Annotated in this window: 41 protein-coding genes and 1 pseudogene (1 of these 42 only partly in view); 16 read left to right on the top strand and 26 right to left on the bottom strand. The window is 61.8% G+C overall.

From position 1 onward, the window contains the following. Window positions 1-92: 92 nt before the first annotated feature. The 6 genes from QM716_RS26100 to QM716_RS26075 form a co-directional block, all read right to left on the bottom strand. A complete protein-coding gene (locus QM716_RS26100) occupies window positions 93-857 on the bottom strand; it encodes an SDR family NAD(P)-dependent oxidoreductase (RefSeq protein WP_283307090.1) in 765 nt (254 codons plus the stop codon). Window positions 858-1,001: 144 nt separating this feature from the next. Continuing rightward, window positions 1,002-2,054: an acyl-CoA dehydrogenase family protein gene (locus tag QM716_RS26095; RefSeq protein ID WP_283307089.1), complete on the bottom strand. Its 1,053-nt coding sequence runs from the start codon at window positions 2,052-2,054 to the stop codon at window positions 1,002-1,004. Further along, window positions 2,051-3,016 (bottom strand): acyl-CoA dehydrogenase family protein, encoded by a 966-nt coding sequence (locus QM716_RS26090; RefSeq protein ID WP_283307088.1) that lies wholly within the window; start codon window positions 3,014-3,016, stop codon window positions 2,051-2,053. Before QM716_RS26090 ends, QM716_RS26095 begins: the two co-directional genes overlap by 4 nt. Next, window positions 3,013-4,173 carry an acyl-CoA dehydrogenase family protein gene (locus QM716_RS26085; RefSeq protein ID WP_283307087.1) on the bottom strand — a complete coding sequence of 387 codons (1,161 nt, stop codon included), beginning with the start codon at window positions 4,171-4,173 and terminating at the stop codon, window positions 3,013-3,015. Before QM716_RS26085 ends, QM716_RS26090 begins: the two co-directional genes overlap by 4 nt. Next, a complete protein-coding gene (locus QM716_RS26080; protein ID WP_283307086.1) occupies window positions 4,173-5,045 on the bottom strand; it encodes an enoyl-CoA hydratase in 873 nt (290 codons plus the stop codon). Before QM716_RS26080 ends, QM716_RS26085 begins: the two co-directional genes overlap by 1 nt. Further along, window positions 5,042-6,583, bottom strand: a complete 1,542-nt coding sequence (locus tag QM716_RS26075) for a FadD3 family acyl-CoA ligase (RefSeq protein WP_283307085.1) — start codon at window positions 6,581-6,583, stop codon at window positions 5,042-5,044. The genes QM716_RS26080 and QM716_RS26075 overlap by 4 nt, the downstream gene beginning before the upstream one ends. A gap of 55 nt (window positions 6,584-6,638) precedes the next feature. Between QM716_RS26075 and QM716_RS26070 the strand changes: the two genes are divergently transcribed. The 4 genes from QM716_RS26070 to QM716_RS26055 all read left to right on the top strand — a co-directional run bounded on the left by QM716_RS26070 (window position 6,639) and on the right by QM716_RS26055 (window position 10,571). Further along, entirely contained in the window at window positions 6,639-7,868 is a 1,230-nt protein-coding gene (locus tag QM716_RS26070; RefSeq protein WP_283307084.1) for an acyl-CoA dehydrogenase family protein, read from the top strand. Then, on the top strand, window positions 7,868-8,680 hold the full coding sequence (locus QM716_RS26065) for an SDR family oxidoreductase (RefSeq protein ID WP_283307083.1): 813 nt from the start codon (window positions 7,868-7,870) through the stop codon (window positions 8,678-8,680). Before QM716_RS26070 ends, QM716_RS26065 begins: the two co-directional genes overlap by 1 nt. A gap of 74 nt (window positions 8,681-8,754) precedes the next feature. Beyond that, the gene (locus QM716_RS26060; RefSeq protein WP_283307082.1) at window positions 8,755-9,411 is read left to right on the top strand and encodes a TetR/AcrR family transcriptional regulator; all 657 of its coding nucleotides are present in this window, start codon (window positions 8,755-8,757) and stop codon (window positions 9,409-9,411) included. Window positions 9,412-9,422: 11 nt separating this feature from the next. Further along, window positions 9,423-10,571 (top strand): acetyl-CoA C-acetyltransferase, encoded by a 1,149-nt coding sequence (locus QM716_RS26055; RefSeq protein WP_283307081.1) that lies wholly within the window; start codon window positions 9,423-9,425, stop codon window positions 10,569-10,571. A gap of 54 nt (window positions 10,572-10,625) precedes the next feature. On the opposite strand, the gene QM716_RS26050 is transcribed toward QM716_RS26055, so the two are convergent. Together QM716_RS26050 and QM716_RS26045 are read right to left on the bottom strand one after the other, a co-directional pair. Continuing rightward, window positions 10,626-10,943, bottom strand: coding sequence for a DUF4333 domain-containing protein (locus QM716_RS26050; protein WP_283307079.1), 318 nt, complete (start codon window positions 10,941-10,943; stop codon window positions 10,626-10,628). A 97-nt stretch (window positions 10,944-11,040) separates the two neighbouring features. After that, window positions 11,041-12,441 carry a cytochrome P450 gene (locus QM716_RS26045; protein ID WP_283307078.1) on the bottom strand — a complete coding sequence of 467 codons (1,401 nt, stop codon included), beginning with the start codon at window positions 12,439-12,441 and terminating at the stop codon, window positions 11,041-11,043. Between the two features lie 95 nt (window positions 12,442-12,536). Here QM716_RS26045 and QM716_RS26040 point away from each other — a divergent pair, with 95 nt between their 5' ends. Continuing rightward, window positions 12,537-13,124 carry a TetR/AcrR family transcriptional regulator gene (locus QM716_RS26040; protein ID WP_283307077.1) on the top strand — a complete coding sequence of 196 codons (588 nt, stop codon included), beginning with the start codon at window positions 12,537-12,539 and terminating at the stop codon, window positions 13,122-13,124. A gap of 307 nt (window positions 13,125-13,431) precedes the next feature. Here the strand turns inward: QM716_RS26040 and QM716_RS26035 are convergent, their stop codons facing one another. Then, complete coding sequence (locus QM716_RS26035) at window positions 13,432-14,310, bottom strand: bile acid:sodium symporter family protein (protein WP_283307076.1); 879 nt, start codon at window positions 14,308-14,310, stop codon at window positions 13,432-13,434. Between the two features lie 132 nt (window positions 14,311-14,442). Here QM716_RS26035 and QM716_RS26030 point away from each other — a divergent pair, with 132 nt between their 5' ends. From QM716_RS26030 to QM716_RS26020, 3 genes are read left to right on the top strand one after another with little or no spacing between them, the layout of a single operon-like run. Further along, entirely contained in the window at window positions 14,443-14,715 is a 273-nt protein-coding gene (locus QM716_RS26030; RefSeq protein ID WP_283307075.1) for a DUF2277 domain-containing protein, read from the top strand. A 5-nt stretch (window positions 14,716-14,720) separates the two neighbouring features. Continuing rightward, window positions 14,721-16,142: an alpha/beta hydrolase gene (locus QM716_RS26025; RefSeq protein ID WP_283307074.1), complete on the top strand. Its 1,422-nt coding sequence runs from the start codon at window positions 14,721-14,723 to the stop codon at window positions 16,140-16,142. Between the two features lie 23 nt (window positions 16,143-16,165). Then, on the top strand, window positions 16,166-16,657 hold the full coding sequence (locus QM716_RS26020; protein ID WP_283307073.1) for an NUDIX domain-containing protein: 492 nt from the start codon (window positions 16,166-16,168) through the stop codon (window positions 16,655-16,657). Window positions 16,658-17,024: 367 nt separating this feature from the next. Here QM716_RS26020 and QM716_RS26015 read toward each other — a convergent pair. The 11 genes and pseudogenes from QM716_RS26015 to QM716_RS25965 all read right to left on the bottom strand — a co-directional run. Further along, a pseudogene (locus QM716_RS26015) lies at window positions 17,025-17,351 on the bottom strand (transglycosylase family protein); the annotation flags it as partial. A 488-nt stretch (window positions 17,352-17,839) separates the two neighbouring features. Beyond that, window positions 17,840-18,745 (bottom strand): oxygenase MpaB family protein, encoded by a 906-nt coding sequence (locus QM716_RS26010; protein ID WP_283307071.1) that lies wholly within the window; start codon window positions 18,743-18,745, stop codon window positions 17,840-17,842. 24 nt (window positions 18,746-18,769) lie between these two features. Continuing rightward, complete coding sequence (locus QM716_RS26005; RefSeq protein ID WP_283307070.1) at window positions 18,770-19,327, bottom strand: Rv1363c family protein; 558 nt, start codon at window positions 19,325-19,327, stop codon at window positions 18,770-18,772. Continuing rightward, complete coding sequence (locus QM716_RS26000) at window positions 19,314-20,534, bottom strand: MlaD family protein (protein ID WP_283307069.1); 1,221 nt, start codon at window positions 20,532-20,534, stop codon at window positions 19,314-19,316. The genes QM716_RS26005 and QM716_RS26000 overlap by 14 nt, the downstream gene beginning before the upstream one ends. Beyond that, entirely contained in the window at window positions 20,531-21,595 is a 1,065-nt protein-coding gene (locus QM716_RS25995; RefSeq protein WP_283307068.1) for an MCE family protein, read from the bottom strand. The genes QM716_RS26000 and QM716_RS25995 overlap by 4 nt, the downstream gene beginning before the upstream one ends. Beyond that, a complete protein-coding gene (locus tag QM716_RS25990; protein ID WP_283307067.1) occupies window positions 21,592-22,689 on the bottom strand; it encodes an MCE family protein in 1,098 nt (365 codons plus the stop codon). The genes QM716_RS25995 and QM716_RS25990 overlap by 4 nt, the downstream gene beginning before the upstream one ends. Then, window positions 22,686-23,741 carry an MCE family protein gene (locus tag QM716_RS25985; RefSeq protein ID WP_283307097.1) on the bottom strand — a complete coding sequence of 352 codons (1,056 nt, stop codon included), beginning with the start codon at window positions 23,739-23,741 and terminating at the stop codon, window positions 22,686-22,688. The genes QM716_RS25990 and QM716_RS25985 overlap by 4 nt, the downstream gene beginning before the upstream one ends. Further along, window positions 23,741-24,772 carry an MCE family protein gene (locus QM716_RS25980; protein WP_283307066.1) on the bottom strand — a complete coding sequence of 344 codons (1,032 nt, stop codon included), beginning with the start codon at window positions 24,770-24,772 and terminating at the stop codon, window positions 23,741-23,743. Before QM716_RS25980 ends, QM716_RS25985 begins: the two co-directional genes overlap by 1 nt. After that, complete coding sequence (locus QM716_RS25975) at window positions 24,769-25,992, bottom strand: MCE family protein (protein ID WP_283307065.1); 1,224 nt, start codon at window positions 25,990-25,992, stop codon at window positions 24,769-24,771. The genes QM716_RS25980 and QM716_RS25975 overlap by 4 nt, the downstream gene beginning before the upstream one ends. A gap of 3 nt (window positions 25,993-25,995) precedes the next feature. Beyond that, on the bottom strand, window positions 25,996-26,796 hold the full coding sequence (locus tag QM716_RS25970) for an MlaE family ABC transporter permease (RefSeq protein ID WP_502942148.1): 801 nt from the start codon (window positions 26,794-26,796) through the stop codon (window positions 25,996-25,998). A 56-nt stretch (window positions 26,797-26,852) separates the two neighbouring features. Next, window positions 26,853-27,662 carry an MlaE family ABC transporter permease gene (locus QM716_RS25965; RefSeq protein ID WP_283307062.1) on the bottom strand — a complete coding sequence of 270 codons (810 nt, stop codon included), beginning with the start codon at window positions 27,660-27,662 and terminating at the stop codon, window positions 26,853-26,855. A gap of 309 nt (window positions 27,663-27,971) precedes the next feature. Between QM716_RS25965 and QM716_RS25960 the strand changes: the two genes are divergently transcribed. Beyond that, entirely contained in the window at window positions 27,972-29,213 is a 1,242-nt protein-coding gene (locus tag QM716_RS25960; protein ID WP_283307061.1) for a TetR/AcrR family transcriptional regulator, read from the top strand. A 96-nt stretch (window positions 29,214-29,309) separates the two neighbouring features. Then, the gene (locus QM716_RS25955) at window positions 29,310-29,978 is read left to right on the top strand and encodes a helix-turn-helix domain-containing protein (RefSeq protein WP_283307059.1); all 669 of its coding nucleotides are present in this window, start codon (window positions 29,310-29,312) and stop codon (window positions 29,976-29,978) included. 65 nt (window positions 29,979-30,043) lie between these two features. Here QM716_RS25955 and QM716_RS25950 read toward each other — a convergent pair whose 3' ends face one another. Continuing rightward, a complete protein-coding gene (locus QM716_RS25950) occupies window positions 30,044-31,399 on the bottom strand; it encodes an ammonium transporter (protein WP_283307058.1) in 1,356 nt (451 codons plus the stop codon). Between the two features lie 233 nt (window positions 31,400-31,632). On the opposite strand from QM716_RS25950, the gene QM716_RS25945 reads away from it, so the two are divergent. Then, window positions 31,633-32,184 (top strand): HutD/Ves family protein, encoded by a 552-nt coding sequence (locus QM716_RS25945; RefSeq protein WP_283307057.1) that lies wholly within the window; start codon window positions 31,633-31,635, stop codon window positions 32,182-32,184. 60 nt (window positions 32,185-32,244) lie between these two features. On the opposite strand, the gene QM716_RS25940 is transcribed toward QM716_RS25945, so the two are convergent. Genes QM716_RS25940 through QM716_RS25920 form a run of 5 tightly spaced genes read right to left on the bottom strand, consistent with a single transcriptional unit; the run spans window position 32,245 to window position 35,719 of the window. Further along, window positions 32,245-32,817: a TetR/AcrR family transcriptional regulator gene (locus tag QM716_RS25940; RefSeq protein WP_283307056.1), complete on the bottom strand. Its 573-nt coding sequence runs from the start codon at window positions 32,815-32,817 to the stop codon at window positions 32,245-32,247. Beyond that, the gene (locus QM716_RS25935; RefSeq protein ID WP_283307055.1) at window positions 32,814-33,812 is read right to left on the bottom strand and encodes a heme-dependent oxidative N-demethylase family protein; all 999 of its coding nucleotides are present in this window, start codon (window positions 33,810-33,812) and stop codon (window positions 32,814-32,816) included. The genes QM716_RS25940 and QM716_RS25935 overlap by 4 nt, the downstream gene beginning before the upstream one ends. After that, window positions 33,809-34,786, bottom strand: coding sequence for a PDR/VanB family oxidoreductase (locus QM716_RS25930; protein ID WP_283307053.1), 978 nt, complete (start codon window positions 34,784-34,786; stop codon window positions 33,809-33,811). The genes QM716_RS25935 and QM716_RS25930 overlap by 4 nt, the downstream gene beginning before the upstream one ends. Beyond that, complete coding sequence (locus QM716_RS25925; protein WP_283307051.1) at window positions 34,783-35,316, bottom strand: dimethylamine monooxygenase subunit DmmA family protein; 534 nt, start codon at window positions 35,314-35,316, stop codon at window positions 34,783-34,785. The genes QM716_RS25930 and QM716_RS25925 overlap by 4 nt, the downstream gene beginning before the upstream one ends. Window positions 35,317-35,335: 19 nt before the next feature. Continuing rightward, on the bottom strand, window positions 35,336-35,719 hold the full coding sequence (locus tag QM716_RS25920) for a cupin domain-containing protein (RefSeq protein WP_283307050.1): 384 nt from the start codon (window positions 35,717-35,719) through the stop codon (window positions 35,336-35,338). 334 nt (window positions 35,720-36,053) lie between these two features. Between QM716_RS25920 and QM716_RS25915 the strand changes: the two genes are divergently transcribed. The 5 genes in view from QM716_RS25915 to QM716_RS25895 are tightly spaced (at most 45 nt apart) and all read left to right on the top strand, a layout consistent with a single transcriptional unit that may run on beyond the window. Continuing rightward, window positions 36,054-37,247 (top strand): NAD(P)/FAD-dependent oxidoreductase, encoded by a 1,194-nt coding sequence (locus tag QM716_RS25915; RefSeq protein ID WP_283307049.1) that lies wholly within the window; start codon window positions 36,054-36,056, stop codon window positions 37,245-37,247. A gap of 45 nt (window positions 37,248-37,292) precedes the next feature. After that, complete coding sequence (glnT, locus tag QM716_RS25910; protein WP_283307048.1) at window positions 37,293-38,654, top strand: type III glutamate--ammonia ligase; 1,362 nt, start codon at window positions 37,293-37,295, stop codon at window positions 38,652-38,654. Window positions 38,655-38,678: 24 nt separating this feature from the next. Next, window positions 38,679-39,575, top strand: coding sequence for a class II glutamine amidotransferase (locus QM716_RS25905; protein WP_283307047.1), 897 nt, complete (start codon window positions 38,679-38,681; stop codon window positions 39,573-39,575). Beyond that, window positions 39,563-40,279: a GltB/FmdC/FwdC-like GXGXG domain-containing protein gene (locus tag QM716_RS25900; protein WP_283307046.1), complete on the top strand. Its 717-nt coding sequence runs from the start codon at window positions 39,563-39,565 to the stop codon at window positions 40,277-40,279. The genes QM716_RS25905 and QM716_RS25900 overlap by 13 nt, the downstream gene beginning before the upstream one ends. Window positions 40,280-40,289: 10 nt before the next feature. Further along, window positions 40,290-40,801, top strand: partial view of an FMN-binding glutamate synthase family protein gene (locus QM716_RS25895; protein WP_283307045.1) — the 5' end (the start) only. Its footprint extends 805 nt past the window's final position; 512 of the gene's 1,317 nt are visible here — the first part of the coding sequence; the start codon lies at window positions 40,290-40,292; the stop codon falls past the right edge of the window.

The raw sequence follows: 40,801 nt of genomic DNA, 5'->3' as shown, positions 1-40,801 counted from the left end.
GAAGTGTCCACGATGTCCTGACACATATGTGTCCACTACGTCATGACACATCACACAACCGCCGGCGGTTGATAAAGGCGCACAGCAGGTGGTCACATATGCGTGCCGCCGTCGATGCGGATTTCCGTTCCGGTGACAAATGAGCCGTCCTCGGAAGCGAGCATCGCGATCACGCCGGCGACCGCGGACGGGGGCGCGAAACCTTCACCGATTGCCGGGGCCAGCTTGCCGAGCAGCGTGAAGTCGATGTCGGCCGGGAATCCGGGATCGGACGTCATACCCGAAGCGATGCTGCCGGGTGCGACGGCCACGGCGCGGAGGCCCTGCTTGCTGTACTCGAGAGCGAGTGCGTGCGTGAAGGATTGGATTCCGCCCTTCGACGCTGCGTACGCCGTCATGTAGGGGTGGGCGAACGTGGCCGAAGTGGAACTGAAGTTGACCACGACGCCTGCCCCGCTTTCGAGCAGTGCCGGCAGGGACTCCCTCGTCATGAGGAAGGTTCCGGTGAGGTTGACCCCGATGACGGTGTTCCAGAAATCGAGTGTCATCTCGTGGGTGTGCGCGGAGCGCAGAATGCCCGCCGCGTTGACCAACACGTCGAGACCGCCCAGAGCCTTGATCGCAGCGCCGACCTGTTCGCGAACAGACTCTTCGCTGGAGATGTCGACCTTCACCGTGGTGAGGCGATCGGAATGGCCTGCGTCCTTCGCGGCGTTCAGCGTCTGTTCGAGGCCGGTCTCGGAAATGTCGGCGGCGACGACGGTGCCACCTTCTGTCAGGATGCGGGCAACGGTGGCCTGGCCGATTCCGGATCCTGCGCCGCTGATGAGGACGCGCTTGTCGTCGAATCGATTCACGAGAAAACTCCGGTCTGTGGGATGGACAGCTGTCTGGTCTCGATTCTGCGTGATCCAGAGCTATCAGTCTGCTGGGCATTCCACTGACTGGGCAGCATCGGTGCTTGTTCGCCCTGGAATGCGACGAACAAGCACCGACGCGTCCTACAGACCCGCTGCCTGTGCGAGGCTCGGCAGATAGGTACTCGGCTGGCCGAAGAGCTGAGCGCTGCCGTGAGCACGCTTGAAGTACAGCTGAGCGTCGTGCTCCCAGGTGATCGCGATTCCGCCGTGCAACTGAACCGCTTCGGAGGTGATCTGCTGCAACGCTTCCGAGCAGTAGACCTTCGCCACCGCTGCGTCGTCGGCCGACTGCGTCGCCACTGCGGCGTAGGTCATCGACCGCGCCGTCTCGACCAACGTGTACATGTCGGCCATCCGGTGCTTGAGGGCCTGGAAAGAACCGATCGCGCGACCGAACTGCTTGCGCGACTTGGTGTATTCCACGGTCTGTTCGACGATCGCTGCGGCTGCTCCGACCTGCTCTGCGGACAACGCGATCAGGACGACGGTTCGGATGCGATCGACCAGGCCTTCGGACCACTGCAGCGGTCGACCGCGAACACCGGAGAACGTGACCTCCGCCAGCGTTCGCGTCGGATCCATGGTGGGGACGCGTCGGCGGGATACGCCCTCGGCCGCGGGATCCACTTCGTAGAACCCGTCGTCAGTCAGAACGAGCAGGGTATCTGCGACGTGCCCGTCGAGGACGTACGACGCTGTGCCGTTCAACGCATCCTCGGTAGCCTCGACGCCGAAGGTGCTCCAACCAGCGGCGCCCGCCCAGCACAGGGCGAGCGTGCTCTCACCGGCCGCGACACCGGGCAGCAGCCGCGAGCACGCGTCGCTGTCACCGGAAAGCAGCAGTGCCTGTGCGGCAAGAATTGCGGAACCCAACATCGGTGAGGGGGTCAGCGTGCGGCCAAGTTCCTCCTGGACCACATGTACCTCGCCCAAACCTGCTCCGACGCCGTCGAACTCCTCGGGAATCGCCAGCGCGGCGACGCCGATCTGCTCGCACAGTTTGCTCCAGAGCGCGGCGTCGTAGCCGATCTCGGTGGTGATGGCGGCGCGGACGGCAGCGGAGTCGGAATGCTTACTCAGGAGATCACGTACCGACGCGCGCAATGCTGCCTGGTCTTCGGTGTCGATGCTCATGACGCGACCAGAGCTTCGACGACGCGTGCGCGGTGCTCGGACGGCGTGCCCCACGCGGTGAGCAATGCTCGTACCTTGGTGAGCCACAGGGAGAGATCATGTTCCATCGTATAGCCGATGGCGCCGTGAACCTGGAGCCCGACGCGGGCGGCTTTGTAGGCGGCATCGCCACACGCGACCTTGGCGGCTGAGATGTCACGCGAGGCGTCGGCCGACTGATCGCGGACCGACAGTGCGGCCCCGTGCAGCAGGGGGCGAGCCATTTCCAAGGAGACGGCGACCTCGGCCAGGTGATGCTTCATGGCCTGGAACTGTCCGATGACCTTGCCGAACTGCTTGCGCTGCTTAGCGTATTCGGTGGTGACCTCGAGCAGCGTCTGGCCGAGACCCTGCAACTGCGCGGCAGTGGCAAGAGCGCCCATGTCGAAGGCCGCCGAGAAGTCGGCAGAACCCAGCGATTCGCCGGGGGAAACCTCGAAGAGTTTGCGGGAGAGATCCACCGACGCCTTGGCCTCGCCAGGGACGCCGAGTGAGACGGCACCGTCCTGTGCGAGCAGCACCAGGTCCACCGCATGGGCGTCGAGCGCGAACGGTGTGTGTGGGGGAGCTGCGACGGTTGCCAGCGAACCCTCGGCGAGAGCAGAGAGACGTTCCGGCGCAACCGAAGCCAGGAGCGTCGGTGCCACGGCGATCGTTTCGACAACCGGTCCGGGTACTGCGTGGCGACCGAGCTGTTCGAGAGCAACGACCAGATCGACGGCGTCGGCGCCGAGTCCGTCGTGTTCCTCGGAGATGACGAGGCCGTTGACGCCGGTTTCGGCAAGGCGCTGCCAGAGCTTCTGGCCAGGCTCGGTGTCACCGTCGTTCCACGAACGGATGACGGCGGGCATGTCGGACTTGGTCAGCAGTGCATCGATGCTTGCCGCGAAGTCCTGGTGGGAGGAGTCGAGCGCGAATCTCATCGGTCCGCCTTCGGTAGGCCGAGCAGACGCTCAGCGATGACGTTTTTCTGAATCTCGTTGGTACCTGCGTAGATCGGTCCGGACAGGGAGAACAGGTATCCGTCCATCCAGTTGTCGGCCAACTCGGCTTCCGGGCCCTGCAGTTCGAGAGCAGTCTCGTGGGTGGCGATATCCCACTCGGACCAGAAGACCTTGTTGATCGAGGACTCGGCGCCGAGCTGTCCACCGTCGGCGAGACGGGTGACGGTCCCGAATGTGTTGAGCTGGTAGGCGCGAGCACCGATCCAGGCGTCGGCGACCTGGTTACGCAGAGCGCTGTCGTCGGTTCGTCCGCTGGACTTGTACAGCGCGAGCAGGCGGTCGACTGTCGCGAGGAAGCGGCCGGGGCTGCGCAGCGAGAGACCACGCTCGTTGCTTGCGGTGCTCATCGCGACGCGCCAACCTTCGTTGACGTTGCCGATCACACCGGACTCGCCGGGGCTGGCCGGGTCGTCCGGGACGAATACGTCTTCGAGGAAGATCTCGGCGAAGCCGGGCTCGCCGTCGAGTTGATCGATCGGGCGAACGGTGACGCCCTTCGATCGGAGGTCGAACATGAAATACGTGATGCCCTTGTGGCGCTGCGCATCCGGATCGGAGCGGAACAAGCCGAAGCCCCAGTCTGCGTAGCTGGCACGCGAACTCCACGTCTTCTGACCGTTGAGCAGCCAGCCGCCGTCGACCTTCTTCGCGCTCGAACGCAGGCTCGCGAGGTCGGAACCGGACTCGGGCTCGGACCAGGCTTGTGCCCAGATGTCATCGGCACGAGCCATGCGCGGCATGATGCGAGCCAACTGCTCGGCATTTGCATGCTCGAACAGTGTGGGAGCCAACAGGAAGATGCCGTTCTGGCTCACGCGACCGGGCGCACCCGAGCGGTAGTACTCCTCCTCGAAGACGACCCATTCGAGCAGGGACGCGTCGCGGCCACCGAGTTCCTCGGGCCAGGAGACGACGGCGTAACCGGCGTCGGCGAGGGTGTGTTCCCACTGCCGGTGTTCTTCGAAGCCCTCGGCGGTGTCCATGGACTTCAGCGGAGTGGCGGGGACGTTCGCCTCCAGGAACGAGCGGACCTCGTCACGGAATGCGGTTGTGGCGTCGTCGAATACGAGATCCACTAGTGTGTTCCTTCCTGCGGTGTGCGAGCACTGGCAGCCATAGCTTTGGCGTCGAGACCACCAAGCGAGTCTTTGCCTACCTCGGCGTTGTGAGCGTGAGCGAAGTGATGCAGACCGAAGACAGAATCGATGCCGTTGCGCATCCCCATCTGGTCCTCGCACTGATTGACGGCTTTCTTGGTCAAAGCCAGTCCGAAGCGGGGCATCTCGGCGATACGTCCGGCGAGCTCGAACGTCTCCTTCTCGAGGTGCTTGCGGGCGACGACGCGGTTCACCATGCCGATTTCGTAGGCACGTTGAGCGGTGAACCGATCGCCGGTGAAGAGCATTTCCTTGGCGAATCGTGAACCGACCATCCACGGGTGCGCGAAGTATTCGACGCCGGGGATGCCCATGCGGACAACGGGATCGGAGAAGAAGGCGTCGTCGGACGCGACGATCATGTCGCAGACCCAGGCGAGCATGAGTCCGCCGGCAATGCAGGCGCCTTGCACCATCGCGATGGTGGGCTTGGGGATCTCCCGCCAGCGACGACACATGCCCAGGTAGACCTCCATCTCACGGGCGAAACGCTGGTCACCGCCTGGCTTGTCGACGTGATCCCACCACATGGTGGCCTTGTTCTCGTACTCGACGTGATGGTCGCGTCCCGGGGTCCCCAGGTCGTGACCGGCACTGAAGTGAGGTCCGTTGCCTGCCAGGACGATCACCTTCACGTCGTCGTCTTCGACGGCGCGCTGGAATGCCGCGTCGAGGGCGTACGTCACGACCGAGTTCTGGGCGTTGCGGTAATCGGGGCGATTCAAGGTCACGACGGCGACGGAGTCGCGAACCTCGTAGGTCACGACGTCGGCTTCGAAAGGAACGGTCATGACTGTTCCTCGCGCAGAACTGTTTTGAGGACCTTGCCCGAGGGGTTGCGGGGCAGGTGGTCGACGAAGCGCACCTCGCGGGGCACCTTGAAGCCCGCGATCTTCTCCTTGAGGAAGGCGATCACCGACTCTTCGGTGAGACCGGCACCGTCGAGTTGGGCGATGTAGACGCGGCCCACCTCTCCCATCCGGTGATCGGGGATGCCGATGGCAGCCGATTCATGGACGCCGGGCAGGCGAGCCAACATCCCCTCGATCTCGGCGGGGTAGACGTTGAATCCGCCGCTGACATACATGTCCTTGAGGCGGTCGGTGATGTCGAGATACCCACGCTCGTCAAGGGTTCCGACGTCTCCGGTGTGCAGCCAGCCGTCGGCGTCGATTGCTTTGGCGGTGGATTCCGGGTCGTCGAGGTACCCGAGCATGACGTTCGGTCCACGAAGCAGGATCTCGCCCTGGTCGCCGATCTTGACCTCGAAATCGGCTGTCGCGCGGCCGGAACTGGTGGAGACGGTGACCGGATCGTCGTCGGTGCGGCACATGGTCGCAACGACCGCCTCGGTCAGGCCGTATGCCGTGAGGACGGCGTCGAAAAGCTCTTCCTGCATGCGCTCGACGAGAGCAACCGGCACGGGTGCGGCGCCGGTGATCGCGATGCGGAGCGAGGACAGGTCGTACTCGCTGCGGCGGGGGTGGTCGAGGATGGTCTGGTAGATCGTCGGGGCGCCAGGCAGGATGCTGATCTTCTCGCTGTTGACCAGCGCGAGGGTGTCGTCGATGTTGAAGACGGACACCGGCACGATCGTCGCACCGTTCAACAGACAGACCAGGATTCCGGCCTTGTACCCGAAGGTGTGGAAAAACGGGCTGATGATGAGGAAGTTGTCGTCAGCGGTGACCTCGGCGCATTCGCCCCACGACTTGGCGACGGCGATGGACTGACGATGCGCGGTGATCGCGCCTTTGCTGCGTCCCGTGGTGCCGGAGGTGAAGAGGATGTCGCTGACGTCGTCGGGCTGCACCTTCGCAGCGCGGGCGTCGGCTTCGGTGCGGGCGGCGTCGGTGGCGAGCGCGAGGAAGTCCTCGAACTCGATGACGCCGTCACGGTCGTCGTTCCCGTCGATCGGTACCTGGATGACGGTGGGGATCGACAGGCTCGGGTTGGCGTCGAGCAACTGCTGGTACCGATCGGCCTTGAGGAACGTGCCGACGATGACCAGAGCCGCGGCGTCGACGCGCTCGATGATGTCGAGAGCTTCGGTGCCGGTGTATCGAGTGTTGATCGGAATGATGGCCGCGCCGGCGTACTGAGCGCCGAGCAGGGCGATCACCCAGTGGTACGTGTTGGGCGCCCAGATGACGACGCGGTCGCCTGCCTTCACCCCACGGTTGATCAGTGCGCCGGCGAAATCGCGGACACGCTGGTGTAGCTGTGCGAAGGTCAGTCGGGTGTCGCCATCGGCGATAGCCGCGCGCTCACCGAACTCCTCGGCGGCCCGGATGAGGGCTGATGGGATGGTTCTCGGTTGTTCGGTCACTGGACTCCTACCTGACACGCTACCTAGCAAGTGCTTGGTAGGTTATCTTACATATGTGGACCAGAGCGAGAGCCCGGACGGGCAGATGACGGACGACGAGTTTGCGACCACGGTCGCGCAGTGGTTGGCCGAGAACTTGACGGGCAAATTCGCCCAGCTCAAGGGTAAGGGCGGCCCCGGTAGCGAGCACGAGTTCTTCGAGCAACGACTCGAGTGGGACAAGCACCTCGCAGCCGCAGGATGGACGTGCCTCGGGTGGCCGAAGGAGTTCGGCGGGCGGGGAGCAAGCATCGCTCAGCAGGTCATCTTCCATCAGGAGTACGCGAAGGCCGGTGCGCCCGCTCGCGTCAGCCACATCGGTGAAGAGCTGCTCGGCCCGACGCTGATCGCGTACGGAACCGACGAGCAGAAGCGTCGATTCCTTCCGGGCATCAACACTGTCAGCGAACTGTGGTCGCAGGGCTACTCCGAGCCCGGCGCCGGTTCCGACCTCGCGAACGTCTCCACCACCGCACGCCTCGAAGACGGCAAGTGGATCATCAACGGCCAGAAGGTGTGGACCTCGCTGGCCCACGTCGCACAGTGGTGCTTCGTGGTCTGCCGCACCGAAGTGGGTTCCAAGCGTCATCAGGGTTTGAGCTTCCTGCTGGTCCCGTTGGATCAGCCCGGTGTGACAGTTCGGCCCATCCAGCAGCTCACCGGTACGTCCGAGTTCAACGAGGTCTTCTTCGACGACGCCGTCACCGACGCCGATCTGGTGGTCGGGGAACCTGGCGAGGGCTGGAAGATCGCGATGGGGCTGCTCACCTTCGAGCGCGGTGTATCCACGCTCGGACAGCAGATCGGATTTGCCCGCGAGCTCCGAGGCGTCGTCGACCTGGCGAAAGCCAATGGTAGTGACCAAGATCCGCACATCCGCGAAAAGATCGCCCGCGCGTGGGTCGGACTGCGCGTGATGCGCGCCCACGCGATGCGTACTCTCGACGCGGTCGACGCCGGAACCGGTGGCGGAGAAGCGTCCGTCGCAAAACTGTTGTGGGCCAACTGGCATCGTGATCTGGGACAGCTTGCGATGGACGTGCAAGGTGCGTCGTCGTTGGTTGCACCGTGGGCTGATTCCGAAGGCAATGCCTCGGACATCACCGACCCCGAACATCTCGAGCTCGACGAGTGGCAACGCCTCTTCCTCTTCACCCGCGCCGACACGATTTACGGCGGCTCCAACGAAATTCAGCGCAACATCATTTCCGAGCGCGTGCTCGGTCTTCCCCGAGAGGCTCGTTAATGTCTGACACCAAAGCCGCGTCCCCGCTTTCCGTTGCGCCCGAGGAAACGCCGGGCCACGGACTGCTCGCGGGGAAGAAGGCAATCATCACCGCCGCCGCCGGAACCGGCATCGGTTTCTCTACTGCGCGTCGGGTGCTTCTCGAAGGCGGCGACGTTCTCGTCTCCGACTTCCACGAGCGTCGACTCGGCGAGACGGTGGAGAAGCTGAAGGCCGAATTCCCCGGTCAGCAGGTCGAATCGATCATCTGCGACGTGTCAAGCACCGAGCAGGTCGACGCGCTGTTCGTCGGCGCGGCCGAGAAGTTGGGGCGCATCGACATCGTCGTCAACAACGCAGGCCTGGGCGGCGAGACTCCTGTCGTCGACATGACGGACGATCAGTGGGATCGCGTTCTCGACATCACCCTCAACAGCACCTTCCGTTCTACGCGCGCCGCGTTGCGGTACTTCAAGAGCGTTCCCCACGGCGGTGTTCTGGTGAACAACGCGTCCGTCCTCGGTTGGCGGGCGCAGCATTCCCAGGCGCACTACGCCGCAGCCAAGGCCGGCGTCATGGCGCTGACTCGGTGCAGCGCAATCGAAGCAGCGGAGTACGGAGTCCGTATCAACGCGGTCTCGCCCTCCATTGCCCGTCATGCGTTCCTGGCGAAGGTCACCAGTGAGGAACTGCTCGACCAGTTGGCTTCCGGTGAGGCCTACGGCCGCGCGGCGGAGGTCTGGGAGATCGCAACGGTCATCGCGATGCTCGCCAGCGGCTACTCCACCTACATGACCGGCGAGATCGTCTCCGTTTCTTCGCAGAGGGCTTGACCCCCGTGCGCGGTTGAGGAGTCCCTGGACTCGCTGACCGCGCACAGGGGAGGGCCCTGGATAGGATTGAATACATGACGCCACCTCGAAATTCCGACGAATCAACCGGCAAGTCCGGGCGCCGCGACGAGCTGCTCGAGATCGCGGCCGGGCTGTTCGCCGATCGCGGAGTGCGCGCGACGACGGTTCGCGACATCGCCGACGCCGCCGGGATCCTCTCCGGGAGTCTGTATCACCATTTCGATTCCAAGGAGTCGATGGTCGACGAGATCCTGCACCAGTTCCTCGACGAACTCTTCGGGAAATACCGCGAGATCGTTGCGGCGGGGTTGGACAGTCGCGCGACGCTCGAAGCGCTGGTCGTGACTTCGTACGAGGCCATCGACGCCTCGCATTCTGCCGTTGCGATCTACCAGGACGAGGTCAAGCACCTCGTCGGGAACGAGCGCTTCGCTTACCTGGCAGAGCGCAACACCGAATTCCGGGACCTGTGGGTCGGAGTTCTCGAAGCCGGCGTCGAGGACGGGACCTTCCGTTCCGACATCGACGTCGAATTGGTCTTCAGATTCATGCGCGACACCGTGTGGGTCGCGGTTCGCTGGTACCGCCCGGGTGGATCCCTCTCGGCCCACGCTGTCGCGGCTCAATATCTCGCGATCGTGCTCGACGGGCTCTCTGATCCGGCAACTGTTGGAAAAACTTCAAGAATTATTGCTGCACAACGAAACTAGGAGCTACCGCTATGTCAGAGGTTTACATCGTCGACGCCATTCGCACACCGATCGGCAAGAGGGGCGGAGCGCTGTCCGGCGTGCACCCCATCGATCTCGGTGCGCACGTCGTCAAGGCACTGGTCGAGCGCACCGGCATCGACCCCAGTGACGTCGACGACGTGATCTTCGGCTGCGTCGACGCCATTGGCGGCCAGGCCGGCAACATCGCCCGTATGTCCTGGCTCGCAGCGGGATTCCCGGAGCACGTTCCCGGCGTGACCGTCGACCGTCAGTGTGGTTCGAGCCAGCAGGCGGTGCACTTCGGTGCTCAGGCAATCCTGTCGGGCACCGCGGATCTGATCGTTGCCGGCGGCGTTCAGAACATGAGCCAGATTCCGATCTCGGCAGCGATGATCGTCGGCCAGCAGTACGGATTCGACACGCCGACTTCGGGTTCGGTCGGTTGGACCGAGCGTTACGGTGACCAGGAAGTCTCGCAGTTCAAGGGCGCCGAGATGATCGCCGAGAAGTGGGACATCAGCCGCGAAGAGCTCGAAAAGTGGGCACTGCAGAGCCATGAGCGCGCCAAGGCTGCGATCGCCGCGGGTCGTTTCGACAACGAAATCGTCGCCATGGGTGACGCGACCGTCGACGAAGGACCCCGCGAGACCAGCCTCGAGAAGATGGCGACGCTCAAGGTTCTCGTCGACGACGGGCGCATGACCGCAGCAGTGGCAAGCCAGATCTCCGACGGCGCGAGTGCGCTGCTGCTGGCGTCGGCGGAAGCGGTGGAGAAGTACAACCTCAAGCCCCGCGCCCGGATTCATCACCTCAGCGCACGCGGCGACGACCCGATCTTCATGCTCAGTGCGCCGATCCCGGCCACGAAGCATGCTCTCGCGAAGGCCGGTCTGAGCATCGAGGACATCGACATCGTCGAGATCAACGAAGCTTTCGCCCCGGTCGTCCTGGCCTGGATCAAGGAAATTGGTGCAGATCCGGCCAAGGTCAACGTCAACGGCGGCGCGATCGCACTCGGCCACCCGCTCGGTGCGACCGGCACCAAGTTGATGGCAACCCTGCTCAACGAACTCGAGCGCACCGGCGGCCGCTACGGCCTGCTGACCATCTGTGAAGGTGGCGGTACCGCAAACGCGACGATTATCGAGCGTCTCTGACCCCCTGCTGTGCGCCTTTATTAACCGCCGGCGGTTAATAAAGGCGCACAGCAGTTAGTTGTTCGGCACATCCGCGACCTTGATATCGAAGTTGGCGCTTTCACCGTCAACGCTGGTCACGGTAGCTGTGACGTCGTACTCGGTGCCCTCTTCGGTCAGGATGCAGGTGATCGTCGCGCCGACTTCGGCGTCGAGGTTCTCCGGACACGTCACGTCATCGGGTGGCTCGCCGATCTTCTCCGCGAGTTGAGTGGAGATCTGGCTTGCGACTTCGGACTTGTCCACTTGCGGTGTCCCGACGCTTGCCGAGCAAGCTCCCGTGGCCAATGCCACCGAGAGTAAGACGATTCCCACTGCAGGCCTCTTTGTCATGTGAACTCCCAGGGTGCGCCGGTGCTCGCTGCTGCCAGCTCTGGGATTACCGCATTTGGGACTGTTCAACCGAATTGCTCGACGCAGTTTTGCGAGGTCAGCGTCGGCGGACCGTCAAGTTGAAGCCTTCGGGCATGAGGGTGAGCCGTTCGGCCACCTTCAGTCCGTAATCCGGATCGGCTTCGATCGTGTATTTCTGCAAGATGGTGCCCAACACGAGAACCGCTTCGTGAATGGCGAATTGTCTTCCGATGCAAGCACGTTCACCAGTTCCGAACGGCTTGTACACGTGCGCCGGCCTGGCCTTGATGTTGGCGGGCAGGAAACGATCCGGATCGAAAGCATCGGGATCGTTGCCCCACACCGGATCACGATGAAGTGACGGGATGAGCACGAGCATCCAATCGCCCTTCTTCATCGGATACTTCCCGACGAGCGTGGTGTCTTCGAGTGCCGCGCGGCCGTATGCCGGTGCTGTCGGCCACAGACGCAGTGATTCGTCGAGGACGCGTCGTACGTATCGAAGTTTCGCGATCTTCTCGAATGCGGGCTCCTCGCCCTCCCAGACCTTGTCGACCTCAGCTTGTGCCTTGGCCAGTACGTCAGGGTTTTGCGAGAGGTAATACAGTGCGAACGACAAAGCGCCGGAGGTGGTTTCGTGCCCGGCGACGAGGAACGTCACGACCTGATGGCGGATGTTCAGTTCGTCGATACGGTTGGGATCGTTTTCGCGAGCCGCCCGCAGCATCAGTTCGAGGAGATCTTCGGGTCCCGGCTCGGTACTTGTGCGCCGGGCACGGATCACCTCGTCCACAACCTCGGCCATGTACGCCTTGCGGACCTCGTCACGTTGATCGGCGCGACGCGCGAGCACTCTCCCCAGGGCAGTCGACTTCAGGAACGTCGTGCGTTGTGAATGGGAGAGCGCTCCGACCATTGCTTTGACGAACGGATGCTGTTCTTCACGTTCGAAGGAGTCGAACGAGTAGCTGAATCCCGTGCGTCCGATGGTCTCCAACGTCAGCTTCGTCATGTCTGCGGAGACGTCGATGGGGGAGTCGCTGCCACGGCTGTCCCAATGGTCGACCAACTCGCCGGCCACGTCGAGCATCGTGCGGTGGTACGAGCGCATCGCAGTCTGGCTGAACGCCGGTGCCAGGAGATTGTGCGCCTTGCCCCAGTTGGGCTCGTGGTTGTAGGCAGTGAACAGTCCGTCGCCGCCGATTCCGCGTAGCGCCTTGACTCCGGGTGCGAGGTGTTTGGCGAACCGGGACTCGTCGGACAGTTCTGCCACCATGTCTGCGCCCGAGGCGAAGACGAAGCGATTGCCCAGGACGTTTCTTTCGAAGATCGGGCCGAGTTCGCGGCCGATGCTCACGGAGTTCTGCAGTGGCGTCCGGATATTGATCCCGAGGACGTCGCCTAGGACTGGCAGGCGCCACGCCGGATGCGGGATCCGAGCATCGCTCGTCGCCTCTGGAGTGGTGTCGACGCTCATGGTGTGCCCCCCGGTTGAGATCGCTTACTGAATTGGTGTCTAGTACGCAAAGTACGCCTTACTGAATCGGTGTCAAGTAGTAATCTGACTTGCCTATGGTTGCACCACGAAAACGCTTGGACCGAGAGCAGCGGCGCACGCAGTTGCTCGACATCGGCGCGCAACTTTTTGCCGATCGCTCGTACGAGGACGTGTGGATCGAAGAGGTCGCCGAGGTCGCGGGCGTCTCGCGCGGGTTGATGTACCACTATTTCCCGACCAAACGAGACTTTTTCGCGGCAATCGTCGAGCGCGAATCGCAGCACCTACTCGAGGTGACCGCACCGGACGCGACGCTGCCGGTGCGCGAACAGGTGGCAGCCGGGTTGGATGCCTACTTCGCGTACGTGAAGTCACACAGCAGGGGAGTGCGCGCCATCAACGTCGGGACGCTCTCAGCAGAGGCCGGTATCCGAGCGATCGTCGAACGGGAACTCGAACAGCAACAGGTTCGAATCCTCGACGCACTGGAATTCGAGGGCGAAGAAAGACAGATCGCTGCCGTCGCGGTGCGGGGATGGATCGCGTTCGTCCGGGCTGTCTGTCTCGACTGGCTCGATCAACCTTCCATACCGCACGAGGAGTTGAGGGTGATCTGTCTGCGAACCCTCTCCGGAGCTTTGGGTATCGACCTCGAAACGTGAAATGCCGACCGCTCGGGAGCGGCCGGCATTTCCATGGAAAAGTCCGACTGGTCGAGCGTCGAATAGAGTTCGTCCCAACCCTTGGCGACGTACATGTTGGTGTAGATGGACCCGTAGTAGGTGCTTACGCGCAGAACGGTGCCGTTTCCGGCCGGCAAGCAATGGCGAGGTCGGTCCGGGCGTCGATCGACAGGACCGCCCGGGGTGACGGTGAACCTGGACGACAACAGTTACGGCACAAGCGAACTTGCGGTGACGGCGCGGCGACGCTGACAACGGCTTCCGTCTATTCGGAAACTGTTTGATATCAGGCTATTTCGACTGTTGCCCGTGACTTGCGAGTGATGGCGGCACCGAAGGCGGCAGCGAGCGGGAACATCAGAACGCCGTACACCGCCGCGGGTACTGCCAATTGCACGTTGTCGAGGAGGCTGACGGCGATGGTGATCGCCAACGTGCTGTTGTGGATGCCGATCTCCATGGAACTGGCGATGGCCTGGCGGTCCTCGATGCCGAAAATTCGGGGAACGATGTAGCCGATCGAGAGGCTCAGCAAGCAGAACAGTGCAGCGACGACGCCGATGTCGACGAGATAGTCCGCGATGTTATCGCGCTCGGATACAACCGTTCCGACGATCACCAGCGCCAGAACAATCGCGGATCCGATGCGGACGGGCTTGTCCATGCGCTCGGCAAAGGCGCTCGAGCGCAACCGAACCCACATTCCGAGGACGACCGGAATCAGGACGATGGCAAAGACCTGGAGGACCTTCGTGAACTGAAGTCCGAGAGTGCCGTCCGCGTCCTCGGGTTCGAAGTACCCCAAAGCGAAGTTGGTGATCAACGGAAGGGTGACCACCGCGATCACCGAATTGACCGCAGTCAGCGTCACATTGAGCGCGACGTCGCCGCGGAACAGGTGACTGAACAGGTTTGCCGTGGTGCCGCCCGGTGATGCAGCGAGGAGCATCATGCCGACCGCGAGCAGTGGGTCGAGGTCGAACAAGGTGACCAAGCCGAAGGCTGCGGCCGGCAGCAACAACAATTGACAGATCAGGGCGATCGAGACGGCCTTCGGCGCTTTTGCCACGCGGGCAAAATCCCCGACTGTCAGGGAAAGCCCGAGGCCGAACATGATGATGGCGAGTGCGGCGGGGAGACCGATCGAGGTGAGTGCTGAGTCCATGAGTTAGTGGCTACTTCCAGTCACTGGGGGAATTTCACTGAAACTACCGTGATGCCCGGATCTGCGTGGCAGTTTGGATACATTGATGTATCGAACCGTGACGGCGTCGGTGAGCAGGGTTATCGTCGAATTATGTGCCGAAACATCACTGAACTTCGTGGACTCGAGCCCGCAGCTACGCCGGAGGAAATCGAGGCAGCCTCTCGTCAATACGTACGTAAGGTGAGCGGAATAGCCAAGGTGTCCGACGCCAACCGAGACGCCTTCGAACAGGCGGTGCGTGAGGTGACCGAAACGACGAATCGCCTGCTCAGTGCCCTGCCGCCTCGGAGACAGCCACCTCAGACAGTTCCGCCGTTGCGTCGTCCGGAAGTACAGGCTCGGATCGCAGCTCGCTCGTCCTGACTCGAGTGGATCTCACAGATATCGACGTATGGGACGTCGAAGCTTTGGATCAGCTGTCCGCTGGGCTGGAAGGCGTTCTGGTCGCTCATCGCGTCCGCGACATCCGTCGACGGCTGAATACGCTGCGCAAAGAGGCCGTCGCCGACGACTTGCATATTCGCCAGGACGGAACCGTCTCTGCGGTTGCACCCATCGCCGACGGTCACCCGCTGCACGTACACGCCCAACTGCTCGAGGTTGCCGTTCGAGAACTAATCGGTGAGGCACTGCTGGTCAGCGCGGATCTTCATCATGCGTTGTCTCTTCGGTCCCGGGTCGGCACCGACCTCCGTGACAAGGCTGTGCGCGTGGGGGAGGAGTGGCGAGCGTTCAGCCCTGATCGGCAGCGTCAGATGTTGCGCCATGCACCCAGTCTGATTGCCAACCTCGACGGCATTCCCGGAGCGGTCCGCAGTCCCGCCAATCTCGATCGGATTCAATCAGAACGAGCACGGCTGCAAGATGATTCAGTCCGAATCTCGCAGGAACTTCGCCGTGAGTTCTTCAGCGGCAGGCTGAGTAACACCGGGGCGGGCCAGTGGTACGCCGAACGTAAACTCGAAGATTTGGACGCGCTCGACGAGTTGTTTCACGCCGAACCTTGTCGACGGTTGCTGCTCATGGATATGCGCTCAGGTGAACGAGGATTTGCCGCAATTGCGATCGGTGATCCGGACATAGCTGATCACATCTCCGTGACGATTCCCGGATTGAACACCAACGTCAAGGACTCGATGCGCGGAATGGTCGGTGAAGCAACACGATTGCGAGCAGAGGCGATGCGTCAGCTCGAGCTGGCCGGCCGAAAGGAAAGCGTGGCAACGATCGCCTGGATCGGATACGACGCGCCACAGGTGATCGGGCCGGGCAAGTTCGACATCGGTCGCGCCAGCTTCGACGTCAGTCGATCGTCCAAGGCAGGCATAGCCGCCGACGCATTGGGCAGCTTCTTTCACGGTCTTCGCGCTGCATCGGTCAACGAAGGCGTCCATATCACCGCGTTGGGCCACTCTTACGGATCGCTCGCGACTTCTCTTGCGTTGCAACGTGGTGCAAGCGCGGCGGTCGACGATGTGGTGTTCTACGGTTCTCCCGGAGTGCGGGCCAAGGTCGAGTCGGACCTCGGTATCGCCGACCGTCACGTCTACGTCATGAAAGCGGAAGGTGACAGTATCGCGGGGTTCGGCCGTTTCGGCGGCGACCCGACGCGCACCGAGTTCCATCGGTTGTCCACGGCCGAAGGAATCACCCCGGACGGAGTGAAGCACGAGCGGGCGTTCGGGCATGCGGAGTACGCGAGGACCGGGGACAACGGCGTACTGCGCATGTCGGGTTACAACCTCGCGGTTGTGGTTGCCGGACTTCCGGAGTTGGCTGTCATTGCCTGACCTGCTGCCTTACAGTGGCACTCATGCGCCTGAGGCACTCGGCCAGGGGGTTGGTCGTTGACGACCAGTCCCGTCTTCTGCTCTACCGATTCATCGCGCCCGTGCATGGGCTGACGGTCTGGTGTCCTCCAGGCGGCGGCTTGGGAGGAGACGAAACCTCGCCCGAGGCGCTCGCGCGCGAATTGGACGAGGAGATCGGATTGCGCGACTACGGCGCCGCCACACATGTGTGGCATGAGGAGATCCGTGATCCGACGATAGTGCCCGGTTGGGATGGCGCGATCAATGACTATTTCCTCGTGCCGGTACCGGGCGCATTCGATCCTTGTGGATCGTTGGGGCGAGAAGCGCTGGCCGAGGAGTTGGTCGAGCACTTCGAGTGGTGGAGCGTTGACCGCCTTCTGTCATACAGCGGTCGAGAAGTGTTCGGGCCGCGCGATTTACCCGACCGATTCGCACGCCTGGTCAAGGATGGGACGCCGAGTTCGCCGGATCTGTTTGTTCGGACACTGTGAGGGCTGCGAGGCATTCCCTTAATCGAGCATTTCGGCGTCGAAAGGCGGCTACGCTGGGCTTATGGAGCACTACGTGCGCAAGGAGCCCATCCCGTACGCGTCTACGGCAGCGCCGGTCACTTCTCGCAACCGGTTCAGAAGGATGTTCCGAGAACTGTGGATGGCTCTCCGAGGGCTGATGCGCGATCGTAAGGCGAGCCGGTACACCTCGCTCGCTCCGCGTCATCCCGACGGATCACGTACCGCCGTAACGTCTTTCAACAGTAGTGGTGGCGGGAAGTAGGTAGCGGTGTACAACACTGCCCGGCAGCCGTCGAAATTTCGACGAGCACCGGGCAGCGACGCACTAATTGAGCTTGGGTCAGCGGAGGTACTGTCCGCAAACCGGCCACGCGCCGACGCCCTGACCGGCAAGGACGTTTTCCGCGACGCGGACCTGCTCTGCCTGGCTGGCGTTGGCTGCAGTGCCCGCTCCGCCGTAGGCTGCCCACGTGCTCTGGCTGAACTGGAGCCCGCCGTAGTAGCCGTTTCCGGTGTTGGCAGCCCAGTTGCCCGAAGATTCGCACTCAGCGACACCCGACCAGTCGTGGGTGGCTGCGGATGCGGTGCCGGCGCTCAGTCCAATAGCTCCGGCTGCGAGGGCTCCGGCTGCGGCGACAGAAGCAAGGGCGCGGGTAACGGTGGTCTTGGTCATTTGGGTAAATCCTCTCGAGTCACGCCGGCGGAGGACGGTGACCGTCTCAGCTCCGCTCCCACCACTAGGAATGTTGTCGAATCCGAACCGCGGGGTGGGACTGGCGGTGGCGATTCGGTAATGCCCGGTTGATCGGGCTGTCACCAACCATAGGAGATGATTACGGATTGGTCACGGGTCGGCGTGTCGACACAGGTTTGTGCAACAGAAATGCATCAAAGAGTGTTTTCCCAGGTCGTGCGGCGATATGCCACCGCGCCGGCGTTACATAATCGAGATAAAGTGTGATGCAAGTCACCGAAAAAGCGCGCCTAGGGCATCGATATGCAGCGAATGTGTCGCCCGATGGGCTCGTTCTGTCGACTTTTCGACCCCGGTTTTGGTCGCGCTGGAGCCAGAATCGAGCCTCGATTGTTGTCGACCGACCGACCCGATTTACCTGTGGGGCAGCAGAATTGAAAACGAGTATCGCGCTGCTGGCTCTAGGATCAGACGAGATTCTTGCTCGCCTTGATCCGCCGCCGGATGTCGCGCATCTGAATGGTGTTGCCGGCCTGACGGATGGAGCGTGGGATGAACCTGTTGACAATCGACACGAAGATGAAGAGGTTTTCGAATCGACGGCGATCATCTTCGGTCCACTCGAGGTCGAGTTCGTCGCGGTAGATCGGTGGAAGGAATCCGACCGTCAGGAACCGCAGCAAGTTTCGGAACACCAGGCGTATCGGCCAGGCGATCATCTGTAGATTGACCAGGTCGATCAGATATTGCTTGGTGCGTTCGTCGATGACGACGCGTTCGCAACCGAGGTTCCAGTAGCGCTCGAAATCTGCGCGGGTGGCCGGCCACATCTCTTCGGTGACCTGCAGTGTCGTTCCCAAAGTTGATGCGGACTGATAGAACGATTCCGCCTGTTCTTCGGACATCTTGCCGTGCAACAACTGATGGCTGTCTTCGAAACCGATGAACAGGCAAGCGGCAACCCATAATTGGAGTTCGCGATTGAAGGCGTTGTACTTGACAGGGCTGTTCGCATCGGACTTCACGTGCCGGTGCACCGAGTTCACGGCCTCGCGGTAGGCCTTTCGCTCTTCCTCGTTGCCCAGGATCGCGACGGTGAGGTACTGCGTTGTTGTCCGTGCGCGTTTCCACGGATGCGCGGTCAGAGCACCCGATTCGACCTTGCTCTCCATGACGCCGTATGCCACCTCGGGCCAACCGAGTTGCAGGATGACGTTGGCGGCGGCCCCTGCGAATGACCAGAAATCGAGTGCGTCGGTGATGTGTGCGGGTTTGCGGGCCCACCGCTTACGCTCGGTAGTGATGGTTATGCGTGTCTGATCGGTTCGAAGAGACGACTCGGAGTTTCCCGAATTTAGGTAGTGAGTGGGCATCGATCCTCCTCCGTGCGCGGTGAGTTATTTGGTCTCGACGTTGCTCACGAGCCAGCGGTCGTCCGAACGAACCAGGGACACGACCATCCGGTACTTCTGTGTATTGCCTTCTGGCGCAGCAATGTTCTTGGCCTGCTGGTCGACGAAGACAAGCACCTTTGCCGACGAATCTTCCAGTGACTCGATGCCGACGTCTGTTGCCGTCGCACTCGCCTGACCTTGACCTCCAGCGACAACCTCGCGCAGTGAATCCACCATCGTTCGGTAGGTGCCGGCAAACTCGTCGGTCGACATCGAGGCGATGGTGTCCTTGTTGGCGTCCAAGTTCTGATAGTCGAAGGAGGACATGATGGTCGAGTACTCCCGCGCGGTGTCCAGCGCTTCCTGCCGCAACGTGTCGTTCTGATTCACCGAGTACATTTGAAATCCGAGTACCACCAATGCTGCGACCAGTGCTACCGCCAATAGCGAGATCAGTGCGTTGCGAGGCTCTTTCAGCTGACGAAAGAACGACGGGGGAGTCGGATGTTCGGCCACCTCGGTTTCTGCTTCGTCGAGGAGTGCGCTCTCACCGTGTGCCATTTCCCAGTCCTTCCAACATCAATCTCCAGTAGTTCAAGGCGTCGACTCCGGTCGGAATCAGAATCGGATCCGCGACGACCGGCGGACCGATCGGAGTGCCGGGGACAGTCGAGTTCTGCAATCCGAGGTCGTTCGGCCGCGGAGCATTCTGTGCTCCGCGTTGTACCAGATCGTCGGCGGGTGGGCAGTACATCGCCAGACTCGGACTGGTGGGGGAGAGATCGCCTACCTCTCGTCTGGGGGTGTCGTAGTTGCACACCGGCCCCTGCGTGGCCACCAAGGCGAAATCAGCTCGATCGCCTTTGACGATGGATGCCAGTTTGGCGAGACCTTCGGGGATCGTGACGAGTCCGGTTTCCAGGGCGTCCGTGCGGTCGGAGATGATCGGAGCGACGGTCACGAGATTGGCCAGCACCGCTCCGAAAGTGTTGTGGTATTTGTCGAACAACTGCTGAGCGCTGTTGAGCGCGGCCGGTGAATGGTCGGTGAGATAAATCAGTACCGGGGCGTTGGATTCGAGTTGTTCGGTGAAGTTCTTCGCTGCCGCCATTCCTCGGACGAACGAATCCGATTGTGTCGCCATGGAGTCCACCAGCGTGGAGGTCCGCGACAGCAGCGCGGCGAGTTCGGCCGACTGGTCGTTCAACTGCGCCGACATGGTCCCGCCGTTGTCGATCATCGTCGCCAAGCTCGGGCCGAGCCCGTTGAACGAATTCCCCAGTTCGGTTCCGATGTCGCTGATCGCTTGCGGATCAATCCCTTCCAGGACGCCGGACGCCTGAAGCATCAACTGGCTCATCTGAACTGGCTGCTGATCCGCGGGCATAGCGATCTCGTCGCCGTCCCGAAGATACGGGCCGTGATCGGTGTTGGGATAGATGTCGACGTTCTGGACTCCGGCGGCGGTTCCCATCGTCACCTTGGCGACGCTGTCGGTGGGTATCTCGGTGTTGTCGTTGAGTGAGATTTCCACACGAGCGGATCGGGTGCTCGAATCGAGGACAACGTCACCGACTTTGCCGACCTGCACTCCGCGATACGTGACGACCGTGCCCTTGGTCAATCCGAAGGCGTCGGACATGTTGGCATGCAATCGGATCTGACCACCAAAACCCTGAGGGCCCACCACGTACACGATCCCGAAAGGGATGACCACAGCGGCGATCAGAGCGAACAGGACAAGTTGAACAAGCGCAAGGCGACTCAACGTGGACCTCCCTGAAGTAGATCGGTGAGAGTTCCCGCCGGCGCGATCGATTGACCGGCCATACCACCGGTCCAGAGTTTGTCGATCGTTCCCGGAATATCGAGGGCGCCGTCAAAAACGAGGTAGTCACCTTGGACTGCGCCGGTGAAGTTTTCGAGCATCCCGTTCATGTTCGCCAGCGTCTGACCGATCTCCGAGTTGAACGAATCCAGAGTCCCGACAACGGTCGACGCATCGTGCAGCATCGTGTCGAGCCCGTTGGGTGAGGAGTCGAGAATGGTGTTTGCGTTGGTGGCGAGCTGAACGGTCGAGTTCAAGAGGCTCGCAATCTGATCCTTCTGTCCCACGAGAATCGACACCACCTGTGGAACGGAATCGAGGTAGTTGTCGACGACTTCTTGTTGCCCGGCCAACTGGGAGGAGACCCGGGCAGCGAGGTCGACGGCCTCGTCGAACTCGCCTCGGTGACTGCTTGCCTCTGCCATCAGCGAGGTGAGGGTGTCGGTCAGAGAACGAACTTCACCTGAGCGCCCGGAAAAAGCGGTGTTCAGTTCGCGTACGACGGTATCGAGTTGATCGATGCCGCTCCCGGTCAGAACCGTACCGAGGGTGGCAAGTGCACTTTCGACCTGCGGGCCGATCTCGGTGCGAGACTCCGGAATTGTGTCGCCGTCGCTCAGCGTAGAACCGGACGGAACCTCTGGCAGCAACAGTCGAATGAACGGGTTTCCCAGTGCGGACGGGAGTTCGACGGAGGCCTCGACGTTGTCCGGCAACTGCGTCGCAGTGTCCAGACTCAGTGTCACGTCGGCTCCGACGACGTCGGCTGACAGTGCGGATACTCGGCCGATGACTTTTTGGCCGCTGCGGACGTCTGCTCCCAACACCAAGCCGTCAGCGCCGGCCAGTTGTAGCGACACGTTGTACGCGTCACCGTCGGCCGAACGGCCCAGCGGAAGGTCTTGAATGCCTGCGCTGCAGCCGCCGAAGGCGAACACAGCCGCACAACCCATACCGATGATCGCGACGCCGGCGACTAGCCGAACCGATTGCCTCGTCAATTGCCACCTCCAGGGACGGCTCCGCCGGAAATGGCGGAGGCGATGCCGAGCGGATCAGAAGTGCTGAGGGGGAAGGAAATCGGATTCGTGAATCCGGCACCGGTGCAGATCGGCAACTTGTATGCGTCGCACAGTGGCTTGGCGACGGCGAACTGAGTCAGTGCAGTCGAGACATTGAGCCGAATGCGTCCGCGCTGATCAGGGCCGATAGTTTGAGAGAGGTTCTGCATCATCAACGGCACCAGGTCCATGAACTCGGCGAGGCCAGGTTGCTTGGCAGCCAGAGTGTCACCGAGAACTCGCACGTTGTCGGCTATGGCACCGACATCGTCGCCGTGAGTTGTCATGAAGCTGTTCAGTTGATCGAAGACGACCTGCAGATCCTGCAGCGGTTGGGAGATGTCCATGTTCTGGCTCGCCCACTGATCGCCCAGTTCGCCGAGGTCACCGACAAGTTCGTCCAAGCTGACCTGCCGTGTGTCCAATGCACTCATCAACGTGTTGAGATTGTCGACAAGTGCACCGATGTCTTCCGACCGAGCGCCGACAACCCCGGTGGCCGTGCTGAGGTTGCGAATGGCGGTGTTGAATTGATCGCCCTGACCCTGCCACCCGGCGGCGCCGCGGCTCAAAAGATCGCCGAGATTGCCTCCGTCCCCGGCAAATGCGTCGGCCAAGGTGCTGACGCTTCCCATCAACCCGTCGAAATCTATGGGGGAGTGGGCACGTTCGATCGGAATCTGGTCGCCGTCTTTGAGCGTCTCTCCGCCGGTGTAAGCCGGACCGAGTTCGATGTGGCGATCGCTGATCACCGACGGATTGAGAACATAAGCCGAAGCGTCGGCCGGAAGATTTACGGAGTTGGGCATCGACATCGCTACTCGAACGGAAGTTCCGCGCGGTTCCACCGACGTGACCGTCCCGACGCCGACACCGAGGACGGTGACCTTGCTTCCCTCGTAAATCCCACCGACATAACTGAAATCGGCGTAGACAGTCTTGGACTGATCGGTTCGTCCGAAGATGTACCAACCGGGCAGGGCGATCGCCAGGGTTATGACCAGCATGGCAGTGACGGCTTTTCGTGTATTCACTTGCAGCCCTCCATGATGCCGATCGCGCAGAGCAGATTGTCCGGGATCACGGCTGCCGGGGCGTTGACATCGGTCCAATTGCCGGTGCCGGTGGAGTCGGTGACCGAACGCAGAGCGGACGGAAGGCGAGTCAACAGCAGGTCGATTTGATCGGCGTTGTTCTTCAGCGTGGTGGTGACTGCGACGAGGTTGTCGGTCATTGCCCCGAACTCGTCCTGACGGTCTGTGAACGTCGTCGAGAGCTTCGAGATGATGATTGTCAGGTTGTCGACCAACTGAGTCAGCGCGTCCTTGCGGACGGCCAGAGTACGAACGATCGTCTGAGCGTTTGCGGCGGTGCCGACTATCGAATCGGTTTGTGCCACCGCCATGTCCGACAGCTCGCGGGACATCGTGAGGATCTGGTCGATCTGTTCACCATTCTGTGCGAAAGCCGCCGAGGCTCCGCTGATTCCGGCCAAGGCCCGCCCGACTTGATCGGAATCCGTTGGAATCACCTGCGAAAGGGTGTTCATCATGGACTCCATCGCCTGTAGGTCGACGCCGGTGGCCGCGTTGGTGGCGTCACTGCTGACGTCGTCGAGGCTGTACGGCACGGTTGTGCGGGAGAGCGGGATGACCCGCCCGTCGGAGTCGTCGACCACTCCGGCCGGCACGATCTCGAGGTAACGCTTGCCCAGGACCGTCTTGAGCCTGACCGTTGCCGTGCTCTGGTTTCCCAATGGCTGATCCTTGTCCAGGCGGAAGTTGACGACCACGTGGTCGCCGGCAAGGTCGATCGAATCCACTCGGCCCGCAGGAACTCCGGCCACGTAGACGGGATCGGTGTCGGAAAGCCCGCTGGCATTGGCAAATTCAGCGGTGTATGCCGACGTGCGGACGTTGTACCAGAGTTTCGGAATACCCAGTGCTGCTGCGAGCCCTACCACCAGAACAAAAATCCCGAGACTGCCCAGGGCGAGAGCTGTCCCGCTGCCGCTGCGTCGGCGATCCCCTTTGAACAGGAAGTGCATGATGCCGACGAACACGTCGATCAGCTTGACCAGAAACATCATGAGCACACCGGCGAATGTGTCGGACCGAAGATGTTGGCTTCCATGTCGCCTGCCTTCAGAGTGAAATTGCACAGATACAGGCTGATGAAACTTCCGTAGCTTCCGATACGGTTGGCGGCGTCGGCGAACTGGGGAAGGTTGGCGAGAAGTCTGTTGAACTCGTCGGTGCTTGCAATCCAACTGCCGGTGACACTTTCGAGTTGTTGCACGGTCTGGCCGAATGCACCGTTCGACCCGGCCATGATCTGAGCCAGCGACGAGACAGTGCGGTTTCCCTGATCCAAGAGCGAGACCAGTTGATCGTTCTGCCCGACGACGGAGGTGCTCAGACTGTTCAAACCGTCCAGCAGACCGACCAATTCGGGTTGACGCTCGTCGACGGAGGTGAGAAGGGTGTTCATGTTCGTGAGTAGTTGTGCGAATACGTCCTGACGGTCGACCAGGCCGGAGCTCAAGGTCGCGATCTGATCGAGAAGGGTGGTCATTGCTTGGCCCTGACCGTTGAAGGTTTCGACAAAACTTCGTGTGAGTGTGTTCACCTGCTCGGGCTGCAGTGCGGCGAACAACGGTTTGAAGCCGTTCATCAGTGCGGTCAAGTTGATCGGTGGTGTTGTCTGCGCCAGCGGTATCGTGCCGCCCGGCTCGAGCCGTTGTGCGGATGCCGTTGCCGCGCTGTCGTCCTGGGTCAGTGCCAAATATCGAGCACCGAGCATGTCGCCGTACCGCACGGCGGCCCGGACATCCGATTCGAGCGAATATTGTGATTCGATTTCGACGTCGACGATCGCCTTGCTCGTGCCTGCGCCGTTGTCGGCAAACGCGACCGAGTCCACGCGGCCGATACGCACACCCGACATGGTGACCGGGTTACCCGGGTTGAGGCCTTCGACGTCGGTGAACTCGAACGAGTACGAATCAGTGCTTCCGCGAACCGGGACCGACAACGTGTTCGCCATGAACGACGCACAGGCGATGCCGGTGAGACAGAAGAGTGACAATCGAATTACCTGGCCAGGACGGATCTTCACGGGACGGTCACCTCGTTACCTCTGACCATCGGCCCCAACATCAGTGTTGTTGCCGGGTTGGGGGCGTTCGACTGCTCCGGCGAGCCGCCGAGTAGTTGATCTTCGAGGAAACGCAGGGTGGCGGCTTCGGCTTCGCCACCAACGACTGGGGCACTGACGGGTTGTGCAGGCGTCAGGTTGGAGCCGGAACACTGTGCTCCACGCGAGTTCCCGTACTGCGGGCAATCATCGCCTGTGTACGGGAGCGGTTCGGCGAACGTGGCAACTGCTGTGATGTCGAACTTTCCGGTGGCGAAGACTCGCGCACCGGAGGAGCCGAACGTACTGGCATTGGCAAGAGTGGTACGCAGTCCTTCGGGATTTGCCGCGGTGGTTGCGAGTATTTTTCCGGCAGAATCGATCACGGTGATGATGTTGCTGTTGTTCTCTGCGACAAAATCGTCGACGGTAGCGGCGAAGACTGCGGCCGCGCCGATCGAGGTCTCGAGATTTGCTCTGTTGGCGACCATGCTGTTCGAGACGGATGTGGCGGCCGCCAAGGTATCGAGAATGTCGGGGGTTGCGCGGTCCAATGCGTCGATGACAGATCGGAATTCCGGAGTGGATTGCAGGAATTGGTGTGCAGCGGGAGCCAGTACTCCGGAAGCAGCACTGAGATTGTCTATCGTGGTGCCTATTTCGGCCCCGTTTCCGTCCAGGGCTTGACCGAGGGCGGTCAGAGCCGTTTGAAGTTTTTCGGGTTGCATTGCTGTGAGGACGCCGACCAACTTGGTGTACACGTCATAGAGGGCGACGGCCTCGGGTCCGTCGTCCATGCGGATCTCGTCTCCGTCCGCGAGAGTTGTTCGGCCGTGTGGCGCCGGGTTGTCCACGAGCTGCATGTAGATGTCACCGAAGAACGTGCGTGGAACAACGCGAGCCATCACGTCGGCGGGAATCTTCGATGCATCCTCAGTCTGTATCTGTAGTTGCACCACGGATTCTGTGGTACCTGATTCGATTTCGCCGATTCGGCCGATGTTGACCCCGTGGTACCGGACCGGTGCCTCGCCGCTGATCAGGCCCGCCGTGGCTGGAACAGCCACTAACACGTCCGTGCTCTGCTCGAGGTTTCCGGATCCACGCAGCACCAACGTTACTGCTGCTACGACGGCCACCACGACGGCGATCGCGCCACGCAGTGCGTAGACGATCTTCGTGCGTGTAGTGAGTCTGTCCACGGCTCAGATCCCCATTCCCGGGATCTGGGGGACGAGGCCCCACAGGCCGAAAGTCATCAGCACGTCGAGTATTCCGATCGCAAGGATGGCGGTCCGTAGCGCGCGGCCGGCAGCCTGACCGACACCCGCCGGTCCACCCGAGGCGTAGTAGCCGTACGCGCAGTGCACGAGCGCGACGACGGCGGCGAAGACCACTGCCTTGAGGCCCGAGTACAGGAGGTCCTGTGGCGAGATCGCGAGGTGGAAGAAGTAGTCGTACGTGCCGGCAGATGCGCCGTTGAAGAAGACGACCACCAGCCGAGTGGACAGGTAACTGGCTAGGAGGCCGATCATGTAGATAGGAATGATGCAGATCATTGCTGCGATGACCCGGGTGCCGGCGAGAAACGGGATGGACCGGATTGCCATCGAGTCCAACGCGTCGATCTCGTCGGAAATGCGCATTGCGCCGATTTGTGCGGTGAATCCGGTGCCGACCTTGGCAGCCAAGGCAATTGCGACGACAACGGGGGCGAGTTCGCGCGTATTGGCAACGGCGGACAACATTCCCGAGAGTGACGTCATCCCGACGAGTTCGAGGCCGCGGTGAGTTTCGACGCCGAGCATCATGGCTGCGGCCAGTGACATCGCGAAGACGATTCCGATGGTCCCCCCACCGGACAGCAGTGAGTTGGTGCCGAAGCTGACCTCGCTGATCTGGCCGAGTACGTGCTTGCGGTACTTGGTGAGGGCAAACGGAATAGACGCGATGGTGCGAACGTAGAAGGTGACATGCTGCCCGAGTGAGACCAGCCCGTCACCCATGGTGCGCACAGGTCGGCTCGCCTGGAGTGCCTTAGCTCGAAAATCGACGGCGGCCATCAGAATTCACCCACTGCAGGGACGATCACCGTGTAGAGCGCGGACAACACTGTATTGGCAATGAAGACGAGTGCAAATGCCATGACAACTGCTTCATTGACCGCGTCGGCCACTCCTCGCGGACCGCCCTTGGCGTGCAAACCTTTGAAGGTCGCAACCAACGTCGAGGTCAGACCGAAGATCGCGGATTTGACGAGTGCCATGACAAAATCGGCAGATCGACCGTACTGGCTGAAGGTGGCCATGAAAGTTCCAGCTGGCATGTGCTGAACGTAGATGTGGTAGAGGTAGCAGGCCATAACGCCGCCGAACGTGACTATCGAGCACAGAGCGAGCGAGACGATCACCGCCGCAAGGAGTCGTGGTGCGACCAGCCGTTCGATGACGTCGAGCCCCATCACTTCCATGGCATCGATCTCTTCGCGGATCTTCCGTGAACCCAGATCGGTGCAGATTGCAGATCCGGCGACGCCCGCCATCATCAACGCGCAGACCAGTGCGGCTGCCTGCCCCACGATGATGAACGCAACCACTGCGCCGGAATATCCTCCTGCGCCGATACGGCTGGCGAGCTCACCGACCGACACCGCGATAAAGACGCCGATCGGCATCATGAGTAGCAGTGACGGGCCTGTGCTGACCTTGCTGATGAACAGCGTCTGGGCAATGGTTTCGTGTAGCGAGAGTCGCCTACGGAAAATGGCAGTGAACAAGCTGAACAGGGCCTGAACTGAGAAGCCGATCAGGTAGCCACCCTGTAACGCTACGTCCTTGACCGGGCCTTTCGGCGCAGGTAGTTCGTACGTCATCTATGGGATTCCTTTGCAGATCAACGTTGTTCAGGAGGTCGTCGAACAGTCCGGGAACTGTCGGTCGAGCAAACTGCGTGTGAAGCATCTCACACATATATGTGTCCGGCAAGCATTATGTGAACCGATATTCTGATTGCGGACGAACGGCACCTGCCGCTAGTTTTCGGTGGCAGCGTATTCGGCATTGCACCTACCTGGGAGTATGTGAATCTGCGAGCCAGGTCCGCGAAAAGTGGGTATGCCAACTCGCTCTCATGCTTAAGCTGATTCTCATAGAATCTTTCGGCGGGAGGGTAGGAGTAGACGGTGAACCAAGGAGAGGGATGCACCTCGTCGTCGACAGATGTCGACGTGCGACCGAGGCAGGTTGCCATTCGGAAGCGCCCGAAGGATCGCAAGGCGCAGATTGCGTCCGCCGCGGCAATTGCGTTCAGTGAACGCGGGTATCACGCGGTGAGCGTCGAAGAGATCGCGTCGTCTGTCGGAATCTCGGGCTCCGCTCTGTATCGTCACTTCCCGAACAAGTATGCGCTGTTTCTTCATTCAGCTCTGGCATTGACCGAGGAACTGGAGGGCGCTCTTGATTCGGTGGAGTTCAACCCCGATGCAACTGAACGTGATCGGTTGCAGGCAGACCTGTTGGCTGTAATTCGAACGACGATTCGGAACAGGCGCACCGCCGGAATCTATCGGTGGGAGGGTCGTTTCCTAGGCCCGGAAGATCGCGCTGTGATTGGTGAACAGTCCCGAGCGGTTAATCGTCAAGTTGCACGTAATCTTTCGCCTGTTGAGCCTCCGCTGGATATGCGGGACAAGGTAATTGTCGTTGCCGCGATGCTCAGTGCAATCGGAAGTATTACAGCGCACAGTCGAGTGTTGCCTCAACGACGAATGGAAAGACTCCTTCTGGATGCGTGTCTCTCGCTTGACCGTGTCACCTTGGCTTCCCCGACCGAACTGCCAGTCCGGTTGTCATCTCCGCAGTTGGTAACAACCAACAAGAGGGAGCTTCTCCTGCATGAAGCCATGCGACTCTTCAACTCTCGCGGCTACCACGATGTGAGTATTGAGGAGATTGCCGCGGCAGCAGGGTTCAATGCGTCGGGTATGTACCGGTTCTTTCCGAGTAAGGCGGACCTCCTTGCTGCGCTGTTCTACCGTGCAGCAGATCGGCTGGACCTCGCGACGGCTGCAGTGTTGGAGGCGGAGCCCTCGGCCGCCGCCGCTCTCCGCGCTTTGTCGTCCATGTACGTAAATCTGTCCTTCGTCCAGCATGAGCTGATGTCCGTCTACTTCTCGGAGATGAGCAACCTGCTGCCCAGCCATCGAAGCGACCTCCGGAATCGGCAAAAACTCCACGTGGCCGAATGGGCGAGCTTGCTCCTCGATGTTCGGCCCGAACTCTCAGCTGTGGAAGCCGAATTTGTTGTTCATGCCGCTCTGAACGTCGTCCCGGATGTGGGGCGGCTCATCGGGTTCGATCCTGAACCTGGTGGCATGGCCAAGGTCCAACAGTTGATGGCAGCGGTTCTGTTCGGCAATCACTAGCGGTACTCAATCCGGTTGTATGATCCGAACCTGAACGATTCGACACAGGCTGCATTTCCTGTTTCCTGTCAGTAAACCCGTTGATAGCATGTGCAGGTGCCGAATCGATCAAGTTCCTCCTCAGTTCATCGTGATACCGGCGACCCGGCGCCTGTCGAGCGCGAGGTGCCCTCCGATACGCCTACGGGGCAAGACCTCGAGAAGGTGATCGCGAAGCAGGTCCGTGCTCTACGCAAGGCCAGTGGCCTCTCCGTTGGGGACATGGCAACGAAGGTCGGCATCTCGAAGGCGATGCTGTCGAAGATCGAGAACTCGCAGACCTCGTGCAGTCTTTCCACGCTGGCGCGGTTGGCAGCCGGACTCGACGTGCCCGTGACTTCGTTGTTCCGCGGCGCGGATACCGCCCGCGATGCCGTGTACGTCGAATCGGGTCATGGCGCCGTCATTGTCGGGCGGGGAACCCGGGTGGGCCACCACTACGAACTTCTCGGCGCCCTCCGGGGGCAGCACAAGAGACTCGAGCCGGTTCTGGTCACGCTCACCGACGCCAGCGAGACGTTTCCCTTGTTTCAGCACGCCGGCACCGAATTGCTCTACATGCTCGAAGGAGTGATGGTCTACGGGCACGGTGAAGCGGAATACACACTGCGACCCGGTGATTCACTGTTGCTTGATGGTGAAGGGCTGCACGGTCCCAATGATCTGGTTCGGCTGCCCATCCGATTCCTCGCCGTTACGGCTTATCCCGACCATCACGAAGAATGACGACAGTGGCCCTGCCCTGGGCGGATTGCCGCGGGGAAGGCCACTGCTGTTGTCGATTGTAGGTATCAGGCTTTCGCCGTATTTTCCGCCGCACTATTTGTGATTCGCTCGGCTCCCAGGACCGCGTCGGAGGCGTCGTGGGTATGCCCTGTGAAGGGCGCGGAGTCGAGGACGTATGCCGTTTCCCCGTGGACGGAAACGTCGAGTCCGTCGTACTCACTGTCGCGATCGGCCCGAATTCCCATCACCTTCTTCAACACCAAGGCGATTATCGCTGTCACGATGAAGCAGTATGCGAGAACTGCTGCCACAGCCACACATTGGCGCCAGAGAATATCGAAGCCGCCACCGTAGAGAAGTCCTGCCGCACCGCTGGGTGCCGCCGGGTCTGCGATGAAGCCGATCAGGACCGTACCCAAGACACCGCCGACGAGGTGAACTCCCACCACGTCGAGTGCATCGTCATATCCGAGTCGGTATTTCACCGATACCGCCAGGCAACACACTGCGCCCGCGATTGCTCCGATCGCCAGCGCGCCGAGGGGGGAGACCGCGCCACATGCCGGGGTGATCGCGACGAGCGCCGCGATCAGACCGGACGCAGCACCCAATGAGGTGGCGCGACCTTCGCGCAATTTCTCCATTATCAGCCAGGCGCAGATTCCGGCGCAGGCTGCCGCGACGGTGTTGAGAATGACGACGGAAGCGCTGAGGCCGGCGGACAGGGCGGATCCGCCGTTGAACCCGAACCAACCGAACATCAGGATGCCGGCTCCGAGCATCGTCAGCGGAAGGCTGTGCGGCCGGGGCGCGGCGGGAAATGTCTTGCGGGTGCCGAGCACCAACACGAGAGCGAGAGCCGCGACGCCAGCGTTGATGTGGACTGCGGTGCCGCCCGCAAAGTCGATGGCGCCGAGAGTGTTTGCTATCCATCCACCGGTTACGGAGCCGTCCTCGGAGTCGAACGCGAAAACCCAGTGTGCGATGGGGAAGTAGACAAACGTGGCCCACAGGCCGGCGAACGCCATCCAGGCGCCGAACTTCATCCGGTCGGCCAGCGCGCCGGAGATGAGGGCGACTGTGATTGCCGCGAACAGCAACTGGAATCCCGAAATCAGTGCGGGTGGCAATCCGGGTTCGGTCGACGCCTGCAGGAGCGAGCTCGAGCCGAAGAACTCGAGGGGATCACCGAGAAGACCAGCCCCGCCGAGGGAATTGCCGAGGACTGCGGAGTAACCGAACAGGATCCACAGCACCCCGACTACCGCGAAAGCGCCGAACGTCATCATGGCCATGTTCAATGTGTTGCGGGCGCTGACCATTCCGCCGTAGAACATGGCTAGTCCCGGCACCATGAGGCTCACGGCCATGAAAGCCGCCAGAATCCAGGCGGTGTCGGCTGCAGCGACTGCTTCATTCATAAGGTCGTCCCCTTCGGTGGAGTGTGGCGTGACACAGGATTGTTCGCCATTGGGAATCGCTATGTAGCATGAGTAAACCAAAGATTAGGTTGCAAAAGCGGGCGTCTCGGTCACAAATAGGTTAACTAGCACCGATTACATTCCGGGCAGATCGGAAGATCAAGTGCAACCTACTGCGTAACAACAGTTGAATGAGTATCTCAACAGTAGGCACGATAATTGAGGGAGAAACCTTGCTTGCGGATCGAACTGCGCGCATCATCCCCTGCGCGGATCGCCGGATCACCCGGTGGGCAAACGGGCTGGGGAGCACCGCGGAGATCGCGACCGGTGCTGACTCCCGGTGGCGGTTCAGTGTTGCTTCGCTCGAAGCGAATTCGACGTTTTCATCGTTTTTCGGAGTGGATCGGATATTTACCGTGATCGGCCCGTACCCGGTGTCACTCGACTTCGACGCTTCCCCGACCGTGATACCGCGACTGAGCCCGACATCCTTCGCCGGAGAAAGTGGACCCGATTGTATTGCGGCCGGGCCGACGGAGGCGTTCAACGTGATGGTTGAGCGGTCGAGCACTGCGGCGGCTGTCGAGATCATGGATATCGACCTTCTCTTCGAGCTGAATGCCGCCGAACGAGTGGCAGTACTCATGCTGGTCCTCGACGGGCGGTTATCGACGGACCTCGGGACCGCCGGGCCGGGTGATTGCCTGCTGGTAGAGCGGGGAGCTGTCACGATGTCCGGGCACGCGTTGATCTTGAAGGCTGAAATCCTCGATCGCCAATGAAGCCTGGAGTGCCGGACGTGTACGTACGACGCGATATCCGGATCGATGCCGTTACACGAATTATCTTGTGGTGGAGAGGATTCGGCGTAGGCGTTCGATCGCGCGCTCCGTGGCCAGGCGATCCTTGGCGACGAGTTGGTGCATGATGAATCCTTCGATGGCCGAGTAGACCAGCAAGGTCAGATCTTCGTCAGCGGTGATGCCCAGACGGGTCAGCGCCTGGGAAGTCGCCTCGAGGTAGGTGGCGTACAGCAGTTTCACGTGCGGATCGAGTCGCGGCGTCCGCCGGGATTCGAGCATCAGCTCGTACTGGAAGACCTGAAGGTCGGGGTCTCGGGCGACGAGGTCGGTGAGGTGCTCGACGAAGTTGTCGAGCGACGAGCGTGGCGTGATGTCGGCGAAGATGCTCGCGCTCTTGTCGAGCGCGTAGCGGAGGGCGACGTCGACGAGGGCATCGGTTGATCCGAAGCTACGAAGAACTTCCTCGTCGGTTCCGGCCTCCACGGCGACGGCTGCGATGGTCAGACCGCGCAAGCCACTGCGGGCGATCACGGAGACCGTTGCGCGTGCGAGGTCGAGTGACTGATCGCTCCGGGGCGCCGCCCGCCGGAGTTGCCTGTCGGTCAGCGTCATGTCTCGACACCCCCATGTGTCAGAAGCCATTTCATGCCGGGTTCACGGATTCGGTTGATACCCTTGTATTCGGCCATATCCACCGGAAGATCCTCCAGAACCTTGTACAGCCGCGCTCCCCATTCCGGAACGGAGGCTACGTCTCGGAACGAGAGCAGATACGTCCGAATCAGGAACATGACGGCGCCGGAGTGAGGGAGCCTGATCAGATGCTGCACTTCGGTTCTGAGGAAAAGACGATCCCCAACCTCGGCGAGCGGACCGTCGGCGAGGGTGCGTCGGTCCTTCCCCCACACAGGATAGGTCTCGGTCGACGTGTCGAGTTTGCCGTCTACGTTCAGCGTCCAATTGGTGCGCCGGTAACTTTGGCCGGGCCCGAGTCGCATCAGGAAGTTGTGTGCGCGGGTGATTATTTTCTCGCTGTGAACCCGTGGGACGGGGCCGTGGATCTCGAGGAAGCTCATACCCACGTCGAATCCGAAAGACCAGTCTGCCGCGAACGTCACCAGTCCGGCGTCGCCCCACAACGCGCCCTCACGCTGATCGAGGAGCACGACGTCCTCCTGGATTTGGCCGCAGATGTATGCCAGCGGCGGCGCAGGCAACGTGTCGAGGTCACCAAACACGAAGCTGTGTTCGATCCCGAGGATGTCGTTCTTCCACAACCACTCGTCGCAGCGTTTTTCGAGAGTCATGGTGTCGGGGTATTCGTCGGCGAGGGTGCGCATCAGGGTGAGCATCGCGTCCCAGGCAGCGGGGACCATGTGGGGCAGACACTGGTGCCGCGACGAGTCCTCGGCCAGGATCTGCGCGCGCTCGGAAAGCTCTCGGTGGTAGTGGGCATCGATGGCGATGCGGTTCTCACCCCAGCTTCCGGCCGCGGTCTCAGTGGAGTTTCCGGCCGGCTCGACGTTGGTGCTGTAGCGGTACTGGTCGCGGGGGAAGGGGAACGGAAAGTGTGCGATGTGGTCGGCACGCGCGTCGATGGATGTCAAAGCTCGATCTCCAATTTGTCTCCTGCGGAACGTGATACGCACGGCATGATCGAATCTCCAGCTGCCTTCTCCTCATCGGTGAGGAACAGGTCGCGGTGTTCGATCCGGCCGCCGCGCACGCTCAGCCGGCATTCGCCGCACACGCCTTGGCGGCAGAGGTTCGGGACGTTGATTCCCTTGTCCAGCAGGGCTTCGAGAAGGCTCGTGCCCGAGGGCACCGAAACGAGCATTCCGGTGCGTCCGAGTTTGACGGCGAAGGGCGCTCCTTCGGGTAGGGGGCCCGCTCCGAAGGCCTCCGCGTGCACCCGATCCGGCGGCCAGCCGCAATTGCGGGCCCACTCGGCCACTGCCGAGATCATCGGTGCGGGACCACAGGTGTAGACGTGGGATCCGAGTGGCTGATCCGCCAGCTTGGCAAGCAGGCACTTCGCGAGCTCGGCGGGCGTCGATACCGTGATCATCCGGTCGCCGCAGAGCGTAGCCAGCTCGTTGGCGTGCGCCCCCAACTGGTCACGGAAGGAATAGATCACTTCGAACGAACGACCCCATTCAAGTGCGGCCCGGACGTGCGACAGTATCGGTGTGACGCCGATTCCACCCGCGATCAGCAGGTGATGCCGAGCGTTGAGCACGGGTGCGAATGCACTCCGTGGAAGGCTCACCCGGATTCGCTGCCCCGGATGGAGGCCGTGAACCCAGCGTGAACCGCCGTGGCCGTTCTCGTCGAGCCGGACCGAGATCGCATAGTGGTCAGGCTCGATCGAGGGACCGGTAAGTGAGTAGGAATTGCGGCGACCCTCGACCCAGTTGACCGCGATATGACTGCCCGGGGTGAATGACGGCAGGGCGCGGCCCGCCGGATCCGCAAGCACAATCTGGCGGATCCCCGAGCACAACAACCGTGCTTCGCGGACAGTCAGAATCAGATCGCCTGTGATGTTCTCGCCTGCAACTGTCTCGAGGGTCATGGTCATGGCAGTTCCTCCGCATCGGCGCGATATCCCAGGTACGCACTGTGGCGCCGGGAGAAGTGGTAGTAGACGGTGAGTTCGGCCGAACAACCCGCGCACTGTGTCCGATCGCCGATGGCTACCGGCACCAAGCGTGACGTCGTATGGCAATGCGCGCAAAACACGTCGCGCACCCGGATATCAGTCGTGTGGTCGCTGATCACCGCGGCAATCTCCGCGGGCAACGCGCCCGCGGAGATCAACCGAGTTCGCACGGTGCCCACAGTCTGCTCGGAACCCGCCACGACGAACCGCCATCCGATGCGCGCATCGGACAGCAGTTCGTCGAGCATCCCGAGCCCCGATCCGTCCACGTCGTCGACGCGCAACGTTCGAAGAGGGATAGGGGCCACACGCTCGATCAACTCGAGTATGGCCGGTGGGCCGACCGAGCTGTCCGAGATGAGCACGTAGCGGGTGACGGCAGAGCCGGCTGCCAGGTTATCGACGGCCGAGTAGTCGGATCCCCACCGCGGAACACTGGTCGCCTTCATCGATACCGCCATGGCGGTATCAGGCAGCGAAGGAACGGTGGCCGACGAAGTAGGCCAGTGCGCGGTCGGGGGTGGTGAAGCGGATGCGCGAGCCAGTGGGGAAGAAGATTGCATCCTTCGCCTTCGCGACCTCGACCTGGCCGGTGTCGAGGTTCTCCAGGGTGAACTCACCTTCGAGGACGACCTTCATCTCGTCGTAGGCGTAGTAGTAGTCGAGCGGGGCATCCGTGCGCTGCAGTTCGAAATAGCCTGCCGACATCTCCGATCCGCCGGGGTTGGAGAAGACGTCGTCGATAAATCCCTTGGTGCCCGGGTATTCCGAGACCGGCATCTGCGGCAGGTTCTCGTGGAATCCGGCGGTGACGCGAAACGGGGCGACTGAGGGCTTGTCGGTCGTGGTCATGGGTTCTCCTGTGGAAGTGGTGGATGAGCAGTAATGGGTGGGGATGGCGCTCACTTGCCGAACTTCCAGTGTGAAACCGGAAGTACTAACAGGAAACCACATTGTAGGTTTCTGCGAGGTTAACAATCCTGAACCTCGGTAAATGCGCTGCTCGAGGCGCAATATTTGCTCGAAAGATGTTTATGTGACTAAGAATTGGTAATTCGCCAACAACGTCTCCGTAACGTGACCGACATCATTGGCATGTTTCATAGTGAACAACGCTGGTTCACGACATGAAACACTGCACTTAGTTGAGACAGCCTGACGCATCCGGCCGAATGAAGGAAACGATGTGACACAGACAGCTAAATTCGTGATCGTCGGTGGAGGGCTCGAGGGTCTCGCCATCGCCTGGTCGCTCGCGGACCGCGGAGAGACCGATGTCTTGGTCCTCGAGCGTGGCACCTTGTGCTCGGGCATGACCGGTAAGTCCAGTGGTGTGGTCAGGTGCCACTACGGAACGCCGTCGCTGGCGGCGATGTCGTGGTACGGCATCGACATCTTCACCAGAGCCGCCGAGATATTCGGGGACGACATGGCATTCCGACAGTGTGGATACGTGGTTGGCGTCGGCGAGAACAACATCGACCCGTTGAAGGCGAACGTCGCGATGATGCAGGGCCTCGGCATCGACGTCGACTACATCAGCCACGACAAGATGGCAGAACTGTGGCCGGGGTTGCACCTTGACGACTTTGCCGCCTTCGCCTACGAACCCCTCGGTGGGCGTGGTGAGGCGTACATGGCCGGGATGGCATTTGGTGCGTCGGCCCGCCAGTTGGGCGTCAAGATCCGTCAGAGCACCCCGGTGGCGTCGCTTCTGCAGAATGCGGACGGCCGCGTCTACGGGGTGACGCTCGCGGACGGTGACGAAGTGCATGCCGAGCAGGTCATCCTCGCCACCGGGCCGTGGGCCCCCGAACTCGGGGCCGGCGTCGGCGTCGACATACCAGTGAAAGCGCAACGCGCGCAGCTAGTTCTGATCGATCAGGGTGCTCCGACACCGGAGGTGCCGGTGCTGTCGGATCTTGCGGGATTGCAGTACATCTGCCGTGAGCCGAATGGTGAGCTGCTTGTCGGCAACAGTGACCACGCGGCGCCCGAGTACATCGACCCCGACAAGTACAGCAACCGGGCAGACAACAGCACCATCGAGAAGAACATCGGCAAGCTCGGGAACCGTCTACCAGACATGCCGGACCCTCGGATCACCTCGAGCTACGTCGGCGCGTACGACGTGACTCCCGACTACAACCCCATCATCGGTCCCGCGCCGGTCGATGGACTGTTCCTGGCCACCGGATTCTCGGGTCATGGTTTCAAAATCTCGCCGGCAGTCGGGCGCCTCGTCGCCGACATGCTTCTCGATGACGGCAAGACGACCCTCCCGAACGTCGAGCCGTCCGACTTCCGATACTCGCGCTTCGAGGAAGGTGATCTTCTCCGCAGCCTGTACCCCTACGAGGGTGCCGGCGAAATGCGCTGACACGAAGACCCACTCATCCGTAGACCCACAGTTCAGGAGCTCCCCATGGCTGTCGACACCGCTGACGCTTTGACCCCGCCCACCCTCATCACCTCGCCGCCGCAGACTTTATCCGAGGTGGCGCGGGACACCGAGACCACATTCATCCTTGCGCTCTTCGTAACCCTGTCGGGCAAGCCGTGCGCCAAACTTGTCCCGATCGAGGCCGTCGAACAACTTCAGAACGACGGCGTGAGCTTCGCCGGTTACGCTGCCGGGCATATGGGTCAGGAGCCCAGGGACTCCGATCTTGTTGCCATACCCGATGTCTCGTCGTTCACGCCGATTCCGTTCGTGAAGGCCGGACTGGCAATCGTGCACTGCGATCCGCATGTGGAGGGCAAGCCCTGGCCGTTCTCGCCGCGGGTGATCCTGAAGGCGATGCTCGAGAAGGCGGCCGAACTCGGCCTGTCCGTCAACGTCGGCGCCGAGATCGAGTACTTCCTCGTCAACCGCACCGGCGACGGCGCACTCACAACCGCGGACACCGCCGACGTCAGCCGTCAGCCGTGTTACGACGCCCGCGACGTCACGCGTATGTACGACCACCTGACCGAGGTGTCCACGGCCATGAACGCTCTGGGGTGGGGCAACTACGCAAACGATCACGAAGACGGCAACGGACAGTTCGAGCAGAACTTCGACTACGCCGACGCGATGACTACGGCCGACCGGGTGATCACCGCCCGGTACTTGCTGTCGGTCATCGCGGAGAAGCGCGGCATGAAGGCCACATTCATGCCCAAGCCCTTCACCGACCGCACCGGTTCCGGTATGCACATGCACCTGTCGCTGTGGAACGAGATCGGTTCGGTATTCCCGGATGGTGAGGACCCCAAGGGACTCGGACTGTCGAAGACCGCGTATGCCTTCATTGCGGGGATTCTCGAGCATGCATGCGCACTGCAGGCAGTGATCGCGCCGACTGTCAACTCCTACAAGCGAACCGGCGCCACCTCCACGGCCAGCGGTGCCACCTGGTCGCCTCGGTACGCCACCTACGGTGGGAACGACCGCACTCACTATCTCCGGGTTCCGGACAAGAATCGTGTGGAACTGCGTGGCGGTGACGGCTCGGCCAATCCCTACCTGGCCGCGGCCGCCACCATCGCCGCAGGCCTGGACGGCATTGCACGAAATCTCGACCCTGGGACACCAGGTTCAGGCGACAGCCCCAGCGACATGCTGCCGATGACGCTGCTGCACGCGATGGACGCGCTGGAATCGGATCCGGTCGTGAGCGGCGCGTTGGACGTCGTCGGCCCCGGAGTCGCCGCGTACTTCGCGAAACTCAAGCGGGAGGAATTCTTCTCCTGGCACAACACCGTCTCCTCCTGGGAGCTCGACCACTACCTGACAGCGTTCTGACAGAACTCCCGAAAGGAGACCTCCATGTGTGGAATCGTCGGACTTCACTTGCGTGAGCCGTCCCTCTACCCGCAACTCGGCGCTCTGCTGACCGACATGCTCGGTCAGATGTGTGACCGTGGTCCGGACTCGGCGGGCATGGCCATCTACGGCGACCAAACCTGGTGCCCGATCGGCGAAGCCACGGTTTCGCTGCTCGACTGCCCCGTTCCCGCAGCGGACCTCGCCGCGACGCTGTCCGCGTCACTCGATACCGCTATCACCGGAATCGACCTGCCGCCGACGACGATCCTGCACGGAGCAATCGGGCCAGAAGATCTCGCAGCCGCCGTGCGCAGCGTGGCGCCGTCGGCGCGAGTCATCGGATTCGGCGACGACTTAACCGTTCTCAAAGGCGTCGGAGATCCGCTCGACCTGGCGAACCGGTTCGGTCTGCCGTCAGCGAATGGCTGGCAAGGAGTTGCTCACACTCGCATGGCCACCGAATCTGCCGTGACCGCCGAGGGATCGCACCCGTTCGCCGTCGGCCCCGACCAGTGCCTGGTGCACAACGGCTCGTTCTCCAATCACATGAGCATCAAGCATCAGCTCGAACGTGACGGCGTCGTGTTCGACAGTGCCAACGACACCGAGGTCGGGGCGAGGTTCGTCGCCAAGCAGCTCGCCGAGGGCGTCGACCTGGAGAAAGCGCTGTTGATGCTCAACGACACCTTCGACGGCTTCTACACCCTGCTCGTCTCGACTGCAGACTCGTTTGCAGTTGTCCGCGACGCCATTTCGTGTAAGCCCGCCGTCATCGCCGAGACGGACCAGTGGGTTGCGATGGCCTCCGAATACCGCGCCCTGGCCAACCTGCCCGGCGTCGACAACGCCCGAATCTTCGAGCCCGAACCGGAAGAGGTGTACGTATGGCACCGCTAGCCACCCCTGAGACGATCACGACGACGGCCTTGACCGTCCTGGACCTTGCGACGTCGAGCATCCGTGCCGTCAACGAGCAACTCACCTCACCGGCGGCCCCGAAGTCGGTCACCATCACTGGACCCCAGGGTGCGCATGCGCTCGCCTGCGGTCTCGATTCCGGCATCGACGTCACCATCGACGGGCACGTCGGCTACTACTGCGCCGGCATGAACCAGCAGGCCACCGTCACGGTCACCGGCAACGCCGGGGTGGGGGTCGCCGAGAACATGATGTCGGGCATCGTCCACGTCAAGGGCGATGCGTCACAGTCGGCAGGCGCAACGGCGCACGGCGGATTGCTCGTGATCGACGGCAATGCCGCTGCGCGTTGCGGTATTTCGATGAAGGGCGTCGACATCGTCGTCGGCGGCAACATCGGGCACATGTCCGCATTCATGGGTCAGGCCGGACGTCTTGTGGTCCTTGGGGATGCGGGGGAGGCCCTCGGCGACTCTCTGTACGAGGCACGTATCTACGTGCGCGGCACCGTCGCCTCCCTCGGCGCCGACTGCATCAAGAAAGAGATGCGTGAGGAGCACCTGACGGAACTTCGGGAGCTGCTCGCAGCGGCGGGTTTCGATGTCGACCCGTCCGAGTTCACGCGTTACGGCTCGGCCCGCCAGCTCTATAACTTCCACGTCGACAACGCCAGCGCGTACTAGGAGAACCGTCATGACTACACCGAACCCGGCCCTACGCGAATCGGCGACGTTCGACCGCGGCGTTATCTCCGAGATCCAGCGGGCCGCTGAGACAGGTATTTACGATATTCGTGGCTGGGGCGCCAAGCGAAAGCTGCCCCATTTCGACGACCTGTTGTTCCTCGGCGCCTCGATGTCTCGGTACCCGTTGGAGGGCTACCGCGAGAAGTGCGACACCGACGTCGTGCTCGGCGACCGCAACGCAAAGTTTCCGCTGCACCTCGATATTCCGATCACCATCGCCGGCATGAGCTTCGGTGCACTGTCCGGGCAGGCGAAAGAAGCACTCGGTCGCGGTGCCAGTGAGGTCGGCACGTCCACGACCACCGGTGACGGTGGCATGACCCCCGAGGAGCGCGGGCAGTCGAAGAACCTGGTGTACCAGTACCTACCGTCGCGGTACGGGATGAACCCGGACGATCTGCGTAAGGCCGACGCGATCGAGATCGTCCTCGGTCAGGGTGCCAAGCCCGGTGGTGGCGG

The organism is Rhodococcus sp. IEGM 1409 (assembly GCF_030056735.1).
GTDB lineage: Bacteria > Actinomycetota > Actinomycetes > Mycobacteriales > Mycobacteriaceae > Rhodococcus_F.
Note: the sequence above shows the minus strand (reverse complement) of the source record. Positions and strands in the feature narration are given on the sequence as shown.

Excerpts from the sequence above, each read along its gene's own strand:
- QM716_RS26080 (WP_283307086.1), bottom strand. The coding sequence starts at position 5,045 with ATGACCGTTCCTTTCGAAGCCGACGTCGTGACCTACGAGGTTCGCGAC.
- QM716_RS25925 (WP_283307051.1), bottom strand. The coding sequence starts at position 35,316 with ATGAAGGCGACCAGTGTTCCGCGGTGGGGATCCGACTACTCGGCCGTC.
- QM716_RS26090 (WP_283307088.1), bottom strand. The coding sequence starts at position 3,016 with ATGAGATTCGCGCTCGACTCCTCCCACCAGGACTTCGCGGCAAGCATC.
- QM716_RS26005 (WP_283307070.1), bottom strand. The coding sequence starts at position 19,327 with ATGGCACACGGTGAGAGCGCACTCCTCGACGAAGCAGAAACCGAGGTG.
- QM716_RS26030 (WP_283307075.1), top strand. The coding sequence starts at position 14,443 with ATGTGCCGAAACATCACTGAACTTCGTGGACTCGAGCCCGCAGCTACG.
- QM716_RS26040 (WP_283307077.1), top strand. The coding sequence starts at position 12,537 with ATGGTTGCACCACGAAAACGCTTGGACCGAGAGCAGCGGCGCACGCAG.
- QM716_RS26095 (WP_283307089.1), bottom strand. The coding sequence starts at position 2,054 with ATGAGCATCGACACCGAAGACCAGGCAGCATTGCGCGCGTCGGTACGT.
- QM716_RS26020 (WP_283307073.1), top strand. The coding sequence starts at position 16,166 with ATGCGCCTGAGGCACTCGGCCAGGGGGTTGGTCGTTGACGACCAGTCC.
- QM716_RS26060 (WP_283307082.1), top strand. The coding sequence starts at position 8,755 with ATGACGCCACCTCGAAATTCCGACGAATCAACCGGCAAGTCCGGGCGC.
- QM716_RS25950 (WP_283307058.1), bottom strand. The coding sequence starts at position 31,399 with ATGAATGAAGCAGTCGCTGCAGCCGACACCGCCTGGATTCTGGCGGCT.
- QM716_RS26035 (WP_283307076.1), bottom strand. The coding sequence starts at position 14,310 with ATGGACTCAGCACTCACCTCGATCGGTCTCCCCGCCGCACTCGCCATC.
- QM716_RS25920 (WP_283307050.1), bottom strand. The coding sequence starts at position 35,719 with ATGACCACGACCGACAAGCCCTCAGTCGCCCCGTTTCGCGTCACCGCC.
- QM716_RS25905 (WP_283307047.1), top strand. The coding sequence starts at position 38,679 with ATGTGTGGAATCGTCGGACTTCACTTGCGTGAGCCGTCCCTCTACCCG.
- QM716_RS25970 (WP_502942148.1), bottom strand. The coding sequence starts at position 26,796 with ATGGGTGACGGGCTGGTCTCACTCGGGCAGCATGTCACCTTCTACGTT.
- QM716_RS25965 (WP_283307062.1), bottom strand. The coding sequence starts at position 27,662 with ATGACGTACGAACTACCTGCGCCGAAAGGCCCGGTCAAGGACGTAGCG.
- QM716_RS26045 (WP_283307078.1), bottom strand. The coding sequence starts at position 12,441 with ATGAGCGTCGACACCACTCCAGAGGCGACGAGCGATGCTCGGATCCCG.
- QM716_RS25930 (WP_283307053.1), bottom strand. The coding sequence starts at position 34,786 with ATGACCATGACCCTCGAGACAGTTGCAGGCGAGAACATCACAGGCGAT.
- QM716_RS25940 (WP_283307056.1), bottom strand. The coding sequence starts at position 32,817 with ATGACGCTGACCGACAGGCAACTCCGGCGGGCGGCGCCCCGGAGCGAT.
- QM716_RS26065 (WP_283307083.1), top strand. The coding sequence starts at position 7,868 with ATGTCTGACACCAAAGCCGCGTCCCCGCTTTCCGTTGCGCCCGAGGAA.
- QM716_RS25900 (WP_283307046.1), top strand. The coding sequence starts at position 39,563 with ATGGCACCGCTAGCCACCCCTGAGACGATCACGACGACGGCCTTGACC.
- QM716_RS26010 (WP_283307071.1), bottom strand. The coding sequence starts at position 18,745 with ATGCCCACTCACTACCTAAATTCGGGAAACTCCGAGTCGTCTCTTCGA.
- glnT (WP_283307048.1), top strand. The coding sequence starts at position 37,293 with ATGGCTGTCGACACCGCTGACGCTTTGACCCCGCCCACCCTCATCACC.
- QM716_RS25985 (WP_283307097.1), bottom strand. The coding sequence starts at position 23,741 with ATGTTTCTGGTCAAGCTGATCGACGTGTTCGTCGGCATCATGCACTTC.
- QM716_RS26050 (WP_283307079.1), bottom strand. The coding sequence starts at position 10,943 with ATGACAAAGAGGCCTGCAGTGGGAATCGTCTTACTCTCGGTGGCATTG.
- QM716_RS26055 (WP_283307081.1), top strand. The coding sequence starts at position 9,423 with ATGTCAGAGGTTTACATCGTCGACGCCATTCGCACACCGATCGGCAAG.